This window comes from Paenibacillus sp. Marseille-Q4541, assembly GCF_018310695.1.
Lineage (GTDB): Bacteria > Bacillota > Bacilli > Paenibacillales > Paenibacillaceae > Paenibacillus.
In genome coordinates, this window is the sequence record NZ_JAGXCY010000023.1 from 1 (window position 1) to 57,671 (window position 57,671).

At 42.3% G+C, this 57,671-nt stretch carries 38 protein-coding genes (1 of these 38 running past the window's edge); 28 read left to right on the forward strand and 10 right to left on the reverse strand.

Annotation, left to right across the window (positions count from 1 at the left end; all coding sequences use genetic code 11):
• The coding region (locus KFT32_RS19200; protein WP_211748903.1) for a hypothetical protein at positions 1-213 on the forward strand (213 nt) is incomplete at its 5' end.
• Positions 214-837: 624 nt separating this feature from the next.
• Here the strand turns inward: KFT32_RS19200 and KFT32_RS19205 are convergent.
• Positions 838-2,190, reverse strand: coding sequence for an MATE family efflux transporter (locus KFT32_RS19205; protein WP_211748905.1), 1,353 nt, complete (start codon positions 2,188-2,190; stop codon positions 838-840).
• A 310-nt stretch (positions 2,191-2,500) separates the two neighbouring features.
• On the opposite strand from KFT32_RS19205, the gene KFT32_RS19210 reads away from it, so the two are divergent.
• Both KFT32_RS19210 and KFT32_RS19215 read left to right on the forward strand, forming a co-directional pair.
• On the forward strand, positions 2,501-3,181 hold the full coding sequence (locus KFT32_RS19210) for a TetR/AcrR family transcriptional regulator (RefSeq protein WP_211748907.1): 681 nt from the start codon (positions 2,501-2,503) through the stop codon (positions 3,179-3,181).
• Between the two features lie 422 nt (positions 3,182-3,603).
• Positions 3,604-4,425 (forward strand): class I SAM-dependent methyltransferase, encoded by an 822-nt coding sequence (locus KFT32_RS19215; protein ID WP_211748909.1) that lies wholly within the window; start codon positions 3,604-3,606, stop codon positions 4,423-4,425.
• Positions 4,426-4,492: 67 nt separating this feature from the next.
• Here KFT32_RS19215 and KFT32_RS19220 read toward each other — a convergent pair whose 3' ends face one another.
• Positions 4,493-5,206 (reverse strand): YoaK family protein, encoded by a 714-nt coding sequence (locus tag KFT32_RS19220; RefSeq protein ID WP_211748911.1) that lies wholly within the window; start codon positions 5,204-5,206, stop codon positions 4,493-4,495.
• 797 nt (positions 5,207-6,003) lie between these two features.
• On the opposite strand from KFT32_RS19220, the gene KFT32_RS19225 reads away from it, so the two are divergent.
• Entirely contained in the window at positions 6,004-11,412 is a 5,409-nt protein-coding gene (locus tag KFT32_RS19225) for a S8 family serine peptidase (RefSeq protein WP_211748913.1), read from the forward strand.
• 71 nt (positions 11,413-11,483) lie between these two features.
• On the opposite strand, the gene KFT32_RS19230 is transcribed toward KFT32_RS19225, so the two are convergent.
• Positions 11,484-11,783, reverse strand: coding sequence for an MGMT family protein (locus KFT32_RS19230; RefSeq protein ID WP_211748915.1), 300 nt, complete (start codon positions 11,781-11,783; stop codon positions 11,484-11,486).
• Positions 11,784-12,150: 367 nt separating this feature from the next.
• Between KFT32_RS19230 and KFT32_RS19235 the strand changes: the two genes are divergently transcribed.
• The gene (locus KFT32_RS19235) at positions 12,151-16,629 is read left to right on the forward strand and encodes a pullulanase (RefSeq protein ID WP_249435997.1); all 4,479 of its coding nucleotides are present in this window, start codon (positions 12,151-12,153) and stop codon (positions 16,627-16,629) included.
• 83 nt (positions 16,630-16,712) lie between these two features.
• Here the strand turns inward: KFT32_RS19235 and KFT32_RS19240 are convergent, their stop codons facing one another.
• Positions 16,713-17,729, reverse strand: coding sequence for a zinc-binding alcohol dehydrogenase family protein (locus tag KFT32_RS19240; protein WP_211749004.1), 1,017 nt, complete (start codon positions 17,727-17,729; stop codon positions 16,713-16,715).
• Positions 17,730-17,918: 189 nt separating this feature from the next.
• On the opposite strand from KFT32_RS19240, the gene KFT32_RS19245 reads away from it, so the two are divergent.
• The 13 genes from KFT32_RS19245 (at position 17,919) to KFT32_RS19305 (ending at position 33,717) form a co-directional block, all read left to right on the forward strand.
• Positions 17,919-18,395: a VOC family protein gene (locus KFT32_RS19245; RefSeq protein WP_211748919.1), complete on the forward strand. Its 477-nt coding sequence runs from the start codon at positions 17,919-17,921 to the stop codon at positions 18,393-18,395.
• Between the two features lie 233 nt (positions 18,396-18,628).
• Positions 18,629-20,473: an assimilatory sulfite reductase (NADPH) flavoprotein subunit gene (locus KFT32_RS19250; protein ID WP_211748921.1), complete on the forward strand. Its 1,845-nt coding sequence runs from the start codon at positions 18,629-18,631 to the stop codon at positions 20,471-20,473.
• Positions 20,474-20,504: 31 nt separating this feature from the next.
• Positions 20,505-22,229 (forward strand): assimilatory sulfite reductase (NADPH) hemoprotein subunit, encoded by a 1,725-nt coding sequence (gene cysI / locus KFT32_RS19255; protein ID WP_211748931.1) that lies wholly within the window; start codon positions 20,505-20,507, stop codon positions 22,227-22,229.
• Positions 22,230-22,401: 172 nt separating this feature from the next.
• Positions 22,402-22,668, forward strand: coding sequence for a hypothetical protein (locus tag KFT32_RS19260; protein ID WP_211748933.1), 267 nt, complete (start codon positions 22,402-22,404; stop codon positions 22,666-22,668).
• A gap of 181 nt (positions 22,669-22,849) precedes the next feature.
• Positions 22,850-24,058 (forward strand): MFS transporter, encoded by a 1,209-nt coding sequence (locus tag KFT32_RS19265; RefSeq protein WP_211748935.1) that lies wholly within the window; start codon positions 22,850-22,852, stop codon positions 24,056-24,058.
• A 21-nt stretch (positions 24,059-24,079) separates the two neighbouring features.
• Complete coding sequence (locus tag KFT32_RS19270) at positions 24,080-25,195, forward strand: DNA alkylation repair protein (RefSeq protein WP_211748936.1); 1,116 nt, start codon at positions 24,080-24,082, stop codon at positions 25,193-25,195.
• Positions 25,196-25,408: 213 nt separating this feature from the next.
• Complete coding sequence (locus tag KFT32_RS19275) at positions 25,409-27,205, forward strand: cache domain-containing sensor histidine kinase (RefSeq protein WP_211748938.1); 1,797 nt, start codon at positions 25,409-25,411, stop codon at positions 27,203-27,205.
• Entirely contained in the window at positions 27,183-28,007 is an 825-nt protein-coding gene (locus KFT32_RS19280; protein WP_211748940.1) for a response regulator transcription factor, read from the forward strand. Before KFT32_RS19275 ends, KFT32_RS19280 begins: the two co-directional genes overlap by 23 nt.
• A 153-nt stretch (positions 28,008-28,160) precedes the next feature.
• Positions 28,161-29,474, forward strand: a complete 1,314-nt coding sequence (locus KFT32_RS19285; RefSeq protein WP_211748941.1) for an ABC transporter substrate-binding protein — start codon at positions 28,161-28,163, stop codon at positions 29,472-29,474.
• Positions 29,475-29,588: 114 nt separating this feature from the next.
• Positions 29,589-30,467, forward strand: coding sequence for a carbohydrate ABC transporter permease (locus tag KFT32_RS19290; RefSeq protein ID WP_211748943.1), 879 nt, complete (start codon positions 29,589-29,591; stop codon positions 30,465-30,467).
• 28 nt (positions 30,468-30,495) lie between these two features.
• Positions 30,496-31,329: a carbohydrate ABC transporter permease gene (locus KFT32_RS19295; protein WP_211748945.1), complete on the forward strand. Its 834-nt coding sequence runs from the start codon at positions 30,496-30,498 to the stop codon at positions 31,327-31,329.
• Positions 31,330-31,379: 50 nt separating this feature from the next.
• Positions 31,380-32,705, forward strand: a complete 1,326-nt coding sequence (gene melA, locus KFT32_RS19300) for an alpha-glucosidase/alpha-galactosidase (protein WP_211748947.1) — start codon at positions 31,380-31,382, stop codon at positions 32,703-32,705.
• A 151-nt stretch (positions 32,706-32,856) separates the two neighbouring features.
• Positions 32,857-33,717, forward strand: coding sequence for an AraC family transcriptional regulator (locus KFT32_RS19305; protein WP_211748948.1), 861 nt, complete (start codon positions 32,857-32,859; stop codon positions 33,715-33,717).
• A gap of 86 nt (positions 33,718-33,803) precedes the next feature.
• Here the strand turns inward: KFT32_RS19305 and KFT32_RS19310 are convergent, their stop codons facing one another.
• Positions 33,804-34,553 (reverse strand): YqcI/YcgG family protein, encoded by a 750-nt coding sequence (locus KFT32_RS19310; RefSeq protein WP_211748950.1) that lies wholly within the window; start codon positions 34,551-34,553, stop codon positions 33,804-33,806.
• A 390-nt stretch (positions 34,554-34,943) separates the two neighbouring features.
• Here KFT32_RS19310 and poxB point away from each other — a divergent pair, with 390 nt between their 5' ends.
• The 3 genes from poxB to KFT32_RS19325 all read left to right on the forward strand — a co-directional run bounded on the left by poxB (position 34,944) and on the right by KFT32_RS19325 (position 39,520).
• Entirely contained in the window at positions 34,944-36,671 is a 1,728-nt protein-coding gene (gene poxB, locus KFT32_RS19315; protein WP_211748951.1) for a ubiquinone-dependent pyruvate dehydrogenase, read from the forward strand.
• A 192-nt stretch (positions 36,672-36,863) separates the two neighbouring features.
• The gene (locus KFT32_RS19320) at positions 36,864-38,330 is read left to right on the forward strand and encodes an aryl-sulfate sulfotransferase (protein WP_211748953.1); all 1,467 of its coding nucleotides are present in this window, start codon (positions 36,864-36,866) and stop codon (positions 38,328-38,330) included.
• A 221-nt stretch (positions 38,331-38,551) separates the two neighbouring features.
• A complete protein-coding gene (locus tag KFT32_RS19325) occupies positions 38,552-39,520 on the forward strand; it encodes a formylglycine-generating enzyme family protein (RefSeq protein ID WP_211748955.1) in 969 nt (322 codons plus the stop codon).
• A 9-nt stretch (positions 39,521-39,529) separates the two neighbouring features.
• On the opposite strand, the gene KFT32_RS19330 is transcribed toward KFT32_RS19325, so the two are convergent.
• The 3 genes from KFT32_RS19330 to KFT32_RS19340 are packed head-to-tail and all read right to left on the reverse strand — an operon-like array spanning position 39,530 to position 43,487.
• Positions 39,530-40,630 (reverse strand): GerAB/ArcD/ProY family transporter, encoded by a 1,101-nt coding sequence (locus KFT32_RS19330; RefSeq protein ID WP_211748957.1) that lies wholly within the window; start codon positions 40,628-40,630, stop codon positions 39,530-39,532.
• Positions 40,631-40,651: 21 nt separating this feature from the next.
• Entirely contained in the window at positions 40,652-41,893 is a 1,242-nt protein-coding gene (locus KFT32_RS19335) for a Ger(x)C family spore germination protein (protein ID WP_211748959.1), read from the reverse strand.
• Positions 41,894-41,900: 7 nt separating this feature from the next.
• Positions 41,901-43,487, reverse strand: a complete 1,587-nt coding sequence (locus KFT32_RS19340) for a spore germination protein (protein ID WP_249435993.1) — start codon at positions 43,485-43,487, stop codon at positions 41,901-41,903.
• Positions 43,488-43,814: 327 nt separating this feature from the next.
• On the opposite strand from KFT32_RS19340, the gene KFT32_RS19345 reads away from it, so the two are divergent.
• Positions 43,815-44,723, forward strand: a complete 909-nt coding sequence (locus tag KFT32_RS19345; RefSeq protein WP_211748961.1) for an NAD(P)/FAD-dependent oxidoreductase — start codon at positions 43,815-43,817, stop codon at positions 44,721-44,723.
• Positions 44,724-44,950: 227 nt separating this feature from the next.
• Here KFT32_RS19345 and KFT32_RS19350 read toward each other — a convergent pair whose 3' ends face one another.
• On the reverse strand, positions 44,951-49,009 hold the full coding sequence (locus KFT32_RS19350) for an S-layer homology domain-containing protein (protein WP_211748963.1): 4,059 nt from the start codon (positions 49,007-49,009) through the stop codon (positions 44,951-44,953).
• A gap of 191 nt (positions 49,010-49,200) precedes the next feature.
• On the opposite strand from KFT32_RS19350, the gene KFT32_RS19355 reads away from it, so the two are divergent.
• Positions 49,201-50,394: an oxalate decarboxylase family bicupin gene (locus KFT32_RS19355; protein WP_211748965.1), complete on the forward strand. Its 1,194-nt coding sequence runs from the start codon at positions 49,201-49,203 to the stop codon at positions 50,392-50,394.
• A 134-nt stretch (positions 50,395-50,528) separates the two neighbouring features.
• On the opposite strand, the gene KFT32_RS19360 is transcribed toward KFT32_RS19355, so the two are convergent.
• On the reverse strand, positions 50,529-50,966 hold the full coding sequence (locus KFT32_RS19360; protein WP_211749007.1) for a MarR family winged helix-turn-helix transcriptional regulator: 438 nt from the start codon (positions 50,964-50,966) through the stop codon (positions 50,529-50,531).
• Between the two features lie 219 nt (positions 50,967-51,185).
• Between KFT32_RS19360 and uvrA the strand changes: the two genes are divergently transcribed.
• From uvrA to KFT32_RS19385, 5 genes are all read left to right on the forward strand, one after another.
• Positions 51,186-53,690, forward strand: a complete 2,505-nt coding sequence (gene uvrA, locus KFT32_RS19365; RefSeq protein ID WP_211748967.1) for an excinuclease ABC subunit UvrA — start codon at positions 51,186-51,188, stop codon at positions 53,688-53,690.
• 397 nt (positions 53,691-54,087) lie between these two features.
• Entirely contained in the window at positions 54,088-54,966 is an 879-nt protein-coding gene (locus KFT32_RS19370) for an AraC family transcriptional regulator (protein WP_211748969.1), read from the forward strand.
• A gap of 84 nt (positions 54,967-55,050) precedes the next feature.
• Positions 55,051-56,325 (forward strand): ABC transporter substrate-binding protein, encoded by a 1,275-nt coding sequence (locus tag KFT32_RS19375; RefSeq protein ID WP_211748970.1) that lies wholly within the window; start codon positions 55,051-55,053, stop codon positions 56,323-56,325.
• Positions 56,326-56,386: 61 nt separating this feature from the next.
• Complete coding sequence (locus tag KFT32_RS19380; protein WP_211748972.1) at positions 56,387-57,277, forward strand: carbohydrate ABC transporter permease; 891 nt, start codon at positions 56,387-56,389, stop codon at positions 57,275-57,277.
• Positions 57,278-57,293: 16 nt separating this feature from the next.
• Positions 57,294-57,671: the beginning of a carbohydrate ABC transporter permease gene (locus KFT32_RS19385; RefSeq protein WP_211748974.1), read on the forward strand. Its footprint extends 504 nt past the window's final position; 378 of the gene's 882 nt are visible here — the first part of the coding sequence; it begins with the start codon at positions 57,294-57,296; its stop codon lies off the right edge, out of view.

Consider the following 57,671-nt stretch of genomic DNA (forward strand, 5'->3'; position numbering starts at 1 on the left):
AGTTTAAGTCAGAATTATTCTCAAAATTTAAGGCCTGATCTTCAAGATGGAGGTTATACGATAGGGAATAGTTTTGCAAAACTAATTCTTCCTGATGACAGATGGACATTGGAGTTGTTTCACAATTATTTCAATGTTTCATTAATAATTACTTTTATCCTTACAATTTCTATCGTTGTTTGTTTACTATTCGAAAAGAAATTTAGACGGTGAACTAACTAATCATCTATAGTTATTATCGAAAAAGAATAGGTCTTTATGACTTATTCTTTTTCATATTTCACAATATTTTCTAGAAAATGAGGGTGTATATAAAGAGGGTGTGAAATAATTAAAGAAGGAAGCAGCAATCTAAGGAATTATTTTCACTTTAGCTGCTGCTTTTTTCTATTTCAATGACTAGACTAAACTTAGGTATTGTTTAAAGGACGAGGAAGTTAATAGTTACGAACTGGTCGTCGCCGCCATGTAACTTGTCGGACCAGAAGTTGTACCCGGAGATGGATTCGAGGTTGTAGAAGTTCTGGCTTTGAATCGGCATGTAACAACGATCCATAGCGGCTCAGAAAATACAGACGTATTTGAAATACAAACAACATAGAAACTGTCGAAGTACACAAACATTTTTCTTTGCTAATTTCACAGCTTTTTTTCTATCGGTACAATTTCTTGTTCCAGAGTCGAGGACTTGGTTTTATGCAGCACATCGTAAGGTATTTCCCGCGCCGTGAGTTTGTCCGATCGGGCAAGGGCAACACCTTTACCTAAATCCCGAACCGGTAAGTCTGTACATAGTGCTTTTACGTACGTCCTGCAATCTCACGTGTTATGTGTTTTCTACTGTACTAAATTATCCAACTCCGGCTGCAATTTGTTCCGCAGAACATACAACATCATGGCTCCAACAAGGAACGCGACGGCATCCGCAATGACGAGCGACCAAACCACCCCGTGGAAGCCACTCATTCGATTGGCGATATAGAGCACAGGAATCAGCGTAATTCCTTGTATTACTGACATAATAAATGCGGCGGTTCCTTGCGCTGTTGCTTGAAAAATCCCCATAAACAACGAAGTCATTCCTGTAATAAACAAGGATAAGAATGTCACATGTAGAATGTAGCTACCCATTTCAATTAATTGCGGGTCATTCGTAAATAAACCAATTAAGTTATCAGAAATAAGATAGACGATAACGCCGAATACGACTGCTAACGACACAATCACTTTGATCGTGAATCCAATGGTTTGCTTCATGCGTAATTTATTCGCTGTAAAAGAAAAGGCAATCAATGGCACGACTCCCTCGCATAAACCCATCAGAATAAACTCAGGAAATTGTAATAAACGTGATGAAATTCCGTACCCCGCTACGGCCTGATCCCCATATTCGACAAGAAAATGGTTAAAGATGAGTGACATTGCACCCAAGAAGATACTCATAACAAAAACGGGAACTCCAATTTTGAATACATTGATCAGAATCTCCTTGGTTGCCTTGAACCATTTTAAAGAGATGGTTAAGAATTGACTTTTATATCCCATATGGAAGGCGTAGAATGCACTCGCAACCATATTAGAAATGACGGTAGCAGATGCAACGCCGATCACGCCCCAATGGAAGACGAAGATGACTAGAGCATCGAGAATAATATTCACGACCACACTAAGAATCATTCCGATCATCGACGTGATTGCAGCCCCCTCTGAGCGCACGATATTTTCCAGTGTGAAGAATAATACGACGAATGGTGAACCTATAAGCATAATCGTGACATAGTCTTTCGTAAATCCGAAGGAGTCAGGTGTTGCCCCCAGGCCATGGACGATTGGATCGATCAACGGGAGACCAACGGCCATCACGATAAGACCGAGAATTAAACTGCAGTAAAAGGCGAATGAAGACACATGCTTTATATCATCATATTTGTTCTCTCCTAGCAAACGAGAGATGAATGTACCGCTACCTATGCCAATTAAGTTGCCTAGCGCCATAATCACCGCGAATAACGGCAAGGTTAGTGCGAGTGCGGTTAACATGGCAGTATTGCCCAGTGTACCAAGGAAATAGGCATTCAAGATGGAATAAATGACACTCATTGACGTGCCTAGCATCATCGGTACAGCAAAGTGAGCTACGGCTTTTGCGACCGGTGCTTTTTCAAAATAATGGAGGTTTTCTGCATCCATGTGGGTCACTACTTTCTTCATTTATTTAGGTTTTCAAATTACCTATTGATACCGGCTATCCAGACGTACAGCTCATGATCGTCCAGCTCCCGGATAATGGTGAGTAGAAATCACCGTCTTATCCAACTTCGAAAAGATCATGCTGATCTTGAGGGCGATACGACCAAAATCTTGGTGGGTTCCTCTTGATAATCACTCCCTTATTATCATCTAACAGTGTTAGGTTGTACCTTACAGTGTTAGATGATATCATGAACCTATGAACCTGTAAAGCATAAACTTACACTGTTAGATAAAAGGATGGATACCGATGAAAAAACAGCAACCTCAGATATCGGAGGATAAGATTTTGGAAGCCTCGTGGGAGCTTCTTGGAGAGGAGGGTATCGAGAAATTCAGCATGAGACGATTGGCCGACCGGCTGGGGATTCAGGCTCCCTCACTCTACTGGTACTTTAAGAGCAAGCAGAATCTCTATCAGCGTCTGGCCAACCAGGTATCGAAAGTGATTCTGGAGGAGTTCCACTCCGAGGGGGACTGGAAGGAGCAGCTAACGGGGCTTGCGATAACAGTACGGAGTGTGCTCAGCCGGTATCCCTGTTCCACGCAGCTCATGATGATGACGCTGCCTCACGAACCGGACATCATCCGGTTCACCAACCGTATGCTGCTCTGCGTGGAATCGACGCCACTGGAGCAAGAGCAGAAAATGCAAGTGGTCACTACGCTTGTGAACTATGTCTTCTACTTCGTCCTAGATGATTATCAGCATGAACGCAATGTCTCCGCTGTCCTTAAGGAACAGGAAGAACTTCCAGGTGAGGAGATGATTCGCCTTCTGGACTCCATGAGCGAGACGGAAGCGGGATTGTTCCGGAGGATGTTCACGAACGGGCTGTTCGAGCTGATGGGGACCGACAGAGCGTTTGAGTTCGGATTGAAGCTGATTTTGCTCGGGATTGAGCAGGTGATCAAGGAACAGGAGAAGTAGAATATAAAAAACGGCTCATCTGGTTATCGGATGGGCCGTTTTGATAGGGTTTACCGTTTAGCCTATATCGAGCTATAACCGTCACATCGAAAAGTGTTTGCCTGCATCTAATGCAATCCGGGGAGGTATACGCTTGATTTATAGCGGATCGTTAAAAAACTTCTATAGGTTCGGTATAGGAATAAAGTTCTTGTTCTTTAAGCAGGAAAGGTTCCGAAAAAAGCTCGTCCGAGAGCATGTGTGGTAGAATGGAAAATAAACCCACATCTTGTGCGATAAGACGTCCTTAAGATGTGATGAGATCTAGGTTAGAAGTATGATCAAGAACCTAAATCACTAATAACAGTGGTACTTCGTCAGATCAAGCCTTTCGCCTCTCTTTGAGGCGGCGGTTCTTATATTCTACAAGGAGGGATTTGCTTATGGAAAAGATTATTGAGTATTATTCTGCGTTTGATGAATGGGGCAGACTCGACCGGGAACCACTGGAATTTATCGTGAACATGCATTATATAAACAAGTATTTACCGGAAAAAGGACATCTTTTAGATAACGGAGCTGGCCCGGGTAAATATGCAATGAAACTTGCTCAGGCAGGTTATCAAGTAAGTGTATCGGATTTAACTCCTACGCTTGTGGAGAAAGCAAAGGAATATGCGAAAAAGCTGGAATTGGAATCCTCATTTCCTGGTTTCTATGTCCAAAATGCGACTCGATTGAGTCATTTGGCAGACGATACATTTGATGCTAGCTTGATGCTCGGGCCAATGTATCATCTTCAAGAGGAAGAAGAAAGAAATGCAGCTGTGAAGGAATTGCACAGAGTGACAAAGTCAGAGGGAATCGTATTCGTCGCTTTCCAGTCTCGTACTAGAATGTTACTCAATTCACTTCAGAATCCGCTGCATTGGAAGCCAAATCATACGATAGCTGGAGTTGAAGATTTCTTATCAACGAGTTGCTTTACTCATGACGATCCGGGTCGTTTTACCGGTGCTTACTATTTTGGGGTTGAAGAAATTCGGCCATTCATGGAGCATAACGGATTTACAACAATTGAACTCATCGGTTCAACCAGTGTGGGAGGTCTGCTTGATCCAAAAGCAAGGGAATATTGGGAACAACAAGGAGAGGCAGCGTACGAACAATTTCTAAAAATTATGATCCAAACTGCAACAGATCCTTCTATTCTTGGAGTGTCTTCACATCTTCTGTATATAGGTCGTAAAAATAAAGTTTGGTGATTGCTGTGCATGATACATACTTAAAAAGGCTTCCTCAGTGGATTTAATACCAAAACGGAGGGAGCCTTTATCGTGTATCGCGTTTTATTATTTCAGATGAAATCCCTTTTGCTGGTGATACCAGCATGATGAAGAATACAACAATGAGTATGATGCTCGCAATCCAAACTGCTTTATCTTCCATCCGGTATGTCGCGAATGTACCGATGAAGGCGCCGAACAGAAAAGAACTAATAACGGTAGCAAACTTTTTGAATTGTAATGAAGCAGATAACTCCTTTTGAAACAGAGAGATGTAGAGTGCTCTTGCTGCTGTAAACAAATTACCGGTAGTAACCGTCGTATTATAGGTCCATCCTTCCAAGGATCGGAAAGTTGAAATTTGCAGCGAGCCTACAAAAACAATCATCATGGTTACGACCATATTCGGAACGGAGGATGGAAGGAAACCAACACCGAAGAGGACGATGATTTCTAGCAAAAGTACGGCTCTTGAAGGTTCCACTAACATTCGTACGATCCAGGGATGCTTTAGCATTTCAGCCACAAATACTCCTGTCACAAATGCAACAATCGGCGGAATATGTACTAATGCTTGTGCAAAATCCCCTCTAGCGGCCTCTACACCAAGAAGAACCATATTACCTGTCTGTGCTGTTGAAAAAACACCGTCTCTTCCAATGTATGTATAAGCATCTAGATATCCAGCAACGAGTGACAATAATGCACCGATATAAACCGATTCTGGAGACAATTTAAGAGTTAGTCGTTTACGGGACATCTTTGACTTCCTTTTCCATTTTTCATTTATTCAAGATGCGTAGTAACCTCGTTTTTTATACACGTTTTTCTGTTTCGTCACGATCCTGATCCTGTTATGTAAATCTATTCATTCTTCAAACTTTGATATCAAGGTCTTTATTCCCAAACTTTGACGACAGATTTCTATTACGATGATCTGATACTTAGAAAGGAGTTAAAAAGGCTTGCCAACTCAGGTGAAATTTCATTATAAAAAAATTGACTATAGGGAAATTAACCTATTTTTCACTCTATTCATATCATTTGATGTAAGAGATATTCTGCGAATTCTCAATAAATCCTTACTAGGTTCCGAAAACGAACTCGAATAATATAGGCTTATTGTACTTCTGATATCAGACCATCATCTTATTCTAAAAATCCAATATAAGTAGGAAGAACTAATTGTAAAATATTAGAAAAAAACACTTGTTTTCATCGTTTTTTATCCTATATACTCTTCGTGCATCCAATACACATTTATAATACCTCGAATAGCTATTACATCCCCTGGCTACATCCTACATGTTTTTAATGAAAAACATCCACTCATCTAAGATGATGTCCGTTTATCTCCTAGGTTTATATATAGATCACATTTCTGTATCTCATTTCTCAATCCACTAATACTGTCAAGTTCAATCGATTATTTTGCATCGTATAATCTATCGAAAAGGGGGTGGTTATTAAAGTAAATTGACCGGCGTTCGATTTATTTGTCGTCCCTATGTTCTTTATTTGTTCTTTTCAATTGAAAACTAAAGGAGTGTAGTAGATTTGGTCATTGAGAAAAAAATGAAAAAATCATTTTCTTTAGGGATGGCATTTTTCCTTGCGCTGTCTATCGTTAGCCCAGTAGGCGCTGCACCCACGATAGGATCTACCTCAGGAAAAATGGATCTGCGTTCGACCTCACCTGAGCTCATAACAGCCAAAGTGGATACGAAATTGAACAAACTTTTTCAAGACGATGAATATGTCACTTATCTAGTAAAGCTGTCAGAACAGGTAGATACAACAGTGGCAGCACAAAAAGCAATGAAGCTTGCAACGATGCAAAAGGCGACACCTGCTGCAGCGAAGTTATCCGTTCGAACCTCTGTAGTGAATTCACTTCGTGAAACGGCTTCCCGAACTCAAATTCCAATTCAAAAGTATTTGGATGATCAAAAAAAATCCGGCCAGGTCAAAGATTATAAGAGCTTTTTTATTGTTAACTCATTGGCAGTAACGAGTACGAAGGAGGTAATGGAAGGACTGGCGCTTCAGCCAGGTATTGAAAAAATATTACCCAATGAAGAACGATTTCTTCAAGATGTAACGGTAGATGAAACGGCTACCTCACCAAAAGAAAGCACCAAAGCATTAGATAATCCTGCTGCAACTAAAGAGAGTACAACATCAGATGTAGATCCTGAAAGCATTGAATGGAATATCGAACAAGTGAACGCTCCTGAAGTATGGGAACAAGGAATCGATGGTACGGGGATCGTGGTCGCGAACCTTGATACGGGCGTAGAATATACCCACCCTGCTTTAGCAAGTAAATGGCGAGGACTTGACGCAAGTGGGAACATCGTTGATCCTGAACTCAGTTGGTATGACCCCCATAGCGGATCTTCTCTTCCTGCAGATACAGATGGTCACGGTACACATACGATGGGAACCATGGTTGGTGCTGAAGAAGACGGAACGAACCATATCGGTGTTGCGCCTGGCGCGAAATGGATTGCAGTTCGAATCTTTAATCCATCAACAACCGATGCCATTATTCTCGATGCCGGTCAATGGTTGCTTGCACCCGTCGACGAAGATGGAAATCTACACCCTGAGCTTGCCCCGGATGTCGTGAACAATTCTTGGGGTGGCGGAGCAGGTATTGATGAATGGTTCAGACCTATTGTTCAGGCGTGGAGAGACGCGCAAATTTTTCCCGAGTTTTCCGCTGGTAATACAACCTTAACGAATCCAGGTGGACCAGGTTCTGTAGCCAATCCAGCAAATTATCCAGAGTCATTCGCTACGGGAGCAACAGATATCAACGGTAACTTGGCTTCTTTCTCCTTGCTTGGACCATCTCCTTATGGTGAGATTAAACCAGAAGTATCGGCACCAGGCGTAAACATACGTTCTTCCGTGCCGGGGGGACAATATGAAGGTGGTTGGAATGGGACCTCAATGGCTGGTCCTCATACCACTGCAATCGCAGCTTTATTATTACAGGCAAATAGCTCTTTAACCGTCGATGATCTAGAAGACATTCTAACCGATACGGCGACGGAAAGAACAGATAGTCAATATCCAACTTCACCTAACAATGGTTATGGTCATGGTATTGTCAATGCACTTGATGCTGTAGGTTCGGTTCTTCAAGGTGTTGGTACGGTGGCAGGTCGTGTTACGACAGGTGGAGATGACCTCATTGATCCTGTACTCGAACATACACCAATTACCTCACTGTACAGTGGACTTGATTCAGCGATTACGATGAATGTTAGTGATAACGTATCTGTGACCGCTGTTGAAGTTTTTGCTAGAATCAAAGGATCGAGCCGCTATGTTTACATACCAGCGGACCGAATTACTGGTGATGCTAAAGAAGGGACGTATCAAGCTATTATTCCAGCTTCGCTAATTGAACACCCGGGTCTAGAATATTACATTCGCGTGAATGATTATGGCAACAATGGGTTTGACACGCCTGTATACGCTGTCGCTGTATCGGAAGGAATTGAGCCTGGTTATAGTCAGGATTTCGAAACGGACTCCAATGGTTTCCTTCCAGACGGCGAGAATCCATGGGTATGGGGAGCACCGGTAAGTGGTCCAGGGAGTGCTTTTTCAGGAGAAAAAGTAATAGCCACCAATCTGACAGGTACTTATGCAGCGAATGCGAGTACTGCTTTAATTGCACCTCCTATCAATTTACAAAATAGTCCAGAAGGTGCCTTACTCTCTTTCAAACAGTGGTATGATCTTGAGTCAACGCGTGATATCGGTAGTTTGTATATTGCTACTGAAGAGAGTGACTATGAATTTGAACCGCTGACCAGCTTCACTGGCAGCAGTGACGGATGGAAAACACAATATGTGGATCTGACAGCATATGCTGGTCAAAAAGTATACTTGGCCTTCTTGTTGACATCAGACGGTTCGGTTCAGAAGCAAGGATGGTATCTGGATGATTTCTCATTACAGCTTCCTGATGAAGAGGCGCCTTCAGCTCCAACAGCGGTGACTGCTGATGTTTCCATACTCGGTGATGTTACGCTAAACTGGACGGCTCCTGAAGATGAGGATCTCAAAGAATATCAGATTTATCGCTCCGAAACAGCGGGGGCTGGCTACGAAGCAATAGGTACAACAACGCGAACAACGTACGTAGACAATACGACAGAAGGAAACACAACTTATTATTATGTAGTAAAGGCAAAAGACTATAGTGGTAATGAAAGCGAAGCATCCGAAGAAGTTTCCGTGGAGGTTCAAGTTCCTGAATCAATCTATAGTGATTCATTCGACGGAACAACGGACAATGGTTGGACTCACTCCGGTACAGGAGACGAATGGGAACGTGGCGTTTCTGTTTCACCTGGTCCTACTGTTCCGGTCACAGAACCAAATGTATGGGGAACAGACCTTGATTCCACATACGAAAACAGTGCAAATTTCTCTCTCGTATCTCCGGTCATTGACCTAACGAATGCAGAAAATGCAGCGCTCACGTTTAATCAGTGGTATGAAATTGAAACAAACTATGATGTGGGTTATGTAGAAATTACATCTAACGGGGGAACTACATGGACTGAGCTTGGTAAATTCTCTAACTCTACGAATGGAAAACAGTGGTCACCCGTATTTTATGATGTATCTAGCTATATTGGCAGCGAAGTTCAAGTTCGTTTTAGATTGAAGTCAGATAGTAGTGTGGTCAAAACGGGATGGTATCTTGATGACTTCCGAATTCTTGCTGTTGAGGCACCTGGTTCTACTAAAAGTGATGTAGTATCCAAAGCAGCATTGAAAAAACAAAAAGCAATTGAAAAAGCGCCTGTGTTAAAACAATTCAAAACTGATCAAATTGGAGAAACAAAAGAAGAATCCGCTATCCCAAGTGGTGATGCAGGCACATTTAGCCTTCCAGCGGCAGCAACGGTAACTGTACTTGAAACCGGACGTTCTGCTCGTACAGATGTATTTACAGGTCGTTACAACTTCAAGCACGTGGCTGGAGACTACAACCTCAAAGCCGAAGCTTATGGTTATTATTCTAAAACGGTTCCCGTTACCGTAACAGATGGAGCGACTAAATCGGTGAACTTCAAACTGGATGCTATTCCAAAAGGAACTGTGACAGGTACGGTCACCAATGAAAGAACAGGTGAACCCATTGCAGATGCAGTTGTTGTCGTACTGGAAGATGCACAGGTTGCTCCTGTTCGTACCGGCGAAGATGGAACATTTACGCTGAGTGTGTACGAAGGAAGTTATACGCTTTCTATCTCCGCACAGAATTACTATGGAGAAACAAAAACCGTTGAAGTACCAGCGAATGAAAGTATAACGGAAGAGATCTCTCTCAAACCATTTATCGGGTACCCTGGTGAAATCAAATACGATGATGGAACGCCGGAAAATGCGAGAGCATTTAATGCCGCAGGTAATGCATGGGCTGTACGGATGACACCTGAATCGGATGTAGCTCAAGTTACAGGCGCATCCTTCCGATTCTGGAATACAGAATGGCCGATTCCAGGTGGAACTGCATTCCAGTATTCCGTTTATGATGCATCCGGACCTCAAGGTGCGCCTGGCCGTGAATTGGCAGGACCATTTGACGGTACCGCCCTTCGTAATGATGAGTGGACGACGGTAGAATTTGAAGAACCGATCACCGTTCAAGGTGATTTCTACATCGTGTACATCCAGACACCTGCTGGAACTTCAGCACCGGGTCTTGCTACGGATGAGAGCAGCACGAATGCTGAGCGATCTTGGCAACGAGCAAGTGGAGCATGGTCTCCATCACCAGTTGATGAGGGTAACTATATGATCCGTGCGATTGTTCGTTATCCAATTAATGCACCCATTATTACTACACCATTAACAGATACTTTTACGAACGAAGATACCATCACAGTTAAAGGTACCTCACCAGCTAATGGATCAACGCTAAAAGTATACAACGGTGAAGAAATAGCAGGAGAGGCAACCATTGAAGATGGGAAGTTTGAACTGAACATTGATCTTTCAGTAGGAGAAAACGTACTGACCGCTGAAGCGATCATTGGTGGCGATATAACAGATCGTTCAGCTCCAGTTACTGTAACTCTAGATAAAACAGCACCGGTTCTCACCGTAACTTCACCAGAAGATGGGGAGAAAACCAATGCAGAAGCGTACACCGTACGCGGTTCTGTATATGATGATTATCTGAGTACCGTAACTGTAAACGGACAATCGGTCACCGTAGGTGAAGACGGAAGCTTTACGCATCGCATTCTGATTAATGAAGGTGAGAATACGATTAACGTAACAGCAAAAGACCGAGCGAACAATGAGACTACAATTACTCGTCAAGTGATTGTTGGCTGGAGCTTACCTGTAGTCACCAATTTAACTCCAGCTTCCGATGTCTATATTACAGGCGGGGAATCGATTGATGTTTCCTTTGATAGTGCGCCTGGACTATCTGCTTCCTTCCGAATTGAGCTGCCAATCGGTCCTAACCGCACGGGAAGTAATGAAATTCCACTTACAGAAACATCAGAAGGGCATTATGTAGGAACATACACAACTTCGTCATCCCTAAGACTTGATGGGGGAGTGATTGTCGTTCGAGTGTGGGACGCAGCAGGGAATGAGACGGAAATTTCTGCGTTAGGTAAATTGTATGTAACGAATGATGGGGAAGAGCCTGCTCCTCCGAATATCGATCCAATTGCTGTCATTCAAGCGCCAAATGCAGCACAGCGGAATCGGGAAGTTACTTTTGACGGAACCGCCTCTAGCGATGAAGATGGAACCATTGTTTCCTATTCATGGAACTTTGGAGAAGGCGCCACAGGAAGTGGTCCATCCGCTAAACATGTGTTTACTAAAGCGGGGAACTTTACGGTTGAACTAACGGTTACAGATGACCGTGGGGGAACGAACATGGCGACCTTTGTAATCAGGGTTCGTTAATTACGAGCTGCATTATCGTTTAATAGAGAAGGGGTGTCAGCCATTTGGCTGAGCACCTCTTCTTTGTATCTTTAAGCTTGATATATCGTAAGATCAATACGTTTTGAAAGATTTAAATATACACCTTCTTCCTCCAGCAGGCTTTGCTGTAAAGAGCGATGCCATTCGTCACTAAGAGCAATCTCTCCTTGCTTATTCACAACTCTGTGCCAAGGAAGACGATGTTTTTCGCTCATAGAATGGAGGATGCGAACGACTTGCCTTGCTGCCCGAGGACTGCCTGCTAAAGCGGCCACTTGGCCATACGTCATTACTTTCCCCTCTGGAATAGACTTAATGATCTCAATAACTTGTGCTGTGAAAGGTTGCATAGCAAGACGACTCCTTTTTCCCCATTTCCTGTTGTTTAGTATACTAGATGATATACAAATCATACTTCAAAAGAAATGATTTTCCGAAATTTGGGTTGACTGTTCGTAAAGATCGAATGTAATATATGTGATGCAAACGGTTTCATTTTAGGGTGGAACATACATAGAAACAAGAGAGCAATCCATACTGTTCTATTTAAAAAATAGGAGGAAAGGAAGGTGAGTCATCTTCGATAATCGTCAGATTATTCTTATAGTCGACACAAATTGATTTTTTTCGGTTATTTGTGCAAACGTTTTCACTAATTGTGTTTACTTTTTAAAGAATAAATAAGATTAAATTCAAGGGGGACTTTTTGTGAGAGTCATGTATCCTGCTAGGCGGATTTTTATGTTATTTTTGATTCTTATGCTCATCATTACAGGAACGGGATGGCATCCCCTTCCTACATCTGCTGCGGAAAGTTCTGTACCCGAACAGCATTTACGTATTCACTACGAAGGTGACGGAGAAGGACTAGGATTGTGGATATGGGATGATGTAGCTGCACCTTCACAAAAATGGCCTACCGATGCAATCCCTTTCTCCTCTGATCAGATGGATTCATTCGGTAGTTATATCGATGTACCGCTGAAAGAAGGAGCAAAAAAGGTAGGGTTTCTCATTGTAGATCCAAAGACAGAACAGAAAGATGGCGGGAATAAGGCCGTTCTTCTTACTAATGCATCAATGAACGAAGTCTGGGTAAAAAGAGGAGCGGATACGGTATATCCATACGAACCTGTGACTCTGCCAGAAAATACGGTCCGCATTCATTATACGAGATCCGATGATAACTATAGTAACTATGGGGTGTGGCTATGGGAAGATGTCGCTACACCATCGGGGAAGTGGCCTGTTGATGCAACTCCTTTTGAAAATAGTAACCGGGATCGTTATGGAGCTTATATTGATGTTCCGCTGAAACAAGACGCGAGTAAACTAGGCTTTCTGATTGTGAATCCTTCTGATGAGAAAGATAAGGATGGGGGAGATAAATTCTTTCATCTGCTTAAATATTACAAACAGTTATGGATTAAAGAAAACGATCCTAATGTTTACATCTCTCCGTATGGTGAACTTGCGACAGGCTTGTTATCAGCAAAAGTAACATCCGAAGAACAAATTCAGCTTCGTTTCTCAAGAACAGAAGGAATCACTGAGACTAGTCTTCTAAGCGACGTAACCGTAAAGGATCACGATGGAAGAAAGGTAGAAGTGAAAAAAGCTGAACTGGTCAATGATGTTTATGTTAATCTCACCGCACATGTTCCGCTGGATAAGATGCCTCTATCTGTCACTTATTCAGGCATTACAGTCTCTGCCTCAAGTGATTGGCAAATGATTGATGCACGCTATACTTACGAAGGCAACGATTTGGGGGCCAATTATACTCCTGAAAAAGTAACCTTTAAAATTTGGTCCCCTACAGCTACAAGCGTAACCCTAAACGTGTATGACAAAGATGATGCAAGTCTCTTGATTGGAAGCAGACCGCTTACAATTGGTGAGAAGGGGGTATGGGAAGCTCAGGTGAAACCTTCTGATTTGAATGTTGCGGATTTGAAAGGATATTTTTATCAGTATGAAATTGTGAATGAGGGAGTAAGGCGAAAAGTGCTGGACCCTTACGCAAAATCAATGGCAGCTTTTCAAGTAGATACGACGGGAAAAGCGGGTCCTGATGGAGATACGGTAGGAAAAGCAGCCATTGTGGATCTTGAGGGCACAAACCCTGAAGGATACAATTTCGCTAGGATTGATGGTTACGAGAAAAGAGAAGATGCGGTGATCTGGGAGCTGCATGTGAGAGATTTCACCTCTGATCCTTCGATTGAAGATGACTTTAAAAATACTAGATGGGGCTCTTATGCAGCGGTCAAACAAAAACTCGACTATGTTAAATCCCTCGGTGTAACCCATATACAACTTCTGCCTATCATGGCTTGGTATTATGGCGATGAGACTAAAATGGGAGAGCGCGAAACGGACTATTCCGCTTCTGGCAATGAGTATAACTGGGGATATGACCCCCATAATTATTTCTCCCCAGATGGTGCGTATTCGGAAGATCCAACAGATCCAGAGATGCGGATTCGTGAAACGAAAGAAATGATTGATGCGATTCACGATGCCGGTATGGGAGTTATCCTGGATGTAGTATACACACATATGTCCAAAGCAGATTTACTGAATGATATCGTAACCAATTATTATGCATGGCAAGACGAGGCAGGAAAGTATGTAGGCGGATTCGGTAATAATCTAGCTACAAATCACGCGATGGCCGAGAAATTGATGGTAGACTCCGTCAAATACTGGTTTGACGAATATAAAATTGATGGCATGCGGTTTGATATGATGGGCGATGCAACGTACGATTCCATTCAAAAATCCTATGATGCAGCTGCTAAGCTCAATCCGAATGCTTTATTCATTGGGGAAGGCTGGAGAACCTTTAGCGGCGCAGTAGCTGAACCTTCACTCGCTGGACAGGGTGCGGATCAAGATTGGATGGATCAGACGGATGATGTAGGCGTATTCTCTGACGAGATTAGAAATGAACTCAAATCCGGTTTTGGTTCGGAAGGGGAGCCACGCTTTATTACTGGGGGAGCCCGAGATATCAATCTGATCCTGAACAACATTAAAGGACAACCGACCAATACCCCGGCAGACGATCCGGGTGATATGGTGCAGTACATTGAGGCACATGACAACCTGCCTTTGTATGATGTAATTGCGCAATCAATTAAGAAAGACCCGGCTGTTCCCGAAAATGACCTGGAAATTCACCAACGGATCCGGCTTGGGAATTTGATGGTTTTGACTTCGCAAGGAACTGCTTTTCTACATGCCGGTCAAGAATATGGACGTACAAAACAATGGCTCGGACCAGGGGTACCCAATGGAACTAAATTTCATGCACTGAAGGATGAGTCAGGTCATGTCTTTGGATACTTCATTCATGATTCCTATGATTCTTCTGATGCCATCAACAAATTTGATTGGATTAAAGCTGAAAATAAACAACAATATCCAGTAAACAACGTTACAAAAGAATACACAGCAGGACTTATCAAACTGCGTAAATCTACCAACGCTTTTCGTCTCGGAGAGAAACAGCTCGTTGATCGTAACGTCAGCTTAATATCGGCTCCAGAAATGAATGAAACGGATTTGGTCATTGCCTACAAAAATCAATCCACAGATCAAACGGGCGATTACTATGTGTTCTTTAACGCAGATAAGACAAAACGGAAACTAACACTTCCGATGGATCTGACGAAAGGAACCGTTGTCGTAGATAATGACGAAGCGGGTACAACTCAGGTATTAAACCCTTCTGGGTTTGATCTTACTTCAGATTCCATTACGATTGAGCCGCTGAGTGCCGTCATTATCAAGATGAAATCATCATCCGAAGGAACTCCTTCTGTTCCTGGTCAGCCTGCTGTACCGGGAAGCGAGGAGAAGTGGGAACAGCAGTTAACCAAGTTGCTTACATCGTTACCTTCAAATCCGAAGACAGCTGTGAAAGAGATAATGAGTGTAATACAACCCGTGCTGACTGTAACCCAATATAGTACCAAAGTAGACAACACAGGGACGACTCAAGTCACACCTGATTCCGCAGCACTGAATAAGGCGTACGAGCGTCTTCAGAAGGCATGGGAACAGATATCAAAACTAAGTAGTACACAGAACAAAGAACTGATGAATGCAATACAACAAGAGCTCCAGATTGTCATTGATGCCAAAGCGGCAACAGGGGAAAGCATTTCCATTCTTATGCCGACTTCTTATGTGGAACAAGTCGAACGTTTGTCAGCGGGTATCAAGTATATTACTGGCTCAGGAAGTGTGTCACTTCCTGCAGGTACTCTGGATGCAAAGGAGTTTATTACTAAAGGAAGTTTTGTTTTGACGTTATCAAAAGCTTCTGCTTCTTCCTTAAAACAGAACACTGTGAAAACGATAGGTGACGGTGTGACTTTCACATTGAAAGTGATCCAAAATGGAAACGGTGGAGCCATGCGTGAAATTCAGCAGTTTACCAAACCTGTCTTACTTGAGGGGCTTTATAAATCGGAACAGATTACTAACCTCAACAAAACAGGATGGTATTTACAGTCAGCTGATCAGAAGCTTCATTATATTAGTGGTGTGAAAGAAGCACAGATCAATACTTTTGAAACAAATCAAACAGGAACTTATTTCATGCTAGAGTCCATTAAAACATTCAGAGACATTGGTCAAAGCTATGCCAAAGATGCTATTGAGATGTTGGCAGCAAGACAGATCGTGAATGGACTCACAGAAGAGAAATTCGCTCCGAAGATGAGTGTTACTAGAGGGCAGCTAGCCGTGATTCTTGGTCGTGCGTTAACTCTACCGGAAGAAACAACAACGGGAAACAAATTCAAAGATGTTGGATCGAATCAATATTACAGCGGTTATGTGAACGCTTTGTCCTCCATTGGAATTGTAAAAGGGGATCCAACTGGCAAATTCCGTCCTGATGAGAACATCAGCAGAGAAGACATGATAACAGCACTAATGAATGCCTATGAATATAAAACAGGACAGAGATTAAACAATATCCAAGGAACGGAAGAAGCTACATTTAGTGATTTATCTCAAGTAAGTGCGTATGCCCAATCCGGAGTAAAAGCAGCAAAAGCCCTTGGTATTATTGAAGGAAATGGCGGGAAGTTTCAGCCCAAAGCAGTGGCTAACAGGGAACAACTTGCAAAAATAACGTTATTATTCCTGAAATCTACCGAGGAGGTAACGAAATACTAAACCGTAGTTAACCGAATACTTTTACGTATCTTGATGAAAGAAGGGACAGCCGAGTTGGCTGTCCCTTCTTTCATATTTTTCATTTAGAAATGTTCCAATACCAATTTTCCAATCATATCACCTTGTTCAACAATCGTATGAGCGTCTCTGAGATTAGCTGCATGAATGGGTTCGAGTTTCTTCGTCAGTGTCGTCCTGATCTTACCCTCATCAACAAGTGAACTCAGTATATTCAATATTTCATGCTGTCTAATCATGTCTTCAGTCTCATACATGGCCCGAGTAAACATGTACTCCCATACAAAACCTGCGCTTTTACTTTTGAGTGGCGAGAGGTCGAGTGGGTGAGAAGATTCAACAATCGTCCCTATTTTTCCTTGGGGAGCAATCAGTTCGCACATGGCCTCAAAATGCTGACCAGTACTGTTGAGACAGTAAATAAAATCTATATATTTATATCCTAATTCTTTTACTTGCGAGACAAGGTCTTTTCTATGGTTAATGACATGGTCTGCACCTTGTTTCAAGACCCAGTCGCTAGATTCGGGACGAGATGCTGTGCCGATTACGGTGAGACCTGCATTTTTACCAAGCTGAGTTGCAATGGAGCCAACACCCCCAGCCCCGCTAATAATAAGAAGGGTTTTGTTTTGATTATCAGCTGTATTCTCAGAGATACACATTCTATCAAAGAGTCCTTCCCATGCGGTTAAACCTGTTAAAGGTAAAGCTGCAGCTTCTGCAAAATTTAACGTGGAAGGCTTACGTCCCACGATTCGTTCATCTACAAGATGAAATTCACTGTTTCCTCCCTGACGCGTAATGCTCCCTGCATAAAATACTTCATCCCCTGGCTTAAATAAAGAACAGGATTCACCAACCTCCTCAACAATACCTGCTACATCATAACCGAGAATTTTAGGCTGCTCTTCTGTCTTGTCTTTAGGAGCTCGTACCTTCGTATCTACCGGATTCACGGAAACAGCCAGCACTTTAACAAGTATATCTCGACCTGACGGAGATGGTTTCTCTATTTCAAGATCAATGAGACTTTCAGGATCTTCAATAGGTAAGTATCGGTGTAATCCAACGGCCTTCATAAGCTTGGATGCCATTATTTATCCTCTCCTTTTACACGAAGCTAATTTTATATGAATACTTTCACTATATTACTAACCACGTTTTGCCGTTGGTATGCAATAATGAATTTCACCTGACCCTAATAAGACGTGCTTCTATGATTGATGAACTATGAAAAAGGGGAATGAAAGGGTAGGAGGGATGTACAGATGATCGCAATTACACACGTAGGCTTATCCGTTCCGGATCTTGATGAAGGAATAAGGTGGTATGAAGAAGTACTTGGTTTTGAGAAAATAGCAGGTCCATACTCCTTCAACCAGGAAGAAGAGCAAGAACATAATATGACAAATGATCTGCAAGGACAAAAGATTCGCAAGATGAGAAATGCTCATTTGACTTGTGGGAATCAGGTTGGACTTGAGTTGTTTGAATTTCAGGAACCGAGAAGAGAACAAGCGCCTAGAGGAAAATATGACGGCTTCTTTCATTTATGTCTGCTGGTAGAAGATGTAGAAGCAGTTGCCCATAAAATTGAAACATCAGGAGGCAAAAAAACGAGCGACTTGTGGAATACAAGGGAAGGGAAACCTTATTACTTACAGTATTGTGAGGATCCGTTCGGAAACATTTTGGAATTATATAATAAAAGTACAGAACTAATGTATGGAAATAAAGATAAGTAACATTTATATAGTAGAAACATCAGAACTTCCACTTCGGCCTAGGGCCTGAACACGTGGGAGTTTTTTATTATGTAGTCAATATCATCCGATAGTTATCTTTATCAGTTTTACTAATAGGTACTATAAGATGATTCTAATTGACCATCTATTACCAGCTGTGGTAGTTTCAGTGTAGACAAATAATTCTGATGAACTTACTGAGAATTAAGTTCAATCATCCGAGGTGGATATTATTGGAACTACAGGCGAATAACAGCCCATTTACTCAGGAACAGACTGAACTTTTAAATCGTTTATTGCCTACTCTATCACAAACCCAACTTATTTGGTTAAGCGGCTATATTACTGCCATTCAAGGTACTGGAATTCAAGTTACCTCGAGTGCTGGAGCAAGCAGTGCAGCTCAATTTATTACTGAGATCGCACCACCTGCTGCCCTGGATAGTAAAGAGGTTACCGTTCTTTTTGGTTCCCAAACGGGTAACAGTAGCGGACTAGCTAAAAAATTGACCAAAAAGCTTGAGGAACAAGGATTTCAAGTGACTTTGAACTCCATGAGTGATTTCAAATCAAATCAACTTAAGAAAATCGAAAATCTCCTCATTATTGTTAGCACTCATGGAGAAGGAGAACCGCCGGATAGTGCGATTGCATTCCACGAGTTTCTGAATAGTAAACGTGCTCCGAAGCTGGAACACCTGAATTTTTCCGTTCTTGCGTTGGGAGATACATCCTATGAATTTTTCTGTCAGACGGGTAAAGATTTTGATGAACGTCTCGCAGAGCTTGGCGGAAGCCGAATTACCCCTCGTGTCGATTGTGATGTGGATTTTGATGAGTCTGCTGCTGAATGGATGAGTCAAGTGCTTGGAGCACTCGGACAGACATCTGCCGCGAGTTTAGTTTCCGTAAGCAGTGTAGGGGCAGCAGCGTCCGTTACTACTGAGTCAGCGTATTCCAGATCGAATCCGTTTCAAGCCGAAGTGCTTGAAAACTTGAATTTGAACGGACGAGGATCCGATCGGGAAACGAGACATTTGGAATTATCACTCGAAGGTTCGGGTCTGACCTATGAGGCTGGAGACAGCCTTGGAATCTATCCGCAGAATCACCCGCAGCTGGTTGAAGATATCATTAACGCTTCGGGGTGGAATGCAGAAGAGTTAGTTCCCCTTTCCAAAAATAAGGGTGAGGTACCATTAAGGGAAGCTCTCCTTACACACTATGAAATTACCGTATTAACCAAGCCATTACTTGAGCAAATTGTGAAGATCACGGCAAATGCAGAACTTAGAAAATTGCTCGAACCGGGCAACGAACAACAGCTTCGCAGTTATGTCACGGAGCATGATTTATTGGACCTTATCCAAGATTATAAGCTTGAAGGAATTTCAGCTGTGAACTTCGTGTCTGTACTACGTAAGATTCCTGCTCGGCTGTACTCTATTGCAAGCAGCCCAAGTGCTTACCCGGATGAAGTACATTTGACAGTACGTACTGTTCGATATGAACACAAAGGGCGGGGTCGCTACGGCGTATGTTCAACTCAGCTTGCAGAACGTACCGAGCCCGGTGAGGCACTCCCTGTGTTTATTCAGCAGAACGATGGATTCAAGCTTCCAGAAAACCCTGATGCGCCTATTATTATGATTGGTCCGGGAACGGGTGTTGCGCCATTTAGAGCTTTTCTTGGCGAACGAGAAGAGAGCGGCAGCGAAGGGAAGAACTGGCTCTTCTATGGAGATCAGCACTTTGCTACCGATTTTCTCTATCAAGTAGAATGGCAACGCTGGCTGGCGGATGGCGTTCTGACCAATATGGATGTTGCCTTCTCGCGTGACACAGATCAGAAAGTGTATGTCCAGCATCGAATGCAGGAAAGAAGCCATGAAATCTATGAATGGTTGCAGCAAGGTGCTTACATCTATGTTTGTGGTGATGAGAAAAAAATGGCACACGATGTTCATTCCACACTTGCGACTATTCTTGTACTAGAAGGTGGCATGACCATGGAACAAGCGACTGATTATTTGATCGAACTTCAACAGCAAAAACGATACCAACGTGATGTTTATTAAGTCTTCATAGATACCGAGAGGAGATATCAGCATGACCTTGAATGAACTTTATCCACCTCAGAATGCGCCTCACAGCGATGTCGAGGAAATTAAACGTCGCAGTGATTTTTTACGGGGCAGTCTTGTAGAAACGTTAAAAGATCCAATCACTGGTTCCATTCCGGAAGATGACAATAGATTAATGAAACATCACGGAAGCTATATGCAGGATGATCGTGATCTACGTAACGAACGTGCAAAACAAAAGCTAGAACCAGCCTACCAGTTCATGCTTCGGGTTCGTGCTTCAGGCGGGGTCGTTACGCCAGAGCAATGGCTTATGATGGATCGTATTTCACACAAATATGGCAATGATACGATCCGTTTAACAACGCGTCAGTCTTTTCAGCTCCATGGTGTGCTGAAATGGAATCTGAAAAATACGATTCGTGAAGTAAACGATGCGCTACTTAGTACTTTGGCTGCATGCGGTGATGTGAACCGTAACGTGATGTGTAATCCGAATCCGTATCAGTCCGAAGTACACGAAGAAGTATATGAATGGGCTCGTAAAGTAAGTGATCATCTCGATCCGAGAACGCGTGCTTATCACGAAATCTGGTTGGATGAAGAGAAAGTGATTGATAGTCGTGATAACGAATGGGAACAGGAACCGATTTATGGAGCTGTTTACTTACCACGTAAGTTCAAAATCGGTATTGCCGTACCTCCATCCAACGATGTAGATGTTTTTTCTCAAGATCTGGGGTTCATTGCTATCGTGGAAGACGGTAAACTTAAAGGTTTCAATGTCTCCGCTGGAGGCGGAATGGGGATGTCCCATGGAGACAACAAAACTTATCCGCAAGTCGGCAAAGTCATTGGTTTCTGCACACCGGAGCAAATGGTTGATGTTGCTGAGAAGATTGTTACTATACAGCGAGATTATGGTGACCGTGCAGTTCGGAAGCATGCTCGTTTCAAATATACGATAGATGATCGCGGTATAGATTGGTTAAAAAATGAACTTACAGCGCGTTTAGGCTATGCACTTGAAGCTCCTCGCGTATTTGAATTTGATCACAATGGTGATCGTTATGGCTGGGTCAAAGGAAGTAATGGGAAATGGCACTTTACGATGTTTATCCAGAACGGTCGTATTGTGGACCTTGAGGATTATCCGCTGATGACAGGTCTACGAGAAATTGCCAAGATCCACAAAGGTGATTTTCGTCTGACTGCCAATCAGAATCTGATCATCGGAAATGTAGGCAACAAGAGCAAGAAAAAGATTGAAAAGTTAATTCAAGATTACGGCTTAACGGATGGACTTCATTATTCAGCTCTTCGCAGAAGTTCTATGGCTTGTGTTGCTCTTCCTACGTGCGGTCTAGCAATGGCAGAATCGGAACGTTATTTACCATCGTTAATGGATAAAATCGAGCCCATGCTTGAACGCAATGGACTTCGGGATAAAGAAATTGTGATTCGAATGACGGGATGCCCGAACGGATGCGCTCGGCCCATGTTGGCAGAACTTTCATTTATCGGAAAAGGCCCCGGGAAATATAACATGTATCTGGGCGGAGCACATAATGGGTCTCGTTTAAACAAGCTCTTTAAGGAAAATATCGGGGAAGCAGAGATCTTGGAATCTCTTGAACCGATGATCACCCGATATGCTGTAGAGCGTGAGGATGGAGAGCATTTCGGTGATTACGTCATCCGTGCTGAGTATGTTCAACCTGTATATGATGGTCAACAATTTCATGCGTAATTTCTAGTACAAAGAGGTACCTTTATAGGTGCCTCTTTTTTATGTAGATTTTATATCTCTCTCTTGCAGGGATTCAGTAAGGTAAATTGATTGTTGGTGCCGGAGACAGCGTGTTCTATGTGATCCGATTACAGGACAAGGGACGAATACGGCTTCGTACTCGGCAGATGTCTTGTTAGGTACTCTTTTAGATTATAAGGATAAGGTATGGGATGAAGAGCTCGGAATCGAATATTGGAGACGGGCAAAGCCCTACATTACTGCCATGACGGAGTGGACAAATGCCATGACCGGCGATTTGCCTGAGCATATTATCGGTACGTTAGTAAAAGGCGGGAGTGATCAGCATATTGCAAACCAAGTTGCTGAATGGTTCGAGAACCCGCTTAAAGCTCATGAAGCTTTCTTCTTAGATTCTTCTCTCCACACCCAATCTTAATTCTCACACCAATTAACGTGTCTGTCCAAAGTGACGGCACGTTTTTATTGTTTGTGAGACAAACAATAAATCGTTGAAAATACATAAGGATAATGGTAACGTATGCGATGATGCTCAGCCCGTTCTAAAGCAATGTTCCCAAAATACATATTACATCACACGTTGAGGGTGGTAATTTCACATGGCGACATTTTTTCTCGTTATCATTTATCTTTCTTTTATTAGCTTAGGTATACCTGATTCCTTGCTTGGTGTGGCCTGGCCGGTCATGCAGCCGGATATCGGGGCATCTTTTGAATCGGCAGGACTCTTGTCCATGGTGATCGCAGGAGGAACGATCGTATCCAGTCTCGTTAGCGGCAGTATAATTGAGAGACTGGGTACAGGTAGAGTAACATTGATCAGCTGTATGATGACAGCAGGTGCACTATTGGGGTTTTCCTTTGCTCCATCACTGGTGTGGCTCATTTTGTTGGCGATTCCACTTGGGCTAGGCGGAGGAGCGGTTGATGCAGGACTTAATCATTATGTTGCTTCTCATTACAAAGCGCATCATATGAGCTGGCTTCATTGTTTCTGGGGCGTAGGAGCTACGACAGGACCCATCATTATGTCTTTTTACATCGCCAGTCAAGGCTGGAGAAGTGGGTATACTGCTGTTGCAATCATACAGTTCGGCCTCGTAATCTTACTTTTTGTGACACTTCCGCTTTGGAAAAAGGTAGCGACACTGCATCAGACTTCTGATCCACAACAAGGCAACAGTAATGATTCTATAGTCGAGGGGGCAAATCAAGAGGCTGATCCTGCCCGTTCAAGAGTGAAACCACTTCACATTAAAGGTGTGAAAGTTACGCTCATCGCTTTTTTATTCTATTGCGGTGTAGAAATGACTGTAGGGTTATGGGGAGCGAGCTTTTTGGTAGGAACGAAAGAGTTATCTGTTGAAACAGCTGCCACATGGGTATCCATGTATTATGGAGGAATTACCGTGGGTAGACTGGTTACGGGGTTTATTACGTTAAAAGTTAGCAATCGGACATTAATCCGTCTTGGGCAAATGACTGCGCTTAGCGGTGCGGTGCTGTTGTTGCTGCCACTAGATAGCATTTTTGCCCTCATTGGACTCATTTTGATCGGTTTGGGGCTGGCCCCGATTTATCCATGCTTACTGCATGAAACGCCAATCCGTTTTGGCAAGGAGCATTCTTCTCGTATTATGGGATACCAAATGGCTGTTGCTTATACGGGAACGACCGTTTTACCTCCTTTGTTCGGCGTTCTTGCTTCAGAGTGGACGATTGCCTTGTTTCCGGTGGTGGTTTTCATTTTTATTGCTGTAATGTTTATTGGGTCTGAGAAAGTTAATCGTACGATTCAACATCATTAATTTCAAAAGGACGTGTTAATAGTGGCTGAACCACTTAAAAATATATATAGTGAAGCTTTCTTACATCAGTTCGGTCTAACCATTTCCGCTGCTTATGCTTCATTTCCGGTAGAGGCTTTTATTCAACAAGTGATGGATGACAAGTGGGAGGAGAAAGCTTTAAAGGAACGAATGCGGACAATCACTCATGCGATGGGCACCTTTTTGCCTGAACGTTATGAGGAAGCAATCGAGATTTTATTTACAGTCCATGAATCCTGCTCTGGATTTGCTTATCTAGTCATGCCGGATTTTGTGGAAGTATACGGTCAAGAGGAAAAGCATTGGGATCTTTCTATGCAGGCATTGGAAAAGTTCACACAGCACTCTTCTGCTGAATTTGCCGTAAGGCCATTTATTATTCATGATCCTGAGCGAATGATGAAGCAAATGATGGAATGGTCTTTTCATCCGGTAGATCATGTAAGACGTCTTGCCAGTGAAGGATGCAGACCACGTCTGCCTTGGGGACAAGCACTGACGATGTTTAAACAAGATCCAGCACCCATTCTACCGATTTTGGAGCAATTAAAAGCAGACCCATCCCTGTATGTGCGCAAAAGTGTAGCAAATAACTTAAATGATATCGCCAAAGATCACCCAAATATCGTAATCGAAACCGCACGCCGCTGGATTGGGAATGACACGCATACCGACTGGATTGTGAGACATGCCTGCAGAACATTAATTCGTAAAGCAGAACCGGAGGTCATGGCTCTGTTCGGATACGCTGAATCTACAGAAGGTTCAAGCCTAACAACAGAGGCCCACATCACTGCTGATCCATTCATTCTGCACATTGGTGATAGCGGAAGTCTCAGCTATCAATTGGTTGTACGTGAAGGAGATTCAGCTCGGCTACGCATTGAATATGGTATTGATTTTGTAAAGTCTAGTGGACAAGTTTCACGAAAGAAATTTTTGCTGTCTGATAAAACCGTACCCGGCGGCTCTCGTCTAAGTGGATCTAGAACACATCGCTGGTCTGATCTGACGACACGTCGACATTATGCCGGGCTACATCAAATCGTACTTCTTATTAACGGGCAGGAAGTTGCCTACACTGAGATCCAGTTGGAGCCTTCGAACCTTCTATAACGCTAGAAGGTACATATGAAACGAGAAGACTGCTTATTTATGAGTAGTCTTTTTTTGTATCATGTAAAGTTTCTAGCAAACCTTTCATCCAGCGTAAATAGATAGAGACAACAGAAGAAGGAATGATTAGAATATATACTAAAAAAATGTAATCTGTAGAATTCCACAAGAATGATGTTGGTGAACAATAAGGGAGAGGTGGTGGAGTTTGATATGAGAAATAAAAAATTAGTACATCAAATCTTTCGGCCGCTGCATTCCATCGTTGTGCAGCTTTTTTTGTTGTTTTTTATTGGGATGACAGTTCCTGTCCTCGTTATGGGATTCCTGTCCTATGAGAAATCAGCCTCCATTGTTGAAGAACAAGTCAGTAAAGTAGCCTCCCTTACGATTACACAGGTGAGCGACAAACTCGACATGTTGTTCAAGAAGATTGATGATTCCTCTATGATGCTGCTTAGCAACAAGGTTGTACACAGTATTTTGGAGGAAAAAGACGCCGATCTATATGCGAGTACACTAAAGGTAAAGGAAGGAAAAGATTTTCTCACCTCTGTCATGATCAATTCACCTGAAATTCTAGATATTTATATTTTTGATATTAAGCAACAAAATTCAGTGCTGAGTGCCGATTCTTTCAATTCTCCCCCTGATCACAGTAATTCATGGTGGTATCAAGAGATTGTAAAGGCGAATGGATCACCTGTATGGTTCGGACTGACCGAAACCTCTTATTTGAAACAAGCTGAAATGGGTTTTCCGGTATTTGGATTAGGACGAGCCATTCGAAGCTGGGAATCAGGTGAGATCATTGGCGTCATGTTCTTTGAGATTATGGGCGATGTACTTATCAAAGAACTGGACAAGGTTCAGTTTGGTGAAACGGGTTACGTGGTCATCACCAATGACGAGAAGCAATATTTCTATCATCCGGACAAGAACATGTATGGGAAAATCAGTGAATTGAAACTTCCGTTACAGATGATGCAATTTCATGAAGGAACGAAAAGTACCCTCATGATTCCTGAGAAACTTGATAACGGGTGGTATGTTCATGGTATCGTCCCTCTAGAAGAATTGACTGCTGATTCAGCCAGTATACGGAATTTTACGGTATGGATTGTGTTTGTTGCGATTTTGTTGGCTATAGGGGTGGGATACTATGCCACCTTAAAAATCGGAAATCCCTTAGTCCAACTCAGCAGGTTAATGCGAATGGGTGAAGAAGGGGACTTAACTGTACGGAGCAGGAATGTCGGCCAGAATGAAATTGGACAACTGGGAAGAAGTTTTAACAAAATGATTGAGCAGATTAATGTACTGATACACCGCATTGCCAGTGAAGAACGAGAGAAGAAAAAGGCGGAAATTCGGGCACTGCGCTATCAAATCAATCCCCATTTTCTATATAATACGCTGAATTCGATCCGCTGGCTTGCCAAACTAAACCGCGTACAAGAGGTAGATCACACCGTAACGACACTAGTCCATCTATTAGAAGGGAGCCTGGAACGAAATGGTGTATTCATCAGACTTGGAGATGAGCTGGATCTATTAAGAAAATATATGATTATACAAGAGTATCGATATGATCATATGATTCATCTACAAATTACTTGTTCTAAACAATTAGAAGAATTGCCGATCCCTCGAATGTTGTTGCAGCCTATTGTAGAGAACGCTATTTTTCATGGAATTGCACCCAAAGATGACGAGGGTTCGATTCATATTCAAGTAGAACAAAAAGGAACGGATATTCTAATTATCATTGAAGACGATGGCATAGGAATGAGTAAGGAACGTGCACATCAAATTTTGGCCGATGATGGAGATCGTCTGAACCAGGGCATGATCAATATCGGGATACGGCATGTGAATCAGACAGTAAAACTTTATTATGGCGAAGAGTATGGAGTTCAGGTGGAGAGTGAAGAAGGCAGTAGAACACGAGTGGTCATTACACTATCAACAATGAGGAGGGAACCGAATGTACAAAGTACTGCTGGTTGATGATGAGAAGATCGCTAGAATGGGGCTTCGGGCTACTTTTGATTGGGAAGGCAACGGATTTCATGTCGTAGGTGAAGCAGCGAATGGTCAAAAGGCGATGCGTTGGGTTGAGAATCGGGAGGTAGATATTTTAATAACGGATATCGCTATGCCTGTGATGAATGGTCTGGAGCTGACTCGTATTACGAAGGAATTCTGTCCTTGGGCGCAGGTGCTCCTTTTAAGCTGTCATAGCGATTTTGAATATGTAAGAGAAGGGATCAGACTCGGCGCCTCCGATTATATGTTGAAACCGACTCTCAATGAAGATGCCCTAAAATCACTGCTGATCTGTATGCGGGGCAGGATTGATCTGGAGAAACGAAATTTGCAAATCTTAAATGAATATAGAGAGAAGGAAGCAAGCCAGTTCAAGAAACCAGCAGAAAAAAATAGCAAATCCGTTCCTCCTATTCCACCGGAAGAGACATTACATGAACGTATAGTGACCCAAGCTACTTCCTATATTAAACTCCATTACCACAAAGGTATTTCACTTCAGGAGGTAGCAAGTCACGTATCGGTGAGTCGGAACTACTTTTGTGAGATGTTTAAACGGGTTACCGGACAAAATTTTACTCATTATCTCATTGAATTAAGGATTAATCGAGCAGCCGAACTGCTCACTACATCCTCCCTAAAAGTGTACGAAGTAGCGGAACAAGTTGGATTCAATGATGTCAAACACTTTAGTAAGCAGTTTAAAAAATGCACAGGGATGTCACCTGCAGAATATCAAGGACTGTACCTCAAAACTAAATAAGGGAACATCGGAAAACAACACACCAGTTCGGAACATAAGCCGTTCATTTCATATCTCTCTCTATTTTATAATTAAAGCGCTTACAAAAATAGTAATCGTTTCTGCCAATCACTTTTTAACTGATGTACAAAACATGTCCATGGAGGGAAAAGAATGAAAAAGAAACAGGTAGCAAGAGCCACGATTGTTCTCGTATTACTGTTTACAACTTTACTTTCAGCATGTGCTTCTGGTGGAGATGAATCATCTGGAGGAGACTCCGGAGGTAAGGTGAAAATTAAATGGGCCACCTGGGGGAACCCTGGTGAACTTTCACGCTTTCAAGAAATGACGAAAGAGTTCAATAAGACGCATCCTGATATCGAAGCTGAATTCATTCCGATCCCAGGAGAATACGATCAGAAAATACTGACCCAACTGACAGGGGGAACAGCCCCGGATGTATTTTATGCAGGTGATGGTCTGGTTGTCAAATTAATCGAAAATAACAGCATCGAGAACCTTACACCTCTCATGGATGCTGAAACCAGCCTGATCAAGGAAGAGGATTATTTTCCAGGATTATGGGGTGCAGCGAAACGTGATGATCAAATTTATGGTGTAGCGGTGGACTGTAATCCGATGGTGCTTTGGTATAACAAGAAAGTGCTACAAGAAGCTGGAATTACAGAAATGCCGGCAGACTTGCAAGCTAATGGACAATGGACCTGGGATAAATTCCAAGAGATGACAACGAAAATTAAAGACAGTAAAAAGTACGGGTATGTACTCGATAATAGCTGGAACAGCTACCATAGCTGGGTTACTTCCAATGGGGGAACTGTTTACGATGAGAGTGGCAAATTTGTAGGTGCAACGGATGCCAAATCCAAAGAAGCTTTTCAATTCTTATACGATAATGTGAAGTCGAAGAACATCACCTTCTCAGGCACCCTTCCAAAAGGACAAGGTGGAGATGCCATGTTTATGTCCAACCAAGTTGGTTTTGTTGGTGCAGGACGCTGGTACCTACCGCTCTTCAAGAAAAATGCAAGTCTTGAATATGATGTGGTCACTTGGCCAACGAATACAGGAAACAAAATAGAGCCTGCAGGGATTCCAACTGCTTACCTAGTACTTAACAAGACTTCCAAAAACAAAGAAGCTGCTTATCAATTTTTCTCTGAATTTGTAAGTAAAGAAGGACAACAATTCCGTTTACAAGGCGGTGGAAATGCAGTTCCATCTGTACAAGGGGTGGATGATGTTGTACTGGAAGGTAACCTTCCTGAGCATGCACAGCTCTTTTTGGATGCCCGTGATATTGGATATGCCCTTACCCCCCATGAAGCGGGGATTCCAGGATTGACTCAAGATATTGCTTCTAAATTTGAAGCGCTCTGGTTGCGTAATGAACCGCTTGAAGCTTCGCTAACAGGTATTCAAGATATGGCGAACAAAAAAATCGAAGAGTACAAGAACAAATAGAGACCCCTGAGATAGAAAACCTTGTAAAGGCAGGTGAGACGCTTGAATATGAAAATGCCAAATAGCCCAGCCTCGCCGCCTTCCACAAGGGAGGTGAGAGGGAAGAGGGCTGCTATGAACAGTAAAAAAGCTGATCATCTCTGGGGTTACTTTTTTATCTTCCCGCAGCTGGTAGGATTAATCTGTTTTGCCTTGATTCCTCTAGTATCTGCGTTTGCAATCAGTATGATGAGCTGGGATGGAATGGGGACGAAAGAGTTTGTTGGATTCGATAACTTCGCCTCACAATTACGTGATGAAGAGTTTCGCATAGCGGTCGTAAATACCGTATACTACACTATTTTGTCCGTACCGACAGGTATTTTGCTCGCGATGATTGTAGCCGTAGGTCTCAATAAGGTCAAGGGCAAAGTCTTATACCGACTCATCTATTTTATGCCTAACATTACCATGTCCGTTGCGGTAGCCGTCGTCTTCATGTGGCTGTTTAATGCAGACTTTGGACTAATCAATCTCTATCTTAAAGAGTGGTTTGGTATTCAAGGACCTCAGTGGCTTACAGACAGCCGGTTCGTTATGCCCTCTATCGCTATGCTTAGTATCTGGATGGGACTTGGCGGAAACATGGTGCTTTTCCTGGCTGGCCTTCAAGGGATTTCACCAACCTACTATGAAGCAGCACAGATTGATGGCGCTACCAAATGGCAACAGTTACGATACATTACGATCCCGCTGTTGTCGCCTACTACGTTCTTTGTCACGATTATGTCTGTTATTGGTTCCTTCCAAGTCTTCGATCAGTCCTTCGTTATGACATCGGGTGGACCAGCCAAGGCGAGCTACACGATGGTCTATCACATTTATGAAATGGCATTTGTAGATTTTACGTTTGGAAAAAGTACAGCGGCAGCCGTCATCCTTTTCATTGTGATCTTGGCCCTTACCTTATTCCAGATGCGTATGTCGAAGCGCTGGGTTCATTACGAAGATTAGACCCATTTTCGAAAGGAGGAAATAGCAGATGCAGATGAAAGGCTTCCGGCTGTCCACAGTGTTGCTCCATTTTGTACTTATTATTGGGGCTTGTATTATGGCCTTACCGTTCGTATGGATGGTGCTGAGTGCATTAAAAGATTTGTCTCAAGTATTTGTTGTTCCGCCTAAATGGATCCCTGAACCCTTCGTATGGACCAATTTCAGAGATTCACTAACCGCCTTACCTTTTGGTCGAGCTTATTTTAACAGCTTATACATTAATATTATCGTGGTCGTATGTCAGCTTGTCACTTGTTCTATGGCCGCTTATGCTTTTGCCAAAATAAACTTTAAGTTCCGCGAGCCGATGTTCATCTTGTTCCTTGCGACGATGATGGTTCCTGGACAAGTGACAATCATTCCGCTCTATCTGATGTTTAAAAATATCGGCTGGCTGGATTCGCATTTAGCCATTATCATTCCATCTGCCTTACTGAATGCTTTCGGAGTGTTTCTTCTCCGTCAGTTCTTCCGGGGAATTCCGAAGGATATGGAGGAAGCAGCGATCGTAGATGGTGCGGGGAAACTGACGATTTACGCTAAAATTATGATTCCGCTTATTAAGCCGGCATTATCAGCACTCGGAATTTTCACCTTCTTAGGAATGTGGAATAGCTTCTTTAATCCCCTTATTTTCTTGAACAGTCCTGAAAAATTTACCGTTCCAATGATGCTTAATCTGTACCGAGGAATGTATTCAACAGACTGGACGCTTATGATGGCTGGTGCCTCTATCGCTCTAGTACCTGTACTCATTGTGTATGTGATAGGCCAAAGGTACATTATCGAAGGGGTAACGTTATCAGGCATTAAGGGTTAAATCTCAAATTATCATTTGATTACCAAAATCGATTGAATCGGGAGGATACGATGTCTAAAATTACGTTCTTAGGTGCAGGAAGTACGGTCTTTGCCAAAAATGTCTTGGGGGATTGTATGTTTACGGATTCACTTCAAGATTTTGAGCTTGCCTTATATGATATTGATCTTGAGCGGTTAAAAGATTCGGAACGAATGCTGCTGAACCTCAAAATGACAAGTGGAAGCAACTGCAATGTGAAGGCGTATACAGATCGTAAGGAAGCACTCCGTGGAGCTAAATATGTGATCAACGCCATCCAGGTAGGCGGATATGATCCGTGCACAATTACCGATTTTGAAATTCCGAAGAAATATGGCCTCCGTCAAACGATTGCCGATACGGTAGGAATTGGCGGGATTTTCCGAAATCTTCGTACGATCCCGGTAATGCTTGATTTTGCAAATGATATTCAGGAAGTATGTCCTGATGCATGGTTTCTCAACTATACGAATCCGATGGCTGTACTTACCAATGTGATGAACACGTATGGCGGCGTAAAAACGGTAGGGTTATGTCACAGCGTTCAAGGATGCGTGTCCGGTCTGTTCCGAGAACTCGGTCTTGATTCGGAAGGTGTACAGTGGAAAATTGCAGGGATTAATCATATGGCTTGGCTACTAGAAGTACAGAAAGAGGGGAAAGATCTTTATCCAGAAATCAAACGCCTTGCAAAAGAGAAACAACAACAGAAACATGACAACATGGTACGTTACGAACTGATGGAGAGATTCGGGTATTATGTGACTGAATCTTCTGAACACAATGCGGAGTATCATCCTTATTTTATTAAAACAAGATACCCTGAACTAATTGATCGGTACAACATTCCACTGGACGAATATCCACGGCGCTGTATCCATCAGATCGAGGAATGGAAGAAGAGACGTGAAGAGCTCGTGAACAACAAAAATCTGGAACATCATCGTTCCCATGAGTATGCTTCGTATATTCTAGATGCAATGGAAACAAATCATCCTTTCAAAATTGGCGGCAATGTCATGAATACGGGACTGATCACCAATCTACCGCGTGAAGCCTGCGTGGAAGTTCCTTGCCTGGTTGACGCTTCTGGAGTAACACCAACTTATGTTGGTGATCTGCCTCCGCAGCTTGCCGCGCTGAATCGTACCAATATTAACACCCAGCTGTTAACCATCGAAGCGGCAATAACCGGTAAGAAAGAGCATATTTATCATGCTGCTATGTTAGATCCGCATACATCAGCTGAGCTCTCGATAGATGATATCGTATCTCTATGTGATGAACTCATTGAAGCGCACGGAGACTGGCTGCCGAGATACAAGGAAGAGAACATCTTTTCAGTGCAACGATAGTAAATAAATGGTATTATTCGTAGGAAGCAGGATGTTGAGTAATGACGCCTGCTTCTTTTTTTTGTGTCAGAAAAGCGGTCTGCACAAAGCACAAAAGGACAGGATTCAGTTACATAACGATGATAGGATACTTGTAAGGGAGTGAACAACGATGAATTATATAGAATCGCTGCAAAAAGCGATCGCCTATATGGAGAGTCATCTAGACGAAGAAATTCGGATCGAGGACGTGGCTAAAGTAGCAAATACGTCTGTCTATCATTTTCAGCGGTTGTTTATGTTTCTGACCGACACTTCGGTTGCTGAATATATCCGACGTAGACGGCTGACCTTGGCTGCGCAGGAATTATGTACTTCGTCAGTAAAAATTGTCGATCTAGCTCTTCGTTACGGTTACGAAACTCCCGAAGCTTTTGCGAAAGCTTTTCGAAAACAGCATGGGATTACACCGAGTGAAGCAAGAAAAGTGAACAGCAACATTACGTCTTATAACCGCCTGGTCATTCAGGTGAGTCTGAAAGGAGTAGAACCTATGAAATATCGTATCGTCGAAAAAGAAGCGTTTGAGGTCGTTGGAGTACATCGGACATTTTCAGTTGTAAATGGTGAGAATCAAGCCGAAATCCCTAAAATGTGGGATGAAGTGCACCGCAATGGAATCAATGATCGCTTGGTTGCCATTAATAACGGTGACATTAAGGGAGTACTTGGGGTATGTGGTCCGTCTGCGCCTGGATCTCAGTCCATTGATTACTGGATCGCTACGAACTATGAGGGGAAAGAACAGGAGGGTCTATCAAAACTAACGATTCCCGCTGCGACATGGGCTGTATTTGAAGTCATCGGGCCGATGCCAAATGCGATGCAAGATGCTTGGACGCGAATCTATTCTGAATGGTTCCCTTCCAGCGGATATGAGCAAGCAGGAGAGATTGAATTTGAGTACTACACGGATGAGGACCCTTCAAACCCAGACCTATATTCCGAGATCTGGATCCCTATTAAACGGTAAATTAAAAGCACCTTAAATCTATAGCAAAAATAAAAGCAAAAGCACATGAGGGGATCAACTCCGTGTTGCTTTTGCTTCTGTTAGGTTTAGGGCTGCTTCTTCAAATGAAGATGAGCAAAAGGACATTTTGACATCGCGGTAGACTCATTATCATCATTCAGGAAATACTGCTTCCATTCAAAATTATCAAGGCTCCCGTAAAAATGGAGATCCGGATGAATATCTAGCTCGTCATAAGCTTCAATTCGTTCTCTAATTTTGGCTTTGATCTGTGAAGCGGATTGCTGATTTGAGTTGAACTGCGTAAGAACCCAGCGGGGTGTAATCGCAAATATAAAGTATGGAAATTGGCGGCTTTGTCTGCGTTCGTGTGCAGGAGTCGCACAGTACATAAAATACTGTTCACCACCATAACAATATTCCCATACATGATGATGCGGATCGTTAGGGATTTGCACTGGCCATTCCTCTTCATCTCTAGCGCTGACTTTACTTAGTACATCCCAGAACAAGTGACGATAATCGGAGACTTGAAATTGTTTCTTTAGATCATCGGGAGTATCGAAAAATGTAATCAAAGAAGTGTATTTTCCAAATGCATGAGATTGTTCTCCGAACATACGCAGCAGTTCAGCAAGTTCTTCAGCCGCCTGATCGGATCTTGGGTCACTGATAAAACCATATCTGAAGTGATCTAGTTTAAACCCGACAGTAGCTGGTATACAGGGAAACTTATGTGTGGTATCTACCATTTTGGATTCAAAATGTTGAAAAGCATCTTCCTGCCATTTTCCTGGGGAAGAACTTCGTATTTGTTCCTTATCAAACAAGAGCATGGAATGACTGCCTCCTTTGTAGCTAACGTATTAAAGGAGGTCTTTATGTGTGTGTGTCCCATCTTAACTTTAAGGCGGGATTAACCAACAGTACAAGTCCATCGATTAGTGCGGGCCGCATAGAGCAAAGGAAATGAACAACAATTCGCCGTTTCTGAATAAATAAGGAATGAATACAGTCATGAAGAATGCCACGAGGCGTTCTTTTTTTTATTACTATGAGATTTCAGAGACATTCAGCAAAATATGAAACCATTTACATAAAAAAATAAGCTGTTTCCTCGAAAAAAACGTTAATTGTTCTTACTTTTAGGGTATAGATAATCAGACGCAAGATCGGGTTTAGATTCGTATTTGCATCAAGTTCATACTAGAAAAGGATGAGTATACATGAAAAAGACAATCGCAGACGCTGTTGTTGAATCTCTTATTAATGCAGGTGTGAAACGGATATATGGAATCGTTGGCGATTCTTTAAATGCTGTACTAGATTCAGTACGCAAGTCAGGTAAAATTGAATGGATCCATGTCCGGCATGAAGAAGTAGCTGCATTCGCTGCAGGAGCGGACGCCGAGCTGGAAGGCAGTATTGCTGTATGTGCAGGCAGTAGCGGACCGGGCAACCTACATTTAATTAACGGACTATATGATTGTTATCGTAATCGAGTCCCCGTGCTGGCCCTTGCTGCTCATATTCCAAGTGATGAAATCGGGAGCGGTTATTTTCAAGAGACGCATCCGGAGCATATATTCCAAGAATGCAGTGATTACTGTGAAGTCATTATGACGGCCAAACAAATGCCTCGCTCTCTTACGATGGCCATTCAAACGGCTGTTGCGAATTCAAGCGTATCTGTCGTTATTCTACCGGGAGATATTGCAGCGCTGGAAGCAGGAGATCAGAAAGTGCCGGAACAAACGTCTTATATTACCAAACCTGTTATTCACCCTTCCGAAGTGGAACTCGCAAAACTCGCTGAGTATCTAAATGCAGGTAAAAAAGTAAGCCTGCTCTGCGGCGCGGGGGCAAAAGGGGCGCGGGAAGAGCTGATGGAGCTCTGTCATGCGCTGAAATCGCCTATGGTTACTGCGCTTCGGGGAAAAGAATATCTGGAACATAATAATCCTTATTTTGTAGGTTTAACCGGACTCATCGGATATTCTTCTGGCTATAAAGCGATGATGGATTGTGATGTCCTCCTTATGCTCGGTACAGATTTCCCATATCGTCAGTTCTATCCAGAAAAAGCGGTGATTCTGCAGGTGGATATCGATCCATCTCATCTAGGAAGACGTGCACCACTTACTTATGGACTATGTGGATCAGTAAAGGATACGATTCAGAAACTTCTACCTTATCTCACTATTAAAGAAGATACGAAACATCTTGAAAAGTCAGTGGAACGATACGTAAAAGATCGTAAGGAACTCGATGAGCTTGCTACTTTTAAACCGGGACATACCCCTATCCATCCGCAGTATTTAACCCGTCTGATTAGCGAATTAGCAACAGATGATGCCATCTTTACCTGTGATGTTGGGACTCCAACGGTATGGGCATCACGTTATCTCGAGCTAAGCGGAGAACGTAGATTGCTAGGTTCTTTTACTCACGGAACGATGGCCAGTGCATTACCTCAAGCGATCGGTGCCCAGGTTGCTGCGCCTTCACGCCAAGTGATTTCACTTTCCGGTGACGGAGGTCTTTCAATGCTTATGGGTGACTTACTTACTCTTAAGCAGCATCAACTGCCGGTGAAAGTGATTGTGTTTAACAACGAAGCCCTTGGTTTTGTTGAACTAGAGATGAAAGCAGCGGGATATCTGGAAACAGGAACGGAGCTCGCGAATCCAAACTTTGCAGCGGTAGCCAATGGTCTTGGTATAGAAGGCATCCGCGTTGAAAATCCGGAAGATTTGCCAGATGCTTTGCAAAGGGCATTTTTGCATAATGGTCCGGTTATCGTTGATGTTGCAGTCAATCGTCAAGAACTGTCCATGCCGCCAAAAATCAGCCTCCAACAAGCGGAAGGTTTCACAATCTGGGCTGCAAAAGCGATTCTGAATGGAAAAGGCGATACATTAATTGACCTCGCGAAAACGAATTTGTTTCGTTAAGGATCAATTATATTTTTAAATACTCACTTGACTACTGGGAATAATTGGTTTAATCTAATTTTCATAGCTTAGCCGATTGGACGACCAAAGGCTCCTAACCACTCTTTTCAGATGAATAGAGAGGTTGGGAGTCTTTTTGTATATTCTGCAAAAGCTTATAATCGCTGGACAATGAGAAGGGAGTAATTAGAGATGGGACATCCGACAATTTATCCAACAGGTGCAACCGTGTATTTACCTAACAAAGCATGGAGTGGTTATACAATCTTTCAGGCAGCAGAGAGAGGTGCCTTACTCATCGATATGAATGGGAGAGAAGTACGCTTATGGAAAGGACTTCGAGGATTCCCGAATAAGCTTTTCCCTGGAGGGTATGTTCTTGGCAGTACAGCCGAACGTGATCCTAAGTACGGTTTTCAAGATGAAGTTAATCTTGTGCAGGTTGATTGGGACGGCAATATCGTATGGAAATTTGATCGTTTCGAATGGATTGAAGATCCTGGACACAGCGGAGAATGGATGGCCCGTCAACACCATGATTATCAGCGTGAGGGAAATCCAGTAGGATATTATGCTCCTGATCAGGAACCTAAGACCGATTCAGGCAATACTCTAATTTTGGCTCATAAAAATGTAAAGAAGCCTGAAATTTCAAACATTGAGCTTCTGGATGATACCATTATAGAAGTGGACTATCACGGCAATATCGTCTGGGAATGGTCTGTTAGCGACCACTTTGATGAACTCGGTTTTGATGAAGAAGCGAAAAAAGCACTCTACCATGATCCCAATACTCGCGGATTTGGAGAACATGCAGGGGATTGGATGCACATCAATTCGATTTCCGTTCTTGGACCAAATAAACACTATGATGCAGGAGACCAGCGTTTTCATCCAGAAAATATAATATGGGATGCAAGAGAATCCAATATTATTGCCATTATTGATAAAAAATCAGGACAAATCGTTTGGAAGCTTGGTCCAAGTTATGATACGGATGAGACGAAGCACATTGGATGGATTATTGGTCAACATCATGCTCACCTCGTGCCTAAAGGACTTCCAGGTGAAGGGAATATACTGGTGTTTGACAATGGCGGATGGGGAGGTTATGGACATCCTGGTCCGGTATCTCCCGATGGAATAAAAGTCGCGCGTCGTGACTTCTCCCGGGTTCTTGAAATTCATCCGGTTACGCTTGAAATTGAATGGCAGTATACACCTTCGGAGGCGGGCTATGTTGCTCCGCTCGATTCTTATCGATTTTACAGTCCCTACATCAGCTCTGCACAGCGCTTGCCTAATGGGAATACTCTCATTACTGAGGGGGCAGACGGTCGTATTTTTGAAGTGACCCGTGATCACGAACTCGTATGGGAATATATTTCTCCATATAAAAACAAACGGAATGCCAATATGGTCTATCGTGCTTACCGTGTCCCATATGATTGGGTACCTCAACTGGAACTTCCGATTGAGACGGAAATAACGCCAATTGATGTTGCCGATTTCCGTCTGCCTGGGGCTGCACCCAGAGGTGTGGCTTCTACAGTTATTATCGAAGGAACCGTTTCTTATGAAGATGGGGCCTTTTGCGTAGCTACTTTTGATGAGTCAGAGCACAAAGCTATCCATGATCAAGGTAATGACTTAAAGTGATGTAAGGAGGACTATAATGGAAAGCGATTATGGTGATGTTATAATAAAATTGCCATGTATTATTTGGAGTGCAGAATGATTCTATTCATCAAACAGCTAATGAAGTACAATGATGCTCCACCTGAACATTATGAACGTATTGGCCTTGATAGAAACAGAGATTGAGCCAATATAATATGTCCAAGTCACCTAGCTAAATACAGTAGAAGAGGAGAAAGAAGATGACTCATAATAAATCATGTTGCAGTATCTCAAGAGATTCGTCTATTCTTCGTGCTTCTTCCGTCAATACAGAAGAAGTTCAACCTTCCGGTAAGTATGCAGAACAAATAAAAGCAAGAATGATAGAACTCCAAGGTGGATCCTTTATGATGGGGACAAATGATGCGGAAGGATTTCCGAAAGATGGTGAAGGTCCTGTTCGTCAAGTCCATGTCGATCCTTTTCATATCTCTCCTTATGCAGTAACGAATCAAGACTTCGAACAATTCATATTAGAAACTGGATATGTAACCGAGGCAGAGAAATTTGGATGGTCTTACGTTTTTAAATTGTTAGTATCCGAGACAGTTTTAGCGCAGGTCCAGCATGTACCCACACATGTTCCTTGGTGGCTTGTTGTTCATGGAGCAAACTGGCGTCAGCCGGAAGGACCAGATAGTACGATACTCGGCAGAGAGAATCATCCTGTCGTACATATTAGTTGGAATGATGCGGAGCAGTTCTGTAAATGGTCAGGTACACAGCTTCCTACAGAAGCAGAGTGGGAGTATGCAGCTCGTGGAGGTCTAGAGCAGAAACGTTACCCTTGGGGAGATATACTGAAGCCGGATGGAGAACATCGTTGTAATATTTGGCAAGGAAAATTCCCGATCCGAAATCACGCAGAAGACGGTTATCTTGGAACAGCCCCTGTCGATGCATTCAAGCCGAACGGTTACGAATTGTACAATATGTCAGGGAACGTATGGGAATGGTGCCGTGATAGCTTCAGTCCTACATATCATATAAATACGAATCGAGTGAATCCATATTTCAATGAACCTGCTGAACAAAAGTCGATGAGAGGTGGTTCCTATCTATGTCATCGCTCGTACTGCAATCGGTACCGAGTTGCGGCAAGAAGCGGAAATACGCCCGACAGTTCTACAGGGAATTGCGGTTTTCGCGTCGTGTGGCATCGTTCTTAAGTATGTTTTTTAAATGGAACGATTTGAACGGAAATGCTGTTTCATCATCATTGTCATAAAAAGAATCAGTGGTATCCCGAACTGAAATATTGGAAATACGTAAGCACTTGTTTTCATCCAAACCAGATGTTCGTGAAGGTCACGTTCTACAAACGCAGTACCATAGATGAATCCACTTACCGGAAGTATCCATTTTTTTATTTGAATTGCTGTGAGGCGGACCAATGTTTGTACTGCACAATAATAGAATAGAACCATTTTCATTAGCAGACTGAAATAAAGAAGTAATACCACGAGTATATCAAGTCTTTCAATAAACTTTAGATTTGATAAGGTGCGAACGGACTTGATGAGTGGTAGAAAAATAATTGAATATAGCTCCGGCCCTAGTATGCTGGTCATTAATGCATTAAGAAACACGAGAAAGAGGCCGACAGCGGAGTATGAAAAGAGCACTCCTTTCACAGGTGCACCAGGTTTGTTCCATTTATGCCAAATCATTAAGAACACAATCATTTGACCAAAAGGAAGAGTAAGTGTGCTGGGTATCGTTGCATTTATTACTGGCATGAAACCATCTTCAAGTATGGGTGTTAGTTCATGAAAGTTTACGGATCCGAATGCAATCAGTAAGAAAATAATTATGAAAAAAATAAACAACCCAATTGGAAGTACGATTTCGGGAAATCTAGAGATCACTTCTATCCCCTGCCAAATGAGGTAGGAAGCTGTTAACACAAATATCAGCATGGTTACGTATATCGGTGTTAAAGGTAGAATAGACAGGGAGGTTAGTTCTCCCAAGTCACGAACATTACGCATTGCTTCATAACTAAAATAAAAGAAATACAACAATCCAAATACAATTCCGATGGGTTTTCCAAAAGAATGTAGAAACATTTCAATAAGATCTAGTTTTGGGGCGATCCTCTGAATCCATAGAAACAGAAGTACACCGAAGAGACCGAGAATCGCCCCCATCAACACGGCAATCCAGGAATCACGACCGGCATCTCCACCAGGACTCACTAGCATCGAACTACCAATTTCAAACAAAATAATCATAAAAACAATTTGTGTTGTTGAAATTTGTTCTTTATGGGTGTTCATCGTGGAATTCCCGCTCCTTTTTTATTTGTTTTCCTGTTGCATTGATTTAAAAGAACGTCCTTGCATTCCTGTATTTTTGATTTTGATCTGAACCTTCGGACGAATTTCAATTTGTTTAAATACATGATCCCAAGATCCTGTTTCCTGGAACTGATTCCACCGTGCAGGATCTTTCCTATGAATAAGGACAGCGAATTGCGTTGGATCCGCATCCATATCACGAATTTTTATCCAGGAATGTTCCATTGCGGCTGTTAATTTGTTTTCAATGGTACCTTCCATCTTCGTTAACACCCCTTCGGTAGTTAAATCGATTTCACTGCCTATTTCATTAATATTTCCCACACCTTTAACATGGACATCTATCACGTAATGATCTCCGTTCCAGATCGGCTTAATGTGGGAAGTAGAAGAACGAAGGAAAAAAGTAGCGTCTTCTTTGTCTGAATGTTCGGGATCTGATGAGAACGAAATGGAAGTGCTTTTTATTCTATTCGACAATAAACCCCATCCTAATGATTCGAATTTGTTCAACCAACCGACCCTCTGATCATTTTTAAATACGGCTAGACGAGTAAGTTCCAGATGGGAAGGAGCATCGGTCGTTCCTTTTTCATCTTCTTTATGAATAAGTTCTTTTCCCACGAGTTCAATTTCTGGAACGACTGCACTTTTAGAGACAGAACTTATATCTTTTGCTAGTTCGTACAATCTAATAGCAGGAAAGAGGGATTCGTCTGCTGACTCCTGTTCAATTAACGTCTCAATCCCTGCTGCTTGATTTTCAGATAGCTGAACAATTTGGCTAAGTAATTCTCCTGAATTTTCTTTCGTCACGAAAACATATAACGTTTCTCGACAAGTTATTCTTCTTAAAAAAACATCGATTAACTCTGCAATTCCGTGCTGCGTAGCGCCTTCACTTAAGAACATAATTCGTGAGTTAGGGAAATAAAGATGTCGTGCACTTGATAAATCCGCTCGGCTAATCGTCTCCATAATGGTCTTTCCCTTATAAGAGAAAGTAAAAAAAGGGGGGACAGGTTCATTTCCCCCTGTCGTTCCACCTTGTCCAGGAGCCGGATTCACAACCTGAAAAGTTGCCTCCCATTTATCATCAGACCAGTCATAAGCAGAGCCGGAAATAATTCCGATTTCATTCAACTCGTTGCTGTCCCAGCAAGCACTCAGCATTGTGGCCATGAATAGACAGAGGATTAGAATCAATGATTTTCGTAAAACAGTATTGTGATTTATACTCATCGCTAAGCTACTCTTCCTTATGTTTGTTAGTTTTGGGACCTGGTTTTTGATTTGTCCCTTGTCTTTTTGTTTCTTTTCTGCTCCAGAAATAAGGTCTTTTCCCCAAGCTCCATATCGGTTTACGAATCAAGACGTCTTTTAATTCTTGAGGTTTTAGCGGTGCAACGGGAGATAGATAAGGTACCCCGAATGAACGCAGTCCTAGTAGATGGGCGAGAATGATCGCGACTAGAGACATTATTCCGTATAAACCAAGTACTCCTGCAGCGAGCATCATCACATAACGAAGCAGACGGATAGAATTAGACAATGATTGGGAAGGAATGACTAAATTAGAGATGGCAGAAATAGAAACGATGATGACCATTGCGGCAGAGATAAACCCTGCTTCTACTGCAGCCTGACCCAGTACTAATGCCCCAACTATAGAAATAGCAGATGATATGGCACGTGGCATACGCACGCTAGCTTCGCGAAGGATATCAAACGCAAGTTCCATGAGTATACCTTCAAACAGTGCAGAAAATGGAACCCCTTCCCGCTGAGAAGCTAAACTGATCATTAATGCTGTGGGTAACATATCTTGATGAAAAGTAGTAACGGCAATGAACAAAGCGGGTAGCAGAAGAGATGTACAAAATGCAAAAAAGCGTAAAATACGCAAAAACGATGCTACGTCATAGCGCTGATAATAATCTTCACTGGATTGAAAAAAACTAAAAAAGGTAAACGGTGCTAACAAAGCAAATGGGGTTCCTTCTATCATAATTCCAATTTGCCCTTCCAATATGCCGGAAGCAAGTGAGTCGGGTCTTTCTGTATTTTGTATTGTCGGAAAAGGGGTTCTTGGTGAATCCTGTATAAACTCTTCAATGTAATTACTCTCCAGTATTGAGTCTGTATCAATTGAGCTTAACCGGGAACGAATCTCTTCCACTACGAGGTCATTCGCAATTCCGTCTAAATAAATCATGGCTACGCTGGTTTGCGTTTGCTTCCCTATTTTGAGTTCTTCGATCCGCAAGTGTTCATTTTTGATCTTGCGCCGAATCATGGATGTTCCTGTCCTCAGCGACTCTGTAAAAGCCTCCTTAGGACCACGAATTACTGTCTGGGTGGTAGGCTCGGTGATGCTTCTTTTATCGTATCCAGTCACATTTGCTGTAAGAGCAATATTTACACCGTCCACCAGTAAGAGAAGGTTTCCTTCCAGTATAGTGGATAAGGAACTTTTGATTTCTGTCAGGGAAGATAGATTGCCAACAGGCAACAATCGCTGCTGGATGAATAGAATGGCTTGCGCTGGACTTGGCGATTCATTGATTCTCTCTTTTTCCTGCAATAAGGGCTCCAGAATCATCTGATTTACTGTATCGATATTCACCATTCCATCGATGTAAATAAGGGCTAATGGTTTACTGGATAGACTGGAGTTGGAAAAGTGACGTACCATAACATCTGAGCTATTTCCCAGTTTCGTAAGAAAGAGAGATAAATTATGATGAAGATTGTTACTTAGAAGTTCAGAGGAAGAAGCAGAAGGATTAAGTAATTTGTTATGTTGTTCTTGTTGATCTCCTAATGCTTTTTTCAAGTGAATACCTCCTCTAAATTGACTTTGAAGGATATTATATCCTTTATATCATGGAGTATTCGAAAATAGATTATCAAGATGGATACTACTCATATAGGTCACGCGATAACGCCTGTAGTAATGACAATACAAAAAATCAAAAAAACCACCGATAGCAGAAGGGGCTATCAATGGTTTTTCTTTTTACTTTGATAAATATTGAATTTGGAGAGAGGTTGACCTGTTTGTGTAATGGAGTTATTATAGATACATTATATCTATAATGTAATCCTTACCTTAGAAATACAGTCATTAGACAAAGTAAGATAATTAGAAAGGAAAGTGATTATGAAAGTATTTGATTGTGCCGTGTTAGGAGCGGGACCCGCTGGTTTGAATGCAAGTTTGGTATTAGGGAGAGCACGTAGAAGTATTGCTCTCTTCGATAATGGTACGAATCGTAACCGTGTTACTCAAGAGTCGCATGGATTTGTTACTCGAGACGGTATTACCCCATCTGAGTTCAAAGCGATTGGAATACAGCAATTAAGTAATTATCCTTCTGTTCAGCTTATGGAACAAACCGTAATCCAGGTTACGAAGCAAGATAGCAGTGGCATATTTGAGATCCAGACTGCAGAAGAACAGGTGTACTATGCGGAAAAGATTATTTTGGCTACCGGTGTTCAAGAAGAGTATTTGTCCGTACCAGAAATAAAGCAATATTACGGCAAAACTCTCTTTAGTTGTCCTTACTGTGACGGGTGGGAGCTCAGAGATAAGCCACTTGTAATCTTGATCGAAAACGAGGAAGCAGTTCATCACATGGCAAAACTTCTGTATAACTGGTCCAAGGATTTGGTCGTCGCAACAAACGGGGAATCCATGTCCATCTCACTTAAGGACGAACTTGAAAGTAGAAACATTAGAGTCGTCACTGAACCTGTCACCAAATTGCACGGAGAGGAAGGAGTTTTGGAAAGCATTGAATTTGCATCTGGACTTATGATTCCTCGTTCAGCTGGCTTTATCGTTCCCAAATTTAAACGTTCAAGTACACTCATAGAGCAGTTAGGTTGTGAGCTCGATGATAAGGGTGCGGTTCTCGTTGATGAGCAAGGTCGCACTACACAGAAAAACGTTTATACTGCTGGGGAGAACAGGCAGGGAGGCCCTTCTTCCTTAATAATATCAGCAGCGGAAGGCAGTAAAGCAGCAATTGCTGTTAATATCGATCTGACGAATGAGCGATTTTAAAGACATACCTTCAGATGGATAAATTCGGCATTACTTGGCAGATTGTAAAGCATAATTAATAATTCAATAGAATGTCATTCCAACATATCCTCAGACGACAACGTAAACTATGATGAGCTTACCCAACTTCTGAAAAAAGCTTCGGCTACCCTATAAAGAAAGACCTCTCTCTCGAACACAAACGAGAGGGAGGTCTTTTTGATTGAATCATGGTGTGAAAAAGAAAGTTAGTTCTTCACTTTTAACAGTTTCGCAATAAAGGTTGCTCCTTCCGCACGAGTTGCAATTTGCTGAGGAGCAAATCGGTTCTGACCAACCCCGCTCACAAGCCCTTCCTTAACAGCTGTTGCTACATAAGGTACAGCCCATGCTGGGATGGCGTTCTTATCTGAGAAAGACAATGATGTACTTGTACCAACCTTTACTCCTGCCGCACGAACCATCCATGTTGTGATTTCTGCACGGTTCAGCTGTTTATCTGCTCTAAACGTACCATCTGTATACCCACTTACAATTCCTGCTTCTACAGCTTGAGAAATATAAGAGGATGCCCATGCTGGTATTTTCTTCGAATCCGTAAATGTAAGTGAATTGGTTGTTTCTTTCATTTGTAGGGCACGGCCAAGCATTGTAATGAACTCTGCACGGTTAATACTTGCATTTGGTTTAAATGACTGATCACTGTAACCTGTAATATAACCTGCTGCAACACCAGCTTGAATAGCACTCTCTGCCCAGTGTCCTGAAATGTCTTTTAGAGATACGGTAGGTTCTGGATTCGTTACTGAGCCACCATTACCAGTGGAACCGTTCCCCTCACCGTTCCCTGGTGTGTTACCGTTATCCGAACCACCTGTATTGGTATTTCCTCCGTCACTACCTGAGCCCGAATTATTTCCACCACCCGTGCCTGGAGTGCCTGGAGTACCTGGATTTGTACCTGTACCAGGGTTTGTTCCTGGGTCCGTTGTAGGTGGTTCTGCATCTTTTTTGATGATCCCGAATTGATCCACAATGAAAGGTTTGGCATCATTTTTATTTTGATCGATTTCATACGTAACAGCTGTAAGTTTGTTTCCATCTACAGTGATACCAACAAAGTTCTGTACCTGTCCGCGTTTTGGTCTGCGATCGTCACTCGGATCTGGGCCATATACTGCGGCATGATTCTCTTCAGCACGTTCGAAGAGGTTATAATAATTATCTCCAAGTTTTTCGCTAGGGTTCTTGTAGTATACTTTTGGTCCCGCTGTCGCAGGAATAACATAAATACTTCCGTCTGGATTTACGCTATATTCAATCGTTTCTCCATTTAATGTTTCTTTTATTTTCGTTGGTGTTGTTGCTTTACCGTCTTGTGCGATTGGTTTCGTACGAGCATAAATATGATCGTGTCCTTGCATTACAAAATCAATATCAAGCTCTGCCATGAGCGGTGCGATTTGGTTACGCACTCCGTTTGCACCCATGATATCAGAGTCTGTTGCATGATTAGAGGTAGTATAAGGACCTTTATGAATATTGACAATGATCCATTTAGCGCCTGCTTTTTTGGCTGCCGTTGCATCTTTCTTTAACCATTCAACTTGTTCTTCGGAGAAATTTGCATATTTCTCTGAATCTTCATTAGAGTTCAGTACAATAAAATGGGCATTGCTGTAATCATAAGAATAGTAGGCGCCCGTTTCTGTAGCAGAACCAGCAGGTTCGTTAATATTAAAGTGATCATAGAAAGCATAGTTCTCATCTTCATGATTACCGGCAGAAGGAACAATCGTCGTATTCAAAAGGCTATTTTGTGAATGGCCAATCAACCAGTTCCATTGTTCTTCTTTCGTACCCGTATCAACGATATCTCCGTTGTGAACGACAAACTGTGCATTATCTACGGTTTGAAGTGCTTTTTCGAGCGTTTGTGAAGACAAGATAGCTTCATCTTCGCTTTTCGCTTGTGTATCGGCTATATCAATAAAAGTGAATGCGCCGCTTGCAGGAGCAGTCTGGAATGTACCTGTTTCGCTCCATATTCCGTGCTCTTTATCGCCTACACGATAATAATAAGTCGTGTTCGCTTCTAGACCAGTAGCTTCCGCTTTGTGGACTTGTTCTTCTGCAGAATTAGTAGATGGGGAAGAGGTACCTGCAAAAGAAATTGAATTTGTAAAATCAGGCTCCGAGTTCGTTTTCTTCGTTACTTGGACCGTACTATCTGTTAGAAGTTTTGAAGTATACCAAGTGAAGCCTTTGGAGCTCTTTGTATCTCCATAGAAAGTAGCTGTTACTTTACTGATTTTCTCTTTACTGTAATCTGGCTTATCTTGTTTTGTAATCCCAAACTGATCAATGACAAAAGGTTTGCCGTTGTCAATATTTTTATCAATTTCATACGTAAGAGCAGTGAGCTTATCGCCATCAACAGTGATGCCTACAAAATTCTGAACCTGACCGCGTGCAAGACTTGTTGTCTCTCCGTATTTACGGGCATGGTTTTCTTCAGAACGCTCAAAAAGATTGAAGTAGTTTTCACCTAGTTCTGCTTTTTGGTTTTTGAAATAAACTTTCGCTCCAGCCGTACCAGGAATTAGATAGATCGTTCCATCTGGTTTAACGGCATACTCGACACTTTGACCCTGAAAAGTTTCAGTTATTTTTTCTACATCTTCCGCTTTTCCATCGGAAGTAATCGGTTTTGTTCTAGCATAGATATGGTCATGTCCTTGTAGTACAAAATCGATTCCAAGTTCATTCATAAGGGGAGCAATGGTACTGCGTTCTCCGCCTTTTCCAATGATATCGCTATCGGTAGCATGATTAGCTGTTGTATAGGGTCCTTTATGAATATTAACGATAATCCACTTGGCTCCGTCAGCTTTGGCCTGAGTAACATCTTGTCTGAGCCATTCAACCTGTTCAGCAGAGAAGTTACGGAACTCCGTAGAATTCTCATTGGAATTTAGTACAACAAAATGAGCATTGCTGTAATCAAATGAATAGTAGGCGCCTGTTTCTGTAGCAGAACCAGTAGGGCTTGCCACGTTAAAATGCTGATAGAAGGCAGATAATTCATCATCATGGTTGCCTGCAGCAGGAACTAACGTTGTGTTTAGCAGGCTCGTTTGTGAATACCCAAGTAACCAGCCCCATTCTTGCTCAGAGGTCGCATGTTCAACGACGTCGCCGTTGTGCATAACAAACTCAGCGTCCGGTACTGTCTGCATTGCTTTAGACAGAGTTGCTGCTGAAATAGAAGCTTCTTCTTCACTTTGCGCTTGCGTATCCGTGATATCGATAAAGGTGAAAGCCCCGTTCTCCGGTGCGGTAGTAAAGACACCTACCTCACTCCATACGTTCAGACTTTCGTCACCTACACGGAAGTAATAGGAAGTGTCTGGCGTAAGTCCTGTAGCTTCTGCTTTGTGGGAACGTTCACCCGGCGTAAGCGTGGAAACTTCAGATCTGCCTGTGAATTGTTTAGCTGAGCTGAAATCAGGAACATCTCCCGATTTTTCAACTACTTGCAGATCGCTGTTCTCCGATAGAAGAGGGGTGTACCAAGTAAATCCTTTGGCATTCGTAGGTTCCCCATTAAAAGTAACGGTAACTTTTTCTACTTGAGTTGTAGGCGCATCCTTGTGTGCTTCAAGACGCATATCAAAATACAAATCAGAGCTACTGTTGCTCTGTTGATGAACTTCTACCGAAATCTCATTGTCTCCATCTTGAAGGTAAGACTTAAGAGGTTGAGTGAGATCTACATCCGCATAATTGACAGGTAGGTCTTTATTCGATGTTGCCATTGTATCGTAAGTAATAGATCCTTCCGGCATTCCAAAACGGATCACTTCCTGACCATTAACGTAAAGAACCGCACCGTCATCGATAGCAAAGGTTCCTACGATTTGTCCATAATTTTGAATCACTTTTGCATCCACATTTAAGTTCGTGCGGAAATATGTAGTGCGGTGCTTCATTTTTTTGTCACTGCCGTAGCTAGTCGTCGTTTGCAGTGGACCAAATGTATCTGTGGTAACGCCGTTACCATTATCTTTGTAGCCAAATGGAGCGTTACCTTGACTCCAAGTGGAATCATCGTATGTAGCTTGCCATACCGTACCAAGATCATTTCCTTGATCATTATATTTCCATACCGCATTTCCTTGCAGCAGTATATCCCAATCTTCTGCTGATTCAGCATGTACGGGCGTGGCTGTCGGGACAATAACCAGACCGAGCACAATTGCCAAAGATAGCACCATGGCTGTGCATTTTTTAAACATGTTAAACATTTTGACACTCCTCTTTGTAATTTGTATGTAAAAGTCAACATGTAAAGCATAACAGTGGATTGTTAATGTAATGTTTTGGTTAATGTCGTACTTTGTAAAATCAAGGTATGGTTGATAATGATATCCACATAAGACTAGTTAAGTAGACATAACTATTTATTATTAGACTTTACTTGTGAAGAGGTGACCTAATGGAAAAATCAATTCGTCATCCCTATTCGTCTGACCAAGTTCCCGAGCCTATTCGTAATGATGGAGCTGGAGGCGTGGATAAAGGACCTAGAGATGTAATGAGGGATCTAGAGAACCCGAATATGTTCGTACCTCCTGTAACCGATTCCGGCCTTGTTCCTAATTTGAAGTTTTCTTTCTCCGATACTCATATGCAGCTAAATCATGGGGGATGGTCAAGAGAAATCACGATTCGAGATTTGCCAATAGCGAAGACGCTTGCTGGAGTGAACATGAGCTTAACGCCGGGCGGAGTAAGAGAGCTTCACTGGCATCAGCAAGCCGAATGGTCTTATATGCTGCTCGGACATGCAAGGATTACCGCGGTTGATCAAAATGGCCGTAATTTTATCGCAGATGTAGGACCGGGAGATCTATGGTATTTCCCCCCTGGCATTCCTCATTCCATACAGGGATTAGAAGAGGGCTGTGAATTCCTGCTCGTGTTTGACGATGGAAGTTTCTCTGACTTGAGCACATTATCAATCTCCGATTGGTTTGCACATACGCCTAGAGACGTTTTGTCTGCGAATTTTGGTGTGCCTGAAAATGCTTTTGCAACGATTCCCCCTGAGCAGGTATATATTTTTCAGGACGCTGTTCCAGGGTCATTAGAAAGTCAGAAAGTGCAGTCTCCTTATGGAACCGTCCCTCAAAGTTTTACACATAAGTTATTAGACCAAACGCCCCTCACAACGCCTGGAGGCAGTGTACGTATTGTAGATTCATCTAACTTTCCTATTTCCAAAACGATTGCTGCTGCTCTTGTTGAAATTAAGCCAGGGGCAATGCGTGAGATGCATTGGCACCCTAATAATGACGAATGGCAATACTACCTCAGCGGGAAAGGACGAATGACTGTATTTGCGGGGAATGGAGTAGCCAGAACGTTTGATTATCGTGCGGGGGATGTCGGTTATGTACCTTTTGCTTTTGGTCACTATATTCAAAATACAGGCACCCAGTCGCTATGGTTTTTAGAAATGTTTAAAAGCGATCGCTTCCAGGATGTTTCTCTCAATCAGTGGATGGCACTTACTCCTGCCGCTTTGGTTCAGGATAATTTACATGTCGGTCCAGAACTGATGCGCGCTTTACGAAAAGAAAAATGGCCTGTTGTAAAGTATCCCGGGTATTCTTATGAAGGTAAATAGCTTCTTTACGAAAAAAACCTTTACGAAGCTGCGTACAGCGCGGCTTTTTTGCTTCTTAGTGGACAAGATGTTATCCAAAAATAAAAAGGACGGATCTTGAAGTCAATATGACTTTAGAGAATCGTCCTTTTTATTTACTTCATAGATTTGTTTCGTTTCGTAGAACTAAGATGCTCGATCTGGTCTTCCAGAACCGTACTCGCTTTGCCTAAAAATTGTGTAATGAGCGCAAGTTCTTCCTCGGTATAGGAGGAAGCGAGTTTCACCATCGCATTATGAAGCGGAATGTAAGTATTAATGACCTCTTCTTTTTCCTCATATTGGGGAACTATAATGACTCTGCGACGATCATTCGGATCATTTTCCCTGCGTACATATCCCACTTTTTCAAGCCGGTCAATCAATGCAGTAATACTGCCTGTAGCAAGCCCAGTTATTTTGGATAACTCACCGGCCGTAGTTGGACCTTTTTCCCGCAAAATATCAACGGATATGAAGTCATTATTATATAAGCCGAGAGAGGAAGCTACATTCTGTTGATATAATATCGTCCGGGTTCCGAGACCACGCATGTGGGAGACAAAATCTTCCTCTAGTTCTGTTGTAGGATCTTGATGCTCTCTTGACAAAAGACTAACCTCCTTCTAAGCTGTTTATATCTTGATAATCAAGATATTAGATTGGCGAGATAATTGATGAACGTGTATGAATACAGTTTATTCTATAGAAACCATTCCAATTTTGCAAAAGGACCTGAATAAATAGGTTCATATTATAGAGGAGGATGTTCTGTGAAAGAATCTATTCTTATTAAAGGGGCCCGAGAAAACAACCTGAAGAATATCTCACTCTCGATTCCGAAGTACAAACTTGTTGTGCTAACAGGACCTTCAGGATCAGGGAAGTCTACTCTAGCGATGGATACGCTTCAGAGAGAATGCCAGAGACAGTACATGGACTCCATGAGGATGAGTTCGGATACAATTGGCAAACCGAAAGTCGAATCTATTCAGGGACTTTCCCCATCTATCAGTGTTGGACAACATGTAACGAATCGTAACCCCCGGTCGACAGTAGGGACGGTGACGGACCTTTATACGTTTGTGCGGTTTATCTTTTCAAGACTCGGAGATCGAATTTGTCCTAGCTGCAGCGGTAAAATTACTCCTCATTTTGAGGGAGTAGGTGTATTGGCAGAAGAAGATGAAGAAATGGATCATCAGATTATGAATTGTCCCCATTGCGGTACAGAGCTTGAAAAACTCGGTATGTCACACTTTTCCTTCAATAAACCGGAAGGTGCTTGTGAAACGTGCAGTGGACTTGGGCATGTCTCAAGTATTAATGAAGCTGCTGTTTTTCATCCTGATCTAAGCTTACGGGGCGGCGGAGTTGCCTCTTTGAACGGTGTCCATCGTGATATTCAGATGAGAATTTTAGTAGCTGCAGGAAAACATTTTGGATTTGATTTTGATCCAGATAAACCCTTGAAAGAATATAGTGAGGTTCAGCGGGATCTACTATATTACGGAGTAGAGAGTGATGAATTTAAGCGCCATTATCCGAATGTAAAGCCGGTTCAAGGTACCAAATTTGAAGGTGTATTACCCGGATTATGGCGCCGGTATAAAGAAAAAGAAGGGGATGCTGGTACCCAGGATAAAGACAATAGCTTTTTTCAGGAGCAACTCTGCCCTGCATGCCTTGGCGCCCGTCTGAAGGAAGAAATACGTCTTGTTCAAGTAGCAGGTTCGACGATTACCGAAGTAACGGAGTGGTCGCTCAGCGATGTATTTGAGTGGACAAATCGTTTACAAGATGAACTACCAGCGGAAGGTCTCCATTTGATAAAACCAATTTTAGATGATCTGCCTGATCGGCTAAGACGCATAATTGATGTTGGCCTAGGTTACCTATCCATGAACCGTCAGACCGTCACCCTGTCTGGTGGAGAAACGCAGCGCCTACGGCTTGCCTCCCTTCTTGGTTCAGGACTCACAGGGGTATTATATATTCTTGATGAACCGACGACGGGTCTTCATCCAAGAGATACTTCAGGACTGATACGAGTACTTCAAGAGCTTCGAGATATGGGGAATACAGTGCTCGTTATTGAGCATGATGTCCTATTAATCCGTGCAGCTGATCATGTCATCGATATGGGTCCAGGTGCTGGAATACACGGCGGAACCGTTGTAGGTGAGGGTAGCCTTGAGGACTTAATGGCAAGTGAGCTTTCGATTACGGGTGCTTTTTTAAGAGAAGAGCGTCTTCCTGCTCCCTCTCGCGTCCGTAGGAAGGGGAATGGACAGTTTGTAACGATTCACGAAGCTCACATTCGAAACATCGATATCCCTGTCGTTTCTTTTCCGCTCGGTTGTTTGATTGCGGTCACAGGTGTTTCTGGTTCAGGTAAATCCACCCTTGTGTTTGATATCCTTGCAGAGGGAAGTACCAAAGAACAGAATCCAAACGGTTGCAAAAAAATTACGGGTCTAGAACAAATCGGGAATGTCGTAATCTTTGATCAAGCTCCAATGGGAAGAGTTCAGCGTTCTAATGTAGCAACGTATACCGATGTGTTCACACAACTGCGCCAATTGTATGCAAGTTTACCGGAAGCAAAGGAACGAAAGCTAACGTCAAAACACTTCTCCTTTAATACTTCTGGTGGACGATGCGAGACATGTCAAGGACTAGGTGTGCTATCGGTAGATATGAACTTCCTGCCCGATTTAGAGGTCAAATGTCCAGATTGTAAAGGAAAGAGATTTACAGATGAGGTTCTACAAGTTCAGTATAAAGGTTTATCCATTTCTGATTTGCTTGATATGTCGATCGAAGAAAGTTTGCCCATCCTGGGGTCTGAGGCAAAGATTGCTGGTCTACTAGAGATGTTGTGTGAAGTAGGGCTTGGATATCTGAAATGGGGACAATCTGTCAAAACGTTATCTGGCGGAGAAGGTCAGCGGATAAGACTCGCGAAAGAGCTAACCAAACCATCTAAAAATCATACGCTTTATCTGTTGGACGAGCCAACGACGGGTCTTCATCCTTCTGACATTAAGAAGCTTCATGTTCTACTAAATAAGCTGGTAGAGACAGGAAATACCGTTGTCGTTGTTGAACACAGCTTGGAATTGATCCGTGAATCCGACTGGGTGATTGATATCGGTCCAGAAGGCGGTACTGCTGGTGGGAAATTAATAGCAGAAGGCACACCAGAACAGATAGCCGGTGTAAAAGATTCCTTCACAGGTATGTATGTAAAACAGGTTCTGGCCGAAGGACTATAACCGTTTTTGATCCCATGGCTATAAGGAATTAACTATAGTAAAGATTGATAAGCTATACATCTAGCAGAGATCAAAAAAAAGGTGCAATTCCGATCCTTCGGAAGGCACCTTTTTTTATCATATCCACTCCACTGAATCAATAGGGGTTATTTGTTTCGTTGTAACAACAAATAACCGCTAATTCTCGATGTTCTTTTTATTATGGTGCTAAAAGCAGAGATATTGCTCAAACAAAGACGGCCATAGGTAAATAATATTAAAAAAGCTGTTGTCACGAAGAGGGCATTAGCTTTTTTAATATTTCTTTTGAGAGGGAGAGTTACATTTGATGCATAATATAGAAAGAAGATACTTCATCAAGTGAATTAGGAAAGTGAAAAAGGAAAGGGTGGATCAGATGGGAGTACCTACTTTTCTTGAAACAGGTCATATGACGGCAGGTTTTCCTATTCGGGTGGTACATACAGGCGCACAGTTTAATTTTGCAGCACACTGGCATGAAGAGGTGGAATTGGTTGTTGTGAGCGGGAAGTGTGCCAGAATTGGTGTATATAACCACATCTATGAATTAGAACAAGGAGATGTACTGCTTATTAAGCCAGGGGATGTTCACTGCTTCTTGCCAGGAACGGATCACTTAACAATTATCCAATTTCGGCTTGAACTATTAACGGGGAACTTTACAACCGAAGACGAAACACAGGACATGAAAAAACTTTTTCATAAAACATCGGTGATTCCCTCAATCATCAGTAGCGAGAAAAACTTAAGAAGGTATGTAGATGCCATTACAGAGGAAGAGAAAAATCAGCAGGTAGGATACCGATGGTTAATGATTGCTAGGCTATATGATCTTATCGTTCACTTATTGCGTACAAAGGCACCATCTACAGATGAATTGATTCAAGAGTGGCCTTATACTTCTTCGAAAAAATTCGAATTCATCGAAGCTATATGTGAATACCTAGAGGAGCATTATGCGGAACCTATTAAGCTGGGTCAGGTGGCAGAGCATATAAAGTTCAGTAAGTTTTACGTATGTAAAATGTTTAAAGAAATAAAGGGAGTCACACTGATGGAGTACTTAAATCATTTTCGGATTATTAAATCGGAATGGGCATTATTGTTTAGTAAAGATTCGATACTAGATATAGCCATAGGTCATGGATTTAACAATATGAATTCGTACAATCGTCTTTTTAAAAAATACAATGACTGCACTCCGTCTGAATTCCGCAAAAAACATCGTACGAATATCACAAAATATGAAGGATGATCCACAATATTTGAGGAGAAAGCCCTCTCCAAAATCAATATACTCTAATAAATTGTAAGCGTTTCCTTTTGAAGGAGGGGGCTCATGAAAAAGTTTAAGCGAAAATATTACTCCATTATTGTACTTATGAGCGCAGCGATGTTGTTATCCAGTTGTCAGTTAAATGGAATGAACCATTCAAAGCAAGAGGAGATTACGATATGGAGTTTTACCGATGAAGCGGGTTATGCCATTGAGAAATTCGAAGAGAAATATCCAGACATTAAGGTGAATTTCGTTAATATTCCTGGAAATTTCTATATTACGAAGCTTAAATCGGCACTGCAGACGACATCCAAAGCACCGGATGTGTTTATGATTGAGAATGCGAATATAAGAGAACTCATTGATGTTCCATATCTCGAGAATTTGTCTGAATCACCGTATAACGCGAATGACCTCATCCCCGAGCAATATCCTTTCGTGCAGGCGAATGAGAAAGATAGTGAAGGAAACATCAAGGCCTTAGGCTATCAAGGAACTCCTGGGGGGATATATTACCGACGAGATTTGGCCAAACAATATTTGGGAACCGATGATCCAAAGAAGGTAAGTGAGCAGATCGGAACTTGGGAGGATATTTTCAAGATCGGGGAGCGCGTACAGCAGGAAAGTGGAAATCAAGTCCATGCACTTGCAAACTGGAATGCAATATCTAACTCTTATGATGGTATCCCTTGGGTTAAGGATGGAAAGTTTGTAATCGATGATACATATTTGAAGGTCCTTGACCTGGTTCGTGAAGCTCGTCAGCGCCGTGTACTTGCTGAGTTCGATGATGGAAGTGCCGGTTATGCAGCATCAATGCAAAAGGGGCAAGTTATGTTCTATCCAGGAGCTACTTGGGCGTTACAATATACGTTTAAAGCAAATGCACCGGATACGAAAGGATTATGGGGGCTTGCACAAGGACCATCTGCTTTTAGTTCGGGTGGAACTTATATTGCTATGTATAGTAAAAGTGACAAAAAGGATCTTGCTTGGAAGTTTATCGAGTTTTATAACTTTGATCATGATTTCCTATCCGAACTTGCGAAAGAACAAGACTATTTTACAAGTAATATGGTCGTGAACGATCAGCTTGCGAAAACCGTAACTTCGGATTATCTAGGCGGACAGAAGCATTTTGAGTTCTTCTCAGAAGCAGCAAAACAGGTACCTGTCTATGAGAGAACCAAATACGATACGACGATTAACAATGATATTTTTAAAAATGTACTCCAGTTGTATCTCAATAACGACATTAAGACAAAGGAAGAAGTCGTGAAGAGAATGAAACGTGATGTCAAATTGAGATTTCCGGAGCTAGAAGTCGATTAGCTTATTAGTTTAGTTGTAAGCGACTGCCTTTTATTATTCCGATGACTGGGGGGTACAATCCATGTTTGCGAAGTCAATTCGTAAAGATCATTATGGTTACTATTTTATTGCACCGTTCTTTATCATTTTTCTCATATTTGGTCTCTATCCGATCCTTTATTCGCTCTATATCAGCTTTACGAACTGGGACGGCATCACCACACCAGATTTTGTAGGAATCGGTAATTATGTTTCTGTTTTGCAAGATCCACTATTCTATAAAACCCTTTTTAATACGCTTTTTATTTGGGGAGTTTCTGTTGTTCCTCAGCTTACCGTTTCGCTTGTACTCGCCTTTATTCTCAATGATAAACTGCTCAAGGGGCGAGATTTTTTCAGAGCAGTCTATTTCTTCCCGAATATCGTTACAGCTGCATCACTCGGTTTACTAGTAAGTCTTATCTTTGATTGGCAGTCCGGGGGACTGAATCACTTTTTGGTTCAGGTAGGACTCATCGATGATCCGATTAATTGGAAAAACGATCCTTGGTTCATGCGTCTTATCGTGTCCGCGATTCTTTTCTTCCAATACTTTGGCTACTCGATGGTCATATATCTTGCCGGTCTGCAAGGCATTGATCCCTCTTTACAAGAAGCCGCTCAAATCGATGGTGCGGAGAAGAAGCATATTTTCTTTCATATTATCGTTCCAATGCTGCGTCCGATCATTCTGTTTCAGATTATTACGTCCATCATTGGAGGTATTCAAATTTTCGATCAGCCATTTACATTGACCAATGGAACCGGTGGGCCAGATCGCGCAGCAATGACTAGTATTATGTATTTATATAATGTCGCATTCCAGAGTACACGTTTTGGTTACGGGGCAGCGATTGCATTTTGTTTATTCATCATCATTATTCTGCTATCTGCCGTATCCTTTATGATGACGAAGCGGAAGAGCAGTTCTTAGGGAGGGGGAAAATCTAATGCAAACAGCGAAACCGGTAGAACAAAACGTTACGATACAGAGACACACGAAAGTAAGGCAGCCATTAACGGTAGGCAAAGTAATTATCTACCTTTTCCTTGTCATCCTCGCCGTGATCTGTATCATTCCATTTTACTTAATGCTCATCTATTCCACACACAACAATGCAACGATTGCATCGACATTCACCTTCCTTCCCGGACAATTTCTAATCGATAATTATATGAACATGGCATCCAAAATCAATATTTGGCGGGGGTTTGCTAACAGCTTTTTTATTGCAGGAAGCTCTACAGTACTGTCTTTATATATCGGTGCACTTACGGCATATGGCTTTGCCAAATTTAAGTTTAAAGGTCGTACTTGGTTATTCTTG

Coding starts and splice junctions, on each gene's coding strand:
- KFT32_RS19230 (WP_211748915.1), bottom strand. CDS start 11,783: ATGCAACCTTTCACAGCACAAGTTATTGAGATCATTAAGTCTATTCCA.
- KFT32_RS19310 (WP_211748950.1), bottom strand. CDS start 34,553: ATGCTCTTGTTTGATAAGGAACAAATACGAAGTTCTTCCCCAGGAAAA.
- KFT32_RS19370 (WP_211748969.1), top strand. CDS start 54,088: ATGGGAGTACCTACTTTTCTTGAAACAGGTCATATGACGGCAGGTTTT.
- KFT32_RS19265 (WP_211748935.1), top strand. CDS start 22,850: ATGGCGACATTTTTTCTCGTTATCATTTATCTTTCTTTTATTAGCTTA.
- KFT32_RS19380 (WP_211748972.1), top strand. CDS start 56,387: ATGTTTGCGAAGTCAATTCGTAAAGATCATTATGGTTACTATTTTATT.
- KFT32_RS19355 (WP_211748965.1), top strand. CDS start 49,201: ATGGAAAAATCAATTCGTCATCCCTATTCGTCTGACCAAGTTCCCGAG.
- KFT32_RS19320 (WP_211748953.1), top strand. CDS start 36,864: ATGGGACATCCGACAATTTATCCAACAGGTGCAACCGTGTATTTACCT.
- KFT32_RS19240 (WP_211749004.1), bottom strand. CDS start 17,729: ATGAAGGCCGTTGGATTACACCGATACTTACCTATTGAAGATCCTGAA.
- KFT32_RS19235 (WP_249435997.1), top strand. CDS start 12,151: ATGTATCCTGCTAGGCGGATTTTTATGTTATTTTTGATTCTTATGCTC.
- melA (WP_211748947.1), top strand. CDS start 31,380: ATGTCTAAAATTACGTTCTTAGGTGCAGGAAGTACGGTCTTTGCCAAA.
- KFT32_RS19220 (WP_211748911.1), bottom strand. CDS start 5,206: ATGTCCCGTAAACGACTAACTCTTAAATTGTCTCCAGAATCGGTTTAT.
- KFT32_RS19375 (WP_211748970.1), top strand. CDS start 55,051: ATGAAAAAGTTTAAGCGAAAATATTACTCCATTATTGTACTTATGAGC.
- KFT32_RS19280 (WP_211748940.1), top strand. CDS start 27,183: ATGTACAAAGTACTGCTGGTTGATGATGAGAAGATCGCTAGAATGGGG.
- KFT32_RS19290 (WP_211748943.1), top strand. CDS start 29,589: ATGAACAGTAAAAAAGCTGATCATCTCTGGGGTTACTTTTTTATCTTC.
- poxB (WP_211748951.1), top strand. CDS start 34,944: ATGAAAAAGACAATCGCAGACGCTGTTGTTGAATCTCTTATTAATGCA.
- KFT32_RS19325 (WP_211748955.1), top strand. CDS start 38,552: ATGACTCATAATAAATCATGTTGCAGTATCTCAAGAGATTCGTCTATT.
- KFT32_RS19330 (WP_211748957.1), bottom strand. CDS start 40,630: ATGAACACCCATAAAGAACAAATTTCAACAACACAAATTGTTTTTATG.
- KFT32_RS19285 (WP_211748941.1), top strand. CDS start 28,161: ATGAAAAAGAAACAGGTAGCAAGAGCCACGATTGTTCTCGTATTACTG.
- KFT32_RS19295 (WP_211748945.1), top strand. CDS start 30,496: ATGCAGATGAAAGGCTTCCGGCTGTCCACAGTGTTGCTCCATTTTGTA.
- KFT32_RS19350 (WP_211748963.1), bottom strand. CDS start 49,009: ATGTTTAACATGTTTAAAAAATGCACAGCCATGGTGCTATCTTTGGCA.
- KFT32_RS19305 (WP_211748948.1), top strand. CDS start 32,857: ATGAATTATATAGAATCGCTGCAAAAAGCGATCGCCTATATGGAGAGT.
- KFT32_RS19210 (WP_211748907.1), top strand. CDS start 2,501: ATGAAAAAACAGCAACCTCAGATATCGGAGGATAAGATTTTGGAAGCC.
- KFT32_RS19345 (WP_211748961.1), top strand. CDS start 43,815: ATGAAAGTATTTGATTGTGCCGTGTTAGGAGCGGGACCCGCTGGTTTG.
- KFT32_RS19275 (WP_211748938.1), top strand. CDS start 25,409: ATGAGAAATAAAAAATTAGTACATCAAATCTTTCGGCCGCTGCATTCC.
- KFT32_RS19335 (WP_211748959.1), bottom strand. CDS start 41,893: ATGAGTATAAATCACAATACTGTTTTACGAAAATCATTGATTCTAATC.
- KFT32_RS19205 (WP_211748905.1), bottom strand. CDS start 2,190: ATGGATGCAGAAAACCTCCATTATTTTGAAAAAGCACCGGTCGCAAAA.
- KFT32_RS19245 (WP_211748919.1), top strand. CDS start 17,919: ATGATCGCAATTACACACGTAGGCTTATCCGTTCCGGATCTTGATGAA.
- KFT32_RS19360 (WP_211749007.1), bottom strand. CDS start 50,966: ATGCGTGGTCTCGGAACCCGGACGATATTATATCAACAGAATGTAGCT.
- KFT32_RS19215 (WP_211748909.1), top strand. CDS start 3,604: ATGGAAAAGATTATTGAGTATTATTCTGCGTTTGATGAATGGGGCAGA.
- cysI (WP_211748931.1), top strand. CDS start 20,505: ATGACCTTGAATGAACTTTATCCACCTCAGAATGCGCCTCACAGCGAT.